The 55,204-nt window shown below is 65.5% G+C and carries 54 protein-coding genes and 1 pseudogene (1 of these 55 cut by a window edge); 20 read left to right on the forward strand and 35 right to left on the reverse strand.

Going from position 1 to position 55,204, the window contains the following annotated elements; translation table 11 throughout:
- The 15 genes from ACW4E8_RS34955 to ACW4E8_RS35025 all read right to left on the reverse strand — a co-directional run.
- The coding region (locus ACW4E8_RS34955) for a hypothetical protein (RefSeq protein ID WP_456808684.1) at positions 1-259 on the reverse strand (259 nt) is incomplete at its 3' end.
- A 592-nt stretch (positions 260-851) separates the two neighbouring features.
- Complete coding sequence (gene dapA, locus ACW4E8_RS34960; RefSeq protein ID WP_456808685.1) at positions 852-1,820, reverse strand: 4-hydroxy-tetrahydrodipicolinate synthase; 969 nt, start codon at positions 1,818-1,820, stop codon at positions 852-854.
- On the reverse strand, positions 1,807-2,163 hold the full coding sequence (locus ACW4E8_RS34965) for a hypothetical protein (protein WP_456808686.1): 357 nt from the start codon (positions 2,161-2,163) through the stop codon (positions 1,807-1,809). Before ACW4E8_RS34965 ends, dapA begins: the two co-directional genes overlap by 14 nt.
- A gap of 142 nt (positions 2,164-2,305) precedes the next feature.
- Positions 2,306-3,133 carry a TorF family putative porin gene (locus ACW4E8_RS34970; RefSeq protein ID WP_456808687.1) on the reverse strand — a complete coding sequence of 276 codons (828 nt, stop codon included), beginning with the start codon at positions 3,131-3,133 and terminating at the stop codon, positions 2,306-2,308.
- Positions 3,134-3,265: 132 nt separating this feature from the next.
- Positions 3,266-3,961 (reverse strand): two-component system response regulator KdpE, encoded by a 696-nt coding sequence (gene kdpE, locus ACW4E8_RS34975; protein WP_456808688.1) that lies wholly within the window; start codon positions 3,959-3,961, stop codon positions 3,266-3,268.
- Between the two features lie 11 nt (positions 3,962-3,972).
- Complete coding sequence (locus ACW4E8_RS34980) at positions 3,973-6,819, reverse strand: DUF4118 domain-containing protein (protein WP_456808744.1); 2,847 nt, start codon at positions 6,817-6,819, stop codon at positions 3,973-3,975.
- A gap of 69 nt (positions 6,820-6,888) precedes the next feature.
- On the reverse strand, positions 6,889-7,512 hold the full coding sequence (gene kdpC, locus ACW4E8_RS34985) for a potassium-transporting ATPase subunit KdpC (RefSeq protein ID WP_456808689.1): 624 nt from the start codon (positions 7,510-7,512) through the stop codon (positions 6,889-6,891).
- Positions 7,513-7,537: 25 nt separating this feature from the next.
- Positions 7,538-9,619 carry a potassium-transporting ATPase subunit KdpB gene (kdpB, locus tag ACW4E8_RS34990; RefSeq protein ID WP_456808745.1) on the reverse strand — a complete coding sequence of 694 codons (2,082 nt, stop codon included), beginning with the start codon at positions 9,617-9,619 and terminating at the stop codon, positions 7,538-7,540.
- A gap of 256 nt (positions 9,620-9,875) precedes the next feature.
- Positions 9,876-11,696 (reverse strand): potassium-transporting ATPase subunit KdpA, encoded by a 1,821-nt coding sequence (gene kdpA / locus ACW4E8_RS34995; protein WP_456808690.1) that lies wholly within the window; start codon positions 11,694-11,696, stop codon positions 9,876-9,878.
- Positions 11,696-11,785: a K(+)-transporting ATPase subunit F gene (gene kdpF, locus ACW4E8_RS35000; protein WP_010809614.1), complete on the reverse strand. Its 90-nt coding sequence runs from the start codon at positions 11,783-11,785 to the stop codon at positions 11,696-11,698. The genes kdpA and kdpF overlap by 1 nt, the downstream gene beginning before the upstream one ends.
- On the reverse strand, positions 11,785-12,063 hold the full coding sequence (locus ACW4E8_RS35005; RefSeq protein ID WP_456808691.1) for a hypothetical protein: 279 nt from the start codon (positions 12,061-12,063) through the stop codon (positions 11,785-11,787). The genes kdpF and ACW4E8_RS35005 overlap by 1 nt, the downstream gene beginning before the upstream one ends.
- 133 nt (positions 12,064-12,196) lie before the next feature.
- Positions 12,197-13,453 carry an MFS transporter gene (locus ACW4E8_RS35010; RefSeq protein ID WP_456808692.1) on the reverse strand — a complete coding sequence of 419 codons (1,257 nt, stop codon included), beginning with the start codon at positions 13,451-13,453 and terminating at the stop codon, positions 12,197-12,199.
- Positions 13,454-13,785: 332 nt separating this feature from the next.
- On the reverse strand, positions 13,786-14,643 hold the full coding sequence (locus ACW4E8_RS35015; protein WP_456808693.1) for a ferritin-like domain-containing protein: 858 nt from the start codon (positions 14,641-14,643) through the stop codon (positions 13,786-13,788).
- Positions 14,644-14,764: 121 nt separating this feature from the next.
- Positions 14,765-15,220: a carboxymuconolactone decarboxylase family protein gene (locus ACW4E8_RS35020; protein WP_456808694.1), complete on the reverse strand. Its 456-nt coding sequence runs from the start codon at positions 15,218-15,220 to the stop codon at positions 14,765-14,767.
- A 9-nt stretch (positions 15,221-15,229) separates the two neighbouring features.
- On the reverse strand, positions 15,230-15,646 hold the full coding sequence (locus ACW4E8_RS35025; RefSeq protein WP_456808695.1) for a cupin domain-containing protein: 417 nt from the start codon (positions 15,644-15,646) through the stop codon (positions 15,230-15,232).
- Positions 15,647-15,745: 99 nt separating this feature from the next.
- On the opposite strand from ACW4E8_RS35025, the gene pdxR reads away from it, so the two are divergent.
- Positions 15,746-17,158, forward strand: coding sequence for a MocR-like pyridoxine biosynthesis transcription factor PdxR (gene pdxR / locus ACW4E8_RS35030; RefSeq protein ID WP_456808696.1), 1,413 nt, complete (start codon positions 15,746-15,748; stop codon positions 17,156-17,158).
- Between the two features lie 31 nt (positions 17,159-17,189).
- Here pdxR and ACW4E8_RS35035 read toward each other — a convergent pair whose 3' ends face one another.
- Positions 17,190-18,119, reverse strand: coding sequence for a LysR family transcriptional regulator (locus ACW4E8_RS35035; RefSeq protein WP_456808697.1), 930 nt, complete (start codon positions 18,117-18,119; stop codon positions 17,190-17,192).
- Positions 18,120-18,278: 159 nt separating this feature from the next.
- Here ACW4E8_RS35035 and ACW4E8_RS35040 point away from each other — a divergent pair, with 159 nt between their 5' ends.
- The 7 genes from ACW4E8_RS35040 to ACW4E8_RS35070 all read left to right on the forward strand — a co-directional run bounded on the left by ACW4E8_RS35040 (position 18,279) and on the right by ACW4E8_RS35070 (position 26,459).
- Complete coding sequence (locus ACW4E8_RS35040; protein WP_456808698.1) at positions 18,279-19,625, forward strand: MFS transporter; 1,347 nt, start codon at positions 18,279-18,281, stop codon at positions 19,623-19,625.
- Between the two features lie 125 nt (positions 19,626-19,750).
- Entirely contained in the window at positions 19,751-20,950 is a 1,200-nt protein-coding gene (locus ACW4E8_RS35045; protein ID WP_456808699.1) for a 3-hydroxybenzoate 6-monooxygenase, read from the forward strand.
- Positions 20,951-21,059: 109 nt separating this feature from the next.
- On the forward strand, positions 21,060-21,758 hold the full coding sequence (locus ACW4E8_RS35050) for a fumarylacetoacetate hydrolase family protein (protein ID WP_456808700.1): 699 nt from the start codon (positions 21,060-21,062) through the stop codon (positions 21,756-21,758).
- A 13-nt stretch (positions 21,759-21,771) separates the two neighbouring features.
- Positions 21,772-22,407, forward strand: a complete 636-nt coding sequence (gene maiA / locus ACW4E8_RS35055; RefSeq protein WP_456808701.1) for a maleylacetoacetate isomerase — start codon at positions 21,772-21,774, stop codon at positions 22,405-22,407.
- Positions 22,408-22,431: 24 nt separating this feature from the next.
- Complete coding sequence (gtdA, locus tag ACW4E8_RS35060; RefSeq protein WP_456808702.1) at positions 22,432-23,475, forward strand: gentisate 1,2-dioxygenase; 1,044 nt, start codon at positions 22,432-22,434, stop codon at positions 23,473-23,475.
- 15 nt (positions 23,476-23,490) lie between these two features.
- Positions 23,491-24,993, forward strand: a complete 1,503-nt coding sequence (locus ACW4E8_RS35065; RefSeq protein ID WP_456808703.1) for a fumarate hydratase — start codon at positions 23,491-23,493, stop codon at positions 24,991-24,993.
- A 254-nt stretch (positions 24,994-25,247) separates the two neighbouring features.
- On the forward strand, positions 25,248-26,459 hold the full coding sequence (locus ACW4E8_RS35070) for an NAD(P)/FAD-dependent oxidoreductase (RefSeq protein WP_456808704.1): 1,212 nt from the start codon (positions 25,248-25,250) through the stop codon (positions 26,457-26,459).
- Positions 26,460-26,556: 97 nt separating this feature from the next.
- On the opposite strand, the gene ACW4E8_RS35075 is transcribed toward ACW4E8_RS35070, so the two are convergent.
- A complete protein-coding gene (locus tag ACW4E8_RS35075; RefSeq protein WP_456808705.1) occupies positions 26,557-27,114 on the reverse strand; it encodes an RrF2 family transcriptional regulator in 558 nt (185 codons plus the stop codon).
- Positions 27,115-27,294: 180 nt separating this feature from the next.
- Between ACW4E8_RS35075 and ACW4E8_RS35080 the strand changes: the two genes are divergently transcribed.
- The 6 genes from ACW4E8_RS35080 (at position 27,295) to ACW4E8_RS35105 (ending at position 31,571) form a co-directional block, all read left to right on the forward strand.
- On the forward strand, positions 27,295-27,879 hold the full coding sequence (locus ACW4E8_RS35080; protein ID WP_456808706.1) for a TetR/AcrR family transcriptional regulator: 585 nt from the start codon (positions 27,295-27,297) through the stop codon (positions 27,877-27,879).
- A gap of 55 nt (positions 27,880-27,934) precedes the next feature.
- Positions 27,935-28,156 (forward strand): DUF2798 domain-containing protein, encoded by a 222-nt coding sequence (locus ACW4E8_RS35085; RefSeq protein ID WP_010809618.1) that lies wholly within the window; start codon positions 27,935-27,937, stop codon positions 28,154-28,156.
- A gap of 30 nt (positions 28,157-28,186) precedes the next feature.
- Positions 28,187-29,143: an alpha/beta fold hydrolase gene (locus ACW4E8_RS35090; RefSeq protein ID WP_456808707.1), complete on the forward strand. Its 957-nt coding sequence runs from the start codon at positions 28,187-28,189 to the stop codon at positions 29,141-29,143.
- Positions 29,144-29,267: 124 nt separating this feature from the next.
- Positions 29,268-29,684, forward strand: a complete 417-nt coding sequence (locus ACW4E8_RS35095; protein ID WP_456808746.1) for an organic hydroperoxide resistance protein — start codon at positions 29,268-29,270, stop codon at positions 29,682-29,684.
- A 132-nt stretch (positions 29,685-29,816) separates the two neighbouring features.
- Positions 29,817-30,242, forward strand: coding sequence for a cupin domain-containing protein (locus tag ACW4E8_RS35100; RefSeq protein WP_456808708.1), 426 nt, complete (start codon positions 29,817-29,819; stop codon positions 30,240-30,242).
- Between the two features lie 12 nt (positions 30,243-30,254).
- Positions 30,255-31,571 (forward strand): epoxide hydrolase family protein, encoded by a 1,317-nt coding sequence (locus ACW4E8_RS35105; protein ID WP_456808709.1) that lies wholly within the window; start codon positions 30,255-30,257, stop codon positions 31,569-31,571.
- A gap of 45 nt (positions 31,572-31,616) precedes the next feature.
- Here the strand turns inward: ACW4E8_RS35105 and ACW4E8_RS35110 are convergent, their stop codons facing one another.
- The gene (locus tag ACW4E8_RS35110; RefSeq protein ID WP_456808710.1) at positions 31,617-32,054 is read right to left on the reverse strand and encodes a MerR family transcriptional regulator; all 438 of its coding nucleotides are present in this window, start codon (positions 32,052-32,054) and stop codon (positions 31,617-31,619) included.
- Positions 32,055-32,205: 151 nt separating this feature from the next.
- On the opposite strand from ACW4E8_RS35110, the gene ACW4E8_RS35115 reads away from it, so the two are divergent.
- Positions 32,206-32,442: a GDCCVxC domain-containing (seleno)protein gene (locus tag ACW4E8_RS35115; protein ID WP_456808747.1), complete on the forward strand. Its 237-nt coding sequence runs from the start codon at positions 32,206-32,208 to the stop codon at positions 32,440-32,442.
- A gap of 221 nt (positions 32,443-32,663) precedes the next feature.
- Positions 32,664-32,798, forward strand: a pseudogene (locus ACW4E8_RS35120) (DUF2188 domain-containing protein); the annotation flags it as partial.
- Positions 32,799-32,878: 80 nt separating this feature from the next.
- Here the strand turns inward: ACW4E8_RS35120 and ACW4E8_RS35125 are convergent.
- The 5 genes from ACW4E8_RS35125 to ACW4E8_RS35145 all read right to left on the reverse strand — a co-directional run bounded on the left by ACW4E8_RS35125 (position 32,879) and on the right by ACW4E8_RS35145 (position 39,185).
- Positions 32,879-33,061 carry a DUF1484 family protein gene (locus ACW4E8_RS35125; RefSeq protein ID WP_114134414.1) on the reverse strand — a complete coding sequence of 61 codons (183 nt, stop codon included), beginning with the start codon at positions 33,059-33,061 and terminating at the stop codon, positions 32,879-32,881.
- Positions 33,062-34,163: 1,102 nt separating this feature from the next.
- Complete coding sequence (locus ACW4E8_RS35130) at positions 34,164-35,300, reverse strand: CaiB/BaiF CoA transferase family protein (RefSeq protein ID WP_456808711.1); 1,137 nt, start codon at positions 35,298-35,300, stop codon at positions 34,164-34,166.
- A 79-nt stretch (positions 35,301-35,379) separates the two neighbouring features.
- Entirely contained in the window at positions 35,380-36,372 is a 993-nt protein-coding gene (locus ACW4E8_RS35135) for a tripartite tricarboxylate transporter substrate binding protein (protein ID WP_456808712.1), read from the reverse strand.
- A 63-nt stretch (positions 36,373-36,435) separates the two neighbouring features.
- Positions 36,436-37,620, reverse strand: a complete 1,185-nt coding sequence (locus tag ACW4E8_RS35140) for an acyl-CoA dehydrogenase family protein (protein WP_456808713.1) — start codon at positions 37,618-37,620, stop codon at positions 36,436-36,438.
- An 11-nt stretch (positions 37,621-37,631) separates the two neighbouring features.
- On the reverse strand, positions 37,632-39,185 hold the full coding sequence (locus ACW4E8_RS35145; RefSeq protein ID WP_456808714.1) for an AMP-binding protein: 1,554 nt from the start codon (positions 39,183-39,185) through the stop codon (positions 37,632-37,634).
- A 133-nt stretch (positions 39,186-39,318) separates the two neighbouring features.
- Between ACW4E8_RS35145 and ACW4E8_RS35150 the strand changes: the two genes are divergently transcribed.
- Positions 39,319-40,212 carry a LysR family transcriptional regulator gene (locus ACW4E8_RS35150; RefSeq protein ID WP_456808715.1) on the forward strand — a complete coding sequence of 298 codons (894 nt, stop codon included), beginning with the start codon at positions 39,319-39,321 and terminating at the stop codon, positions 40,210-40,212.
- A 21-nt stretch (positions 40,213-40,233) separates the two neighbouring features.
- Here ACW4E8_RS35150 and ACW4E8_RS35155 read toward each other — a convergent pair whose 3' ends face one another.
- The 4 genes from ACW4E8_RS35155 to ACW4E8_RS35170 all read right to left on the reverse strand — a co-directional run bounded on the left by ACW4E8_RS35155 (position 40,234) and on the right by ACW4E8_RS35170 (position 44,461).
- A complete protein-coding gene (locus ACW4E8_RS35155; RefSeq protein WP_456808716.1) occupies positions 40,234-41,238 on the reverse strand; it encodes a Bug family tripartite tricarboxylate transporter substrate binding protein in 1,005 nt (334 codons plus the stop codon).
- A 61-nt stretch (positions 41,239-41,299) separates the two neighbouring features.
- On the reverse strand, positions 41,300-42,466 hold the full coding sequence (locus ACW4E8_RS35160) for an acyl-CoA dehydrogenase family protein (RefSeq protein WP_035826245.1): 1,167 nt from the start codon (positions 42,464-42,466) through the stop codon (positions 41,300-41,302).
- Positions 42,467-42,486: 20 nt separating this feature from the next.
- Positions 42,487-43,677, reverse strand: a complete 1,191-nt coding sequence (locus ACW4E8_RS35165; RefSeq protein WP_456808717.1) for a CaiB/BaiF CoA transferase family protein — start codon at positions 43,675-43,677, stop codon at positions 42,487-42,489.
- A gap of 13 nt (positions 43,678-43,690) precedes the next feature.
- Complete coding sequence (locus ACW4E8_RS35170) at positions 43,691-44,461, reverse strand: enoyl-CoA hydratase/isomerase family protein (RefSeq protein ID WP_114135424.1); 771 nt, start codon at positions 44,459-44,461, stop codon at positions 43,691-43,693.
- Positions 44,462-44,569: 108 nt separating this feature from the next.
- Between ACW4E8_RS35170 and ACW4E8_RS35175 the strand changes: the two genes are divergently transcribed.
- Positions 44,570-45,406 carry an IclR family transcriptional regulator gene (locus tag ACW4E8_RS35175; RefSeq protein WP_456808718.1) on the forward strand — a complete coding sequence of 279 codons (837 nt, stop codon included), beginning with the start codon at positions 44,570-44,572 and terminating at the stop codon, positions 45,404-45,406.
- Positions 45,407-45,413: 7 nt separating this feature from the next.
- Here ACW4E8_RS35175 and ACW4E8_RS35180 read toward each other — a convergent pair whose 3' ends face one another.
- From ACW4E8_RS35180 to flhC, 3 genes are all read right to left on the reverse strand, one after another.
- The gene (locus ACW4E8_RS35180) at positions 45,414-46,292 is read right to left on the reverse strand and encodes a lipid A biosynthesis lauroyl acyltransferase (protein ID WP_456808719.1); all 879 of its coding nucleotides are present in this window, start codon (positions 46,290-46,292) and stop codon (positions 45,414-45,416) included.
- Between the two features lie 370 nt (positions 46,293-46,662).
- Positions 46,663-47,040, reverse strand: coding sequence for a hypothetical protein (locus tag ACW4E8_RS35185; protein ID WP_456808720.1), 378 nt, complete (start codon positions 47,038-47,040; stop codon positions 46,663-46,665).
- A 130-nt stretch (positions 47,041-47,170) separates the two neighbouring features.
- Positions 47,171-47,782, reverse strand: a complete 612-nt coding sequence (flhC, locus tag ACW4E8_RS35190) for a flagellar transcriptional regulator FlhC (protein WP_456808721.1) — start codon at positions 47,780-47,782, stop codon at positions 47,171-47,173.
- Between the two features lie 361 nt (positions 47,783-48,143).
- Between flhC and ACW4E8_RS35195 the strand changes: the two genes are divergently transcribed.
- A complete protein-coding gene (locus tag ACW4E8_RS35195) occupies positions 48,144-48,353 on the forward strand; it encodes a hypothetical protein (protein ID WP_456808722.1) in 210 nt (69 codons plus the stop codon).
- 45 nt (positions 48,354-48,398) lie between these two features.
- On the opposite strand, the gene ACW4E8_RS35200 is transcribed toward ACW4E8_RS35195, so the two are convergent.
- The 5 genes from ACW4E8_RS35200 to ACW4E8_RS35220 all read right to left on the reverse strand — a co-directional run bounded on the left by ACW4E8_RS35200 (position 48,399) and on the right by ACW4E8_RS35220 (position 54,871).
- A complete protein-coding gene (locus ACW4E8_RS35200) occupies positions 48,399-48,890 on the reverse strand; it encodes an NAD(P)H-dependent oxidoreductase (RefSeq protein WP_456808723.1) in 492 nt (163 codons plus the stop codon).
- A gap of 79 nt (positions 48,891-48,969) precedes the next feature.
- Positions 48,970-49,983 carry a Bug family tripartite tricarboxylate transporter substrate binding protein gene (locus ACW4E8_RS35205; protein WP_456808724.1) on the reverse strand — a complete coding sequence of 338 codons (1,014 nt, stop codon included), beginning with the start codon at positions 49,981-49,983 and terminating at the stop codon, positions 48,970-48,972.
- A gap of 73 nt (positions 49,984-50,056) precedes the next feature.
- Complete coding sequence (locus ACW4E8_RS35210; RefSeq protein ID WP_456808725.1) at positions 50,057-51,373, reverse strand: DUF1254 domain-containing protein; 1,317 nt, start codon at positions 51,371-51,373, stop codon at positions 50,057-50,059.
- Positions 51,374-51,385: 12 nt separating this feature from the next.
- Positions 51,386-52,699, reverse strand: coding sequence for a DUF1254 domain-containing protein (locus tag ACW4E8_RS35215; RefSeq protein WP_456808726.1), 1,314 nt, complete (start codon positions 52,697-52,699; stop codon positions 51,386-51,388).
- 21 nt (positions 52,700-52,720) lie between these two features.
- Entirely contained in the window at positions 52,721-54,871 is a 2,151-nt protein-coding gene (locus tag ACW4E8_RS35220) for an acetate--CoA ligase family protein (RefSeq protein WP_456808727.1), read from the reverse strand.
- Positions 54,872-55,011: 140 nt separating this feature from the next.
- Between ACW4E8_RS35220 and ACW4E8_RS35225 the strand changes: the two genes are divergently transcribed.
- A protein-coding gene (locus tag ACW4E8_RS35225; protein WP_456808728.1) for a GntR family transcriptional regulator crosses the window boundary here: on the forward strand, positions 55,012-55,204 show its beginning. The gene runs 545 nt beyond the window's last position; the window shows 193 of its 738 coding nt (coding positions 1-193); the start codon lies at positions 55,012-55,014; its stop codon lies off the right edge, out of view.

Below are 55,204 nucleotides of genomic sequence, written 5' to 3' on the forward strand. Positions count from 1 at the left end.
GCGTGGCCACCTGGGTGCCGTTGCCGAAGTTCTGCAGGGTGGGGATCTTCAGGCTGAGGTGCGAGCTGGCGTCGATCGTGTTCACGGTCGCTCCGACCTGCAAGCCGATGGTCGGGCTGGCAAAGCCGCCGCCGCCGACGACGTTCTGATAGTTGCCGCCGACAACAGAGACGGCGTGGCCGCCGCGCACAGCGGACATGGTCTTGCCGTCGAGTTCCTGGTCGAGCGGCAGGTCCTTGATCATGAGGGTCGATTGCATGGTAAGTCTCCTTGGGGTTCGGTTGGGGGAGCACGTTGTTGCGCTCGAAGGGTATAGAGCATGGGCCGTGCCAGGCCCGGGAGGGTGCTGCAGTAAAATTCATAACATCTTGAAAAACAAAGGTTTTTCATGGAATGCTGGCACTTTCCGATCCCCATCAGGCAGGCTTTGTGTTGGGCGCGGGCCAACGCATTTCATGGCACTGTTGGCCAGACGGACAAATATCAGGCGCCGCCTGTAGTCAAACAGGCATTGCGCAGCGGGCGCCACGCGCACTACCACGCCGTGCAGGTCGGTGGCGTTGTCGCGCAGCGCCAGGCTGAGAGACGGCGTACAGCATTGCCCACGGGCCAGCGATGTCGGCGAGCGCCTTATCGCTCCGTGAAGATGAGTCCCAGTTGCTCGGCCTGGTCAGTGATCCAGTCCCAGTCGATGCTCAGCTCCCGGTGGCAAGCGGGACAAGTCAGCGGCTGAGGCAGCTTTCCCGAGACCATATCCTGCAGGGTTTCGGAGTGGATGTGCCCGCACGCCGTGCAGGTGAAGAAGAGTGGGACAGGAGGTTTCATCGTCGCCTCGCAAGGATGGCCAGCCTTCAGGCCGCCAGATGCCCATCCCGTGCCACGGAAAGCGGAGGAAGAAGGGCCATGGCCTCTTCCAGCCTCTGGACCAGCGCGGGACTTGCCGGCAGCAACGGCAGGCGGGTTTCCGGGGAAATCACGCCGGATAGCGCCAGGGCAGCTTTCACCGGTGCCGGATTCGGCTCGGCGAACATGAGCGAGATCAACGGCGCGAGCTTCGCGAACAATGCGCGGGCCGCGCGCAAGCGGCCTGTCTGCGCCAGATGCAGCAGGCGCACGAACAGGTCCGGACGAATATGCGAGGACGCGGCGATAACGCCGGCGCCACCTGCAAGCAGGTGATCCAACAGGGCCGCATCTTCGCCGCACAGCACGGTGACGTGCGGATCGTTGACAAGGGCCCGGAGATTGCCGGCGTCGCACTCCTTGACCGCCGAGATCTGCGGCTGCGCAAGCAGCGATCGGATGAGCGCTGGCGACATCGCACAGCCAGTTCGCTTCGGCACGTTGTACAGCATCAGGGGGCGTTCGGTTGCGCGCGCCACCTCATTGAAATGCCACACGATGCCCTCATCGGATGGCCGCAGGTAGTAGGGCGGCGGCACCAGGTAGCCGGCAAGATCAAAGGCGTCCAGTTCGGCAACTTGCGCGCACACCGCGCGTGTATCGACCGCCCCGACGCCAGCCATCACCGGCAGCTCGCCATGGACGGCCTCGAGCACTGCCGCCGTGAAGACTTGCCGCTCGTGCGTGGAGAGCAGGCTTCCCTCGCCGGTCGTGCCCAATATGATCAGGCCGTTCACGCCAGCCTCGACGTAGCGCTCAGCCAGCCTGGCGGCCCCCGGCAGGTCCAGCGAGCCGGCACGCATCGGGGTGACCATGGGCACCCAGATGCCCCATGGTGACTGGCGGGAAATCGCTGCGATGCCGGTGCAGGCGTGGACGGCGGCACCGGAGAAGCTCTCTTCCTCAGTGCGCCACATAGTCGTCTCGCAGGGCTGTCGTGACGCCGAACTCCGCAGCCGGAAATGCCGTCATGATGGCATGCATGGCCGCGTCGCGGTCGGTGCGTGCGATCTCCACGTGCAGCGTGGTTTCGCCGTGCCGGTAGTCCACGTTCACCACATAGACGCGGGCCAGTTCACCGAGCGCCCTGTGCATGGTCTGGCGCAGGCCGAACACCTCGGTGGATGCCACCGCAAGACGCATGCGGATCCAGGCCGGTGCCGGCTGGGAGACCGCGTGCAGCGCGGGCACGGTGGCCTTGCTGCTGCGCAAGGCGGTACGTCGGGGAACGGTATCAACGGCCAGGCTTGACTGTCGCATGATTGGATGGACCCGCGCGGTAGCGGGTCGCGTGTTGGACATGGCTTTATGCTAGCCAGCGCCGTCTAAATTTGATGCAAGGACATTGGGCTTTGGCATTAAATCCGCATCAAAATCGGCGACGCTGGCAAAGCGCCCGCGCTCAGAACGTCTTCGTCAGCGAAGCCCAGGCCGCGGCCTTGCCGAGGTAGCGGCCCCGGTTGGCACTGGTGTAGACCGATTCCTTGGCGTTGGTGTCCACGTAGGCCACCGCCAGCGCAAAGCCCTTGCCCAGGTCCTTGGTCAGGCCGATCTTCCAGTCGGTGTATGAGGCGTCGCTGAAGTGCCTCACGCCCTGGTAGCCCACGTGCGCGTTCAGCGTCAGGTCCCAGAAGTTCAGCGGCACGTTGGCCGTCAGGTCGACGTAGTAGCTGTTCTTGCTGTCGTTGAAGCCGAACAGGTTGGTCACGGCATGCGAATACTTCAGGAATACCGGGCCCCAGCCGATGCCGGCATACAGTTCCGTGGTGTAGGGACGCGGGTTGTTGTAGCCGCCCGGGTAGTAGTACTCGAGCACGCCCAGGTCATAGTTGAATTCGGTGCCGGCAACCTTGAAGGTGTTCTTGAAGCCGCCGTAGAAATCCATTTCGACCGGCGCCGACACCGCCGGGTTGGCATCCTCGAGCCAGCTGATGCTGGAGTTCCAGTTGCCCACGTAGAAGCCGCTTTCGTGCGCATAGTCAAAGCCCCCCTGGATCGCGGGCCGCAGGTTGGTCTGGCTGATGCCGCGGTAACGGTAGTCCGAGACCATTGACACGTTGGCCGTGAACGTATGCGGCGATGCCGGCTCGGCTGCGGCGGCGGCCGGAGCCGCTGCAGGCGCCTCGGCGTCAGGCTGGGATTGCGCCATGGCGGGCATGGCAGCGAAGATGAGGATGGAAGATGCGGAACAGGCGAGCAGCGCGGCCGCGGTATGGCGCAGGTCAGTCATTGTTGTTGTGACGAGAGTTGAAGGAATCCCCGTTGCAGGGAGCCTCGCCACGATATGGCCTGACGCGTAAAAACGGTATCAAAAGCCGCAGTGGCCGCGTACAAATCGAATAAATACGCCTGGATTTCAGCGTTATCCGGCAAACCGGTAGCCCAGCCCGACCTCCGTCAGCAAGTGAGCGGGCCGCGCCGGGTCCGCTTCGAGCTTGTGCCGCAGATGTCCCATATAGACGCGCAGGTACTGGCTGCTTTCGGCCTGAGAGGGCCCCCACACCTCCCGCAGCAATTCCCGGTGCGTCATCACCTTGCCGCGGTGGGCGATCAGAACCGCCAGGAGCCGATACTCGATCGGCGTCAGGTGCACGGCCTGCCCGGAACGGGTGACGACGCGGCTGGCCAGGTCAACTTGCACGTCGCCGAACATGATCTGGTGCGAGCCCTGGGCGTTGGCCCTGGCATGCCGGCGCAGCAGCACGCGCAGGCGTGCGACCAGTTCGCCAACGCCAAAGGGCTTGGTCAGGTAGTCATCCGCGCCGGCATCCAGCGCACCGATCTTGTCGGCCTCTCCACTACGTGCCGACAGGACCAGGACCGGTACGTCAGTCCACGTACGCATCTCGCTGATCAATTGCACGCCGTCTCCGTCCGGCAAGCCCAGGTCGAGAATGACGAGATCAGGCTGCCGGGTGCCTGCCTCGATCAGCCCGCGCTTGAGCGATTCTGCCTCGTGCACCGTGCAACCCTCGGACTCCAGGGTCGAGCGGACAAAGCGCCGGATATGCGGCTCATCCTCAACGAGCAAGACTGTTGGGGAAAAATCGAATGGCATCAACTCTCTCTCTAGGCATCAGTCTGCTCCGGCTCCACCGCTGGCGGATTTCCACGCGGCAACGCTACCAGGAAGCGCGCGCCCGCCTGGCCGCCGGGCCGGTCTGGCCGTTGCGCGGGCTCTACCCAGATGCGCCCGCCATGGGCTTGCACGATTGCCTCGCATACGGCGAGGCCCAGGCCGACGCCCGCCGTCGCGGATTCGCGCTCACCGCGCGTGAATTTCTCGAAGATCTGCCGTTCCTTGCCCTTGGGCACGCCCGGGCCATCATCCTCTACCGCAATCCTGATCTCGTCGTCGACCGGCGCCGCCGAGAGCCGGATCTCCGTGCCAGCAGGCGTGTATTTGGCGGCATTCTCCAGCAGGTTGCACAGCACGCGCTCGATCAGCACGGCGTCGCATTCGATCAGGGGTACCCGGGACAAGTCGGCGACAACCACGCGGTGATGCTCGAGCGCCTCGCGCATGGCAGCCAGGCTGGCGCCAACGAGTTCCTCCACCGATTGCCACTCCTTGCTCGTCCGGACTTCCCGGCTCTGCAGCTTCGCCATGTCCAGCAGATTCACCACCATCGTCCGCATTCGCTTGGCCTGTTCCAGCATGGCGGCCACGGTCTCGGCCAGTGACGGCGTCAGCCCGGGATCGCTACGCTGCATGGTTTCTGCCATGCCGATCAGGCTTGTCAGCGGGGTTCGCAGGTCATGGGAGACAGCGGCCAGCAATGAGCTGCGCAGGCGCTCTGACTCCATCGACAGCAAGGCCTGCTGCGCCACTTCGACGTAATGCAAGCGCTCGATGGCGATTGCGATCAGCGTGCAGAACACATCGACCTGGCGCCGTAGCGCAGGTTGCGCAAAGGCGTGTGACACCGCGGGCTCGACCGCCAGGACGCCACGGGTCTGCATCGGCGCCTTCAATGGCAGATACAGCACGGTGCTACCTGGCAAGGTATGCGTGCCGGTGCCGGCCGGCTGGCCGTGAATGAATACCCACTCTGCCAGTACACGGTCAATCGAGTCGGTTCGCGCCCCGGTGTCATGCTGCTCGACATCAGACACGGGCGGTAGCAAGCGGCCTTCCGGGGAAACCAGGAAGAAGGCTGAATTGGCATCGAAGGCAGCATGCAGGAAACGGCTGGCGATCGAGACAATCTGATCGGGCATCAGCGCCGCGGAGAGTTCACGGGCCAGTTCGTACAGCGTGCGGGCATCGTTCTCGCGCTGCACGGCCACCTGCGCTTGTTCGCGCAAGCCGGCTGTCAGTTGCCCGATGACCAGCCCCACGGATAGCAGCACCAGGAACGTCAGCAGATACTGCACGTCGCTGACGGCGAACGACAGCCGTGGCGGTACGAAGAAGAAGTCGAAAGCGGCCACGGCGAGTACCGAAGCCAGCGCCGCCGGTCCGCGGCCATGACGAAGCGCGACGCCGACCACCGCCGCCAGGAACAGCATGGCAATGTTGACCACGTCGAACCAGGGGAGCGCCAGGGCTGACAGCGCCGTGGCACCGGCACACCATACCGCTGCCCACAAATAATCTTTGCGCGTGGCCCCGTCGCCTGGCGCGGGGGCGTCTGGCTCTTCAGTGCCATGGCGCGGGCGAAGATCCACCCGCGTCGTGTCTGCCGCCACGCGGATGATGTCGATCTCCGGACACCCGATCGCCAACGCATCGGCAAAACTGCGGCGGCCGAACAGCCACGCCGGCGCGTTCACAAATGGCGTCAAGGCCAGGCCGAGTAGGGAGCGGGCCCGCGCCGCAAGGGAGGCGCCCCCCCGGCGCCAGTCTGCCGGCGCGCGGCCGATGACTACCTTGGTCAGGTTGTGGCGGCGCACGTACCCCACGATTGCCTGGACCATGTCGTTGCCCGCCAGGGTCTCAGTGCGTGCGCCCAATTCCTCTGCGAGACGCATGGCCGTCTGCAGGCGAGTCTTGGCGAAATCGGACGGGGGTGCCAGCCTGGGTGTGGCGATGGTTACCACATGCCAGTCGCAATCGAGCTGGCCGGCAAGCCGGCGCGCACTCCTGACGACCTGCTCGGCATCGTCACCACTGCCAATGCAAGCCAGCACTGCCTCCCGGGTCCGCCACACGCCTTGCACGGCTTCGGACTGACGCCATGCCCGCACATCGGAGTCCACCCGGTCGGCGGTCCGGCGCAGCGCCAGCTCGCGCAGGGCGATCAGATTGCCTTTTCGGAAAAAATTGCGCGCCGCATGTCGCGCCTGCTCCGGCAGATAGACCTTGCCTTCCTTCAGCCGGCGCAGCAGCTCGTCGGCCGGCAGGTCCACCAGCACGACTTCGTCGGCGCTGTCGAACACAACGTCCGGCACGGTTTCCCAGACGCGGATGCCGGTGATGCCGCCCACCGCCTCATTCAGGCTGTCCAGATGCTGCACATTGACCGTGGTCCAGACGTCGATCCCGGCGGCCTGCAGTTCCTGGATATCCTGCCACCGCTTGGGATGGCGACTGCCCGGCGCGTTGGAGTGGGCCAGTTCGTCAACCAGGATCAGGGCTGGTCGCCGGACCAGCGCCGCGTCCAGGTCGAACTCCTGCAGAAGCCGCTCGCGGTACGGCACGTCCTTCATTGGCAAGCGCTCGATACCGGCGATCAGCGCTTCGGTCTCGGCGCGGCCGTGGGTCTCCACGATGCCAATGACGACATCGGTGCCCTGCGCAGACGCCGCTCGCGCGGCGGTGAGCATGGCGAACGTCTTGCCGACCCCGGCAGAAGCGCCAAAGTAGACCCTGAGCTTGCCGCGCAGGGCGCGAGCGCCTTCGTCCTGCACCATCTGGAGCAGGGCATCGGGGTCGGGGCGCGCGCCGGCTTCGCGCAATTCGGCATCAAACATCGGTCGGCTCACCCTCTATCCTGGCATTGGCAAACCAGTCCTGCCTCGCATCCGCGTCCCGGCACTGGGTTACTTCCGTGCAATGGCATCCAATCCAAGGTTCAGCTTCAAGACATTGACTCCCGGGTCGCCCAGGACCGACAGTAGCGGCGTTTCGGTATTTGCCGAAATCAGTTGCTTCACCTGCTCGATCGGAATCCCCCTGGCGCGGGCGACGCGCGCCGCCTGGTACTCTGCGGCCGCAGGGCTGATATGCGGGTCGAGCCCACTGCCGGATGCCGTGGCCAGGTCCACCGGCACGGGGGCCTGGTTGTCCGGATCCGCGGCGTGCAGTGCGTCGATGCGCGCGCGTGCGGCGTCGGTCAGCGCCGGATTGGTGGGGCCCAGGTTGGATCCCACCGAAGCCGCGGCGTTATACGGCATCGGCGCCGTGGCCGACAGCCGGCCCCAGAAGTACTTCGGGTCGGAGAACGGCTGGCCGATCAGTTCCGAGCCAACTGTCTTGCCATCCTTCTCGATCAGCGAGCCGGCTGCCTGATGCGGGAACACGGCTTTGGAGATTGCCGTGATCACGCCGGGATACAGCAGGCCGGTCACCAGCGAAAGGCCAACAAACACCACCAACATTGGCCGCAACAAGCCACCTTGCACGGGAGCCGGCGACGGCTGGCGGGACTGCACTTGCGTATTCATGAATGCTCCGGATCGTAGGGAAAAATCAGACCCAGCCAAACAGGGCCAGGATCATGTCGATCAGCTTGATGCCGGCGAACGGGACCAGGATGCCGCCCAGACCGTAGATCAGCAGGTTGCGACGCAGCAGCACCGCGGCGCCCAGTGGCCGGTAGACCACGCCCTTGAGCGCAAGCGGGATCAGCACGACGATGATGAGCGCGTTGAAGATCACCGCCGACATGATGGCCGACGCCGGCGTGGCGAGCCCCATCACATTGAGCAGGTTGAGTTGCGGATAGGTGGTGGCAAACGCCGCCGGGATGATCGCGAAGTACTTGGCGATGTCATTGGCCACGCTGAAGGTCGTCAGCGAGCCGCGCGTCATCAGCATCTGCTTGCCGATCTCGACGATCTCGATCAGCTTGGTCGGGTTGCTGTCCAGGTCCACCATGTTGCCGGCTTCCTTGGCCGCCTGGGTGCCGCTGTTCATCGCCACGGCCACGTCGGCCTGGGCCAGTGCCGGGGCGTCGTTGGTGCCGTCTCCGGTCATCGCGACCAGCCGCCCTTCGGTCTGGTACTGGCGGATCAGCTTCAGCTTGGCTTCCGGCGTGGCTTCGGCCAGGAAGTCGTCAACGCCTGCTTCCGCCGCAATCGAAGCCGCCGTCAACCGGTTGTCGCCGGTGATCATCACGGTCTTGATGCCCATCTTGCGCAGTTCGCCGAAGCGCTCGCGAATGCCGGTCTTGACGATGTCTTTCAGTTCGATCACGCCAAGCACGCGCACCGAATCGCCGTTAGCGTCGGCTACCACCAGCGGCGTGCTGCCGACGCGGGCGACCTCATCAACGGCTTGCAAGACCGCATCGGGGAACTTGCCGGCGCGTTCCGTGACGTAACGGCGCACGGCATCGGCCGCGCCCTTGCGCACGTGACGCTCGTCGCCGCCATCGCTCAGATCAACACCGCTCATGCGGGTCTGGGCGCTGAACGGCACGAATTCCGGCTTCAGGCTTGCCATCACCGGCGCCGTCAGCCCCGGCAGCTGGCGGGCAAGGGTGATGATGCTGCGGCCTTCCGGCGTCTCGTCGGCCAGCGACGACAGCCACGCCGCTTCCGCGAGTTGCAGCTGCGAAACGCCCGGGGCCGGGATGAAGCGCGATGCCTGACGGTTGCCATGGGTAATGGTGCCGGTCTTGTCGAGCAGCAGCACGTCCACGTCACCAGCGGCTTCGACAGCACGGCCCGAGGTGGCAATCACGTTGGCTTCCATCATTCGGCTCATGCCCGCCACGCCAATGGCTGACAGCAGCCCGCCGATCGTAGTGGGAATCAGGCAAACCAGGAGGGCCACCAGTACCGTGATCGTCACCGGCACGCCAGCCTTTGTCACCAGGACGCTGTAGAGCGAGAACGGCTGCAGCGTGGCCGTGGCCAGCAGCAGCACGATGGTCAGCCCGACCAGCAGGATGGTCAGGGCCAGTTCGTTCGGTGTCTTTTGCCGCTTGGCGCCTTCGACCATCGTGATCATGCGGTCGATGAAGCTCTCGCCCGGGTTGGTCGTGATGCGCGCCACGATCCAGTCGGACAGGACGCGCGTACCGCCGGTCACCGACGAGAAGTCGCCGCCCGACTCGCGGATCACCGGCGCCGATTCGCCAGTAATGGCGCTTTCGTCGACCGAGGCCACGCCGTCGATCACTTCGCCGTCGCCGGGGATCATCTCGCCGGCCTGCACCAGCACCACGTCGCCGCGGCGCAGCGCCGTCGCGGGGCGCGCTTCGGTGGCACCTCCACGCTTGCCGTCCTTCAGCACACGTGCGGTGACCGTGGTCTTCAGGCCGCGCAGCGCCTCTGCCTGTTGCTTGCTCCGATCTTCGGCAAGTGCCTCGGCAAAGTTCGCGAACAGCACCGTGAACCACAGCCACACCGACACCGCCAGAATGAAGCCCGCGGATTCTCCACCGGGGGTTGCTGCCGGCGCGGCCATTGCCTTCAGGAAGAGGATAGTGGTCAGGATGCTGCCCACGTAGACCACGAACATCACCGGGTTGCGCAGCTGGTCGCGCGGCGACAACTTCTTGAAGGCCGCGACGAGCGCGGGCTTCACCAGCTCCGGCGCAAACATGCTGCGCGCTGGCGGGCGATGCGGATGATGATGATGCGTACCGCGTTGCTGGCCGGAGACTGGTGTGCTCTTGTCCTGCACCGTGTTGGAGGAAGCAGCGTCCGGCGTCTTGCCGCCGCGCTTGGCCACTGGGGCCATCGAATCTTGTTGCATGGTTTCTCCGCAATCCGCTAGAGCCATCCGGCACCTGCATCTGTGAGGCAGTGCAGGTGCCGGACGTGTAGGAATGCCCGATATTTCGTCGTCAGTCGTTGCCTTACTTCGCCGCGGTTGCCGTCACCGCGCCCTGGAGCTGCTCGGCGACCGGCCCCAGCGCCAGCGCCGGGACATAGGTCAGCGCCCCGACCAGCAGCACCGTGCCCACTAGCAGGACGACAAACAGCGGGCCGTGCGTCGGCATCGTGCCGCCGCTCACCGGTATGCGCTTCTTGGCTGCCAGCGAGCCGGCCAGCGCAAGGACCGGGATGATGATCCAGAACCGGCCAAACCACATGGCCGCCGCCAGCAGCGTGTTGTAGAACGGCGTGTTGGCAGACAAGCCCGCAAAGGCGCTGCCATTGTTGTTGGCGGCCGACGAGAGCGCGTACAGGATCTCCGAGAAACCGTGCGTGCCGGGATTGAACACACCCGCGCGCCCCGCCTCGGTCATCACCGCCACCGATGTGCCGAGCAGCACCAGCAGTGGCGTGACCAGGATCGCCACGGCCGTCATCTTCATTTCGTAGGTTTCGATCTTCTTGCCGAGGTACTCCGGCGTGCGGCCGATCATCAGCCCGGCGATGAACACCGCGAGCACGGCGTAGACCAGCATGCCGTACAGCCCTGAGCCGACGCCGCCGAACACCACCTCGCCCAGCTGCATCAGCAGCATCGGCACCAGGCCACCGATGGCGGTGAAGGAGTCATGCATGGCATTGACCGCACCGCACGACGCCGCGGTCGTGATGGTGGCGAACAGTGCCGAAGCCGCCATGCCGAAGCGCGTTTCCTTGCCTTCCATATTGCCGCCGGCCTGCAACAGCGATGCGGCGTGATCCACCGGCAATCCGGCCAGGGCCGGGTTGGCCATCTGCTCGGACATCGCCGCCACGCAGGCCAACGCGACAAAGATGACCGTCATGGAGGCCAGCACCGCCACACCCTGTCGCCTGTCCCCCACCATTTCGCCAAAGGTGAAGCACAGCGCCGCCGGGATCAGGAAGATCGCCAGCATCTCGAGGAGGTTGGCCAGGGCATTCGGGTTCTCGAACGGATGCGCCGAGTTGGCATTGAAGAAGCCGCCGCCGTTGGTGCCGAGCATCTTGATGGCTTCCTGCGAGGCAACCGGTCCCATCGCCAGCGTCTGCTTGTCGGTCTTCAGGTCTTCCGTCACCGGCTTGCCTTGTGCATCGAGCACCGGTTGCCCGGCCGCATCGACCTTCGGCTGGCTGTACTCAACCGGCGTGACGAGGCTGACTTCCTTGTAGGCATCGAAGTTCTGGATCACCCCCTGGCTGACCAGCGCCAGTGCAATCACGGTCGCAATCGGCGCCAGCACGTACAACGTGACCCGCGTCATGTCGACCCAGAAATTGCCAATGGTGGCGGCGCTCTGGCGCGCGAATCCGCGGATCAGCGCGAACACCACGGCGATGCCGGTCGCCGCGGACAGGAAGTTCTGCACGGTGAGCGCGAGCATCTGCGTCAGATAGCCCATGGTCGACTCGCCGGCATAGCCTTGCCAGTTGGTGTTGGCGACAAAGCTGATCGCAGTGTTGAAGGCCGAGTCCGGCGAAACCGCACCGAAGCCCTGCGGATTGAGCGGCAGCACGCCCTGCAGGCGCTGTAGCGCATAGACTGCCACGACGCCAAGCAGGTTGAACGCCAGCACCGCGACGGTGTACTGCTTCCACCCCATCTCGGTATCGGCACGCACGCCGCCCAGGCGATAGAGCAGTCGTTCCAGCGGACGGCCCCAGACGGTCAGCGAATAATTGCCATCCTCCACTGCACGCCGCATATAGCGTCCGAGAAAAGGGGCGCACGCCAGGAGGATGGCGAGATAGAGGACCAGCAGGCCCACGAATTGGGAGGACATCAGAATTTCTCCGGCCGGAACAACGCAATGAGGAGGTAAACAAAAATGGCAATGGCCAGCACGCCGCTCAACAGATCCGTCCAGCTCATCACAACCTCCTGTCCGACGCGCTGTTCTTTGCCAGCATCTGGTCATGCGGGCTGCCGTGCTCGCTGCCTGCCGGAGTTTTCGGCGCAAGCACGGCGCAAAGCCCCAGCAGGGCCGCGCTCAGCACGGCGAAGCCAATCAATACGATCAAGAAGATCCCGTCCATAACAAAGCACCCTTGAATGGTTTCGGCTTGCAGATTAGCGACGGGGTCGTAAAAACAGGGTAGAAAGGTGGCCGGTGCGTATAAAGAACGCATAAAGATTCGGGCGATCAGCATGCGCACGCGAACCAAGGTGCACTTTTTTGGCCGCTGGCGATCGTGATGCGTGGTGGCAAGGCCGCTGCTGACGGCTGAGGTGCTTCGCCGGCGCGGCGCTTTTTATCGAATCTTTACGCGACGGCCCAGCGCGTCAATCGAGAGGCTTGACCCGCCGGAACGCACCAAGGAGTGCGAGGTCGTACGCAATCTTGAGCACGCCGCAGGCAACCAGCGGCGTCCCGACCCAGCCTATGGCCAACAGCGCGCCCGCCAGGGTCGGGCCGAATGCGGCAGCCAGGCTCCTGGGCACGGCGGTCAGGCTTGCCGCCGCCGGCCGCTCGGGCGGCGTCACCACGGCCATGACATAGGCGGTCCGGGTCGGTACATCCATCTGCGACAGCGCGCTGCGTACAAGCAACAGCGCCAGGGTCGCCGGCAGGGAGGGAGAGAACGCGGCCGCGATCAGGCAGAGGCTGGATGGGATATGGGTGAACACCATCGTATTCAGCAAACCGAACCTGCGAGCCAGCGGCGCAGCCACGAGCTGGGAGCCGGCGCTGAGCAGCCCGGCCCAGAAAAAGAACTGCCCGGCGGCACCAATGGAAAGGCTGAAACGCTGCATCAACCAGAGTGCCAGCAGAGAATTCACCACCAGGCCGCCGGCAAATGCGTCGACGCTGAAGAGCAGGGCAAGGCGGGTAACGATCTGGCGAGACGGTCCCAGCGGGACTCTCGCCGTTGCCAGGTGCGGTGGTGGCTCCGGCATGCGGGCATAGAGGATCCAGAGTGCGGCACCGGTCAGGGCATAGATCATGAACATGGCGCGCAGCGCGCCGAGGACAGGAACCCCAAGCTGCGCCGCGAGCCAGTCCGGCAGCGCCGCCGCCAGCGCGCCAATGGCGGCGCAGAGGGCCCCGGTCAGGCTGTAGCGGGCGAACAGCGCAGTGCGGGCATCGGGGGAGGCTGAATCGGCTAGACCGGCATGCTCAAGCGGCAGGAAGACGCTGACGTCGCCGGAGCTGGGGTTGAGCGTGCCGACGAATGCGACCAGCAACAGCGGCCAAAGGGAGGACAGCCCGGCAAAGCCTATGCCGGTCGCGGCCATCAGCGCGGCCGCCGACACCAGCAGCCTGCGCTGCGGATAGCGGTGGCCAATGACGCCCACCAGCACCGTCGCCAGTGCCGAGCCGATCAAGGTGGCGCTGCTGACCAGTCCCACTGCCAGCTGCGCGAAGCCCAGAGCCAGCAGGTACGCCGGCAACAGCACGGCGATAAAGCCGTCACAGAACCCGCGCAGCGCACGGCCAACGAGAAGCGGCAACGCTCCGGGATGAACGCCTGCGGGCAGGACCAGGCGCGCAAGCCAGCCTCTGCTGACAGTCATTGCCGGATCTTCAGGTGTGCGCATCGCAATGGCATCCGTATCCCGGTCTTCTCATGCAGTCAGTGAAAGTCCGTGACGACCCCGCCGTACCGGAACGGCACGATCGCCAGGCTTGGACAAGAACACGGCAAAGGCAGGCATGGCGGCATGTTAGATGCCGACAGGCTGCGCTTCAATAGCGTAGAGATCTCTACAGGTGGGGGAGGAGCCAGGGGCGCGCCCGAAGTATCATCAAACAACCGGCCTATCAGTCACATGGACGACGGCGATGATTTGTTATTGCTAAGTGGAAATCGCGCCTTCGCGTAAGCCAAGCCGCGGCAGCTTTCACTCTTATGCGAGTGCGTAAGCAGTGACTATGCGGTGGTCGCCATTCCGACCATTCGCGATTCGCTCCTGAGTTCCTTGCGGTAGCGGTTCAGGTCCTGCACCGTTTCGAAGGTGCGCTCGAACAGCAGCGACATGTTGTGCAGGATCCGTTCGATGACCTTCTTCTCCCAGCCCTCGTCGAAGCGGATCTGCTCGTCCAGCCAGTGCTCGAGCCAGTCCGGGTCCGGCAGGCGCGACTGCACCGTGTCGTTGGGGAACAGCGCCTTGTTGACGTGCAGGTTGGTCGGGTGCAGCGGCTTCTCGGTGCGGCGCGCCGAGGCCATCAGCACGCCGATCTTGGCAAAGGCGGCGCGCGCGCTGTCGCCGAACTGGGCCAGGTACTTCTTCATGTAGCGCAGGTAGGCGCCGCCGTGGCGGGCTTCGTCCTGCGACAGCGTGCGGTAGATATGCTTGATCACCGGTTCCGTGTGCCATTCGGCGGCGCGGCGGTACCAGTGGTTCAGGCGGATCTCGCCGCAGAAATGCAGCATCAGCGTTTCCAGCGGCGGGGCCGGGTCGAACTCGAAGCGCACCGCGTGCAGTTCTTCCTCGGTCGGCACCAGGTCCGGACGGAAGCGGCGCAGGTACTCCATCAGCACCAGCGAATGCTTCTGTTCCTCGAAGAACCAGATGCTCATGAAAGCCGAAAAGTCCGAATCGTGGCGGTTGTCGCGCAGGAACATTTCGGTCGCGGGCAGGGCGGACCATTCCGTGATCGCGTTCATCCGGATGGTCCTGGCCTGGTCGTCCGTCAGCAGGCTGGCGTCAAAGGTATCCCAGCGGATGTCCTTGTCCATGTGCCAGCGGACGGCTTCCAACGATTTGAACAGTTCGGGGTAGAGCATGGTAAGCCTTTGAAATGACGGGGTGGCGGGGCCCTTCCTTGGTTTCTCGCCAAGTTCGAGCCCCTTCAGAAAGCTGCACGCCCCCCGGTCGGTAAATCACCCGCAGCTCGTGCGTGGCCAGTCAGTCCTTGAGCGCGAGCGCAGCTTCCGGCGCGCGGCGGAAGCTGATCGCCAGGCGATTGAACGCATTCATCAGGCTGATGGCCATCGTCAGGTCGGCCAGTTCCTTTTCGCTGAAGACCGCGGCGGCTGCCTGGAACACCTCGTCAGGAACGTGCGTATCGGCAACGCGAGTCACTGACTCGGCCCATGCAAGGGCAGACTTTTCACGTTCGCTGAACAGGCCGCCGGCCTCATGCCAGGCTTGCACCAGTGCAAGCTTTTCGATCTTGACGCCTTTCTTGACAAGATCGCGCGTGTGCATGTCGAGACAATATGCGCATCCGTTGATCTGGCTCACGCGCAGATAGACCAGCTCGACCAGTACCTCGTCGAGGCCCGACTGCATGATGTAGCCATAGACACTGCCAAAGGCTTTTACGCCGCCGGGGGACGCTTTCGTGTAATCCAGTCTCATTTCAGACTCCTACTTGTCGTTGGTGGTAAGTTCTTTATCGTCAGAATCGATGACGAAAACGGCCAGCAGCTTGGCCGGTTGCGTTTTGCTCGCGTTGCGACTGACCGGGTGGCTTGATCCTGGCTCCTCGTAGAAGCTCTGGCCCGCTTTGTAGGTGCGTTCTGGCCCGTCATTGACTTTGCTAACGATGCTGCCCGAGACGACATAGGCATAAATGAACGCCGACTTGGCATGGTGGTGTGGCAACGAGGCGCTGCCAGGGGGGTAAAGCACTTCCAAGGCAACGAGCGATTTGCCCGGGATGTTCGGGATCGTGTGTGAGAAGTTCGGTTTGACCGTCTCTCCAGAGCCGTGCGCGGCGGCGAGGCCCGCAGCGGCCATCCCGGTCGCGGCCAGCAATGGCAAAAGAATGCGCTTGAGTTTCATCTTTGATCTCCTTGGTGATCTCTTTGGTGAAAGCATCATGCGCTCGCCATAGTTCATGCGAAAGAACCAAAAATCGAAATTTCTGATGTACCATGGGCCATGAGCACGATCCTCGACTTCAAACTGGACCGGACAGCCAAGACCTCGCTGGCTGAGCAGATTCGTGTCGGGATAGCCGGCGCCATCGAGAGCGGCATACTGGCGCCGGGCGCCAGGCTGCCTTCGTGGCTCGACCTCGCGGCGCAACTGGGTGTGGCAAGGGGCACTGTCAAGACGGCGTACGAGCGCCTGGCGGATGCGCAACTGATCGTCGCGTCCCGGCCCGGGGGGAGCAGGGTGGCCGACCATCCCGCAAGGATTCCGCCAGTGGAGCGGTCAAGGTCGATCGAGACGGATCTGCAGTCAGACCTGTACCAGCATTTTCTTCCCGGGCCGGCGGTCTTCCAGATGGGGGTGCCAGCTTCCGATTGCTTTCCCGCAACCCTGGTCGCGCGCTTGCGCGCGCGTGCCGTGCGCGATGAAGTCGAAGCGCCCGCTGTCTATCCGGACCCACGCGGCGAGCACGAGCTCAGGCGAGAGATTACCGCGCATCTGGCGCTCTCGCGAGGCATCGAATGTCGCCCCTCGCAGATTTTTATCACGGCAGGTTTCTCCGGGGCACTTGGCGTTACGTTGCAGGTTTTGCGTGCGGAAGGGCGAGCTGCGTGGGTTGAAAATCCTGGGTACCTGCCGAGCCGCAGGGCCCTCGAGATCTCCCTCATTTCCACGGTCCCGATTCCCGTTGACGAAGACGGGATGGATGTGTCGTATGGGGAGCAGCATGCGCCGGATGCCGCCCTGGCGCTCGTGACACCAGGCCAGCAAGCGCCACTGGGTCCGACTTTGTCGCTCTCGCGCAGGGTCCAGCTCATTGATTGGGCGAAACAAGGGGAAGCATGGATCATCGAGGACGACTACCTCGGCGAACTGCAACTGCGGCGCCGTGCCGCCCCAGCCCTGGCTTCACAGGATCAGTTCGGACGGGTCATCCATATCGGCTCGTTCAGCAAGACGATCAGCCCGACGTTGCGGCTCGGCTTCGTGGTTGCGCCGCCAGCGCTGGTTACCCAGTTCGATGAGGCCGTGGCCTGCCTTGCGCCCGCTCCCGGGCCCGCGGTGCAGACCGCTACAGCGGAATTCATGCGCGATGGCCATTTCCTGCGGCACCTGCGCAGAATGAAGCGAATCTATGCCTGCCGGAGCAATGCGCTGCTCGGCAACCTTGCAGCCCGAGGCCTTCAAGCCTATCCCGCCGGGCTGGCCGTTGTACTTCGACTGCCAGATGGTGCCGACGATAAGGCTGTCGCTCGTGAAGCCTTTGCCTACGGACTCGCTCCCGCCCCCCTTTCACCTTGGTACGGCGCTGCCGCCACGAAACGGTCGGGTCTTCTTCTTGGCGTCGCCACCGCCATCGAAGCGCAGCAAGCGACGGCTTGCGGGCGCCTGCATCAAGTGATCAAGCGGTATGCCTGATCTCCAGGCGGCAACCCGGCAGTGCCGCCGCTCAGCGCGGCAGGCCGCTGTCGCCCTCGCCGAACAGTTCCAGCGTGATCGCGCGCAGCCAGCGGTTGGCCGGATCGTCGTGCTGGCAGCGGTGCCAGTGCTGCTTGAGATCGAACGCCGGAATCGGAAACGGCGGTTTGAGCACCTGGATGTCGGCGATGCGCGCGAACAGTTCGCCGACCGGCAGGGGCACGGTCACGATCAGGTCGGTCGAAGCAATCACGAGCGGAATGCTCAGGAAGTGCGGCGAGTGCAGCAACTCGCGCCGCTTGACCCCGTGCTGGCGTAGGTATTCCTCGACCAGCTCCTGGCTTCGGCTCTCGCTTTGAATCACCGCATGCGGCAGTTCGACGAATTGCCGCGCCGAGATGCGTCCGCGCGCCACCGGATGGTCCTTGCGTGCGAGGCAGACAAAACCATGCCGGAACAACCGCTGCTGGAATACGTCGGAGCCGCCGAGGTCCGGGAAATAGCCGATCGCCAGGTCCACCTTGCCTCGCTCGAGCCGATCCATGAGGTCCGCATGTCGCGCGGAAATCGTGCGGACGTCGATGTTCGGTGCGTCCAGCATCAGTCGCGCGAGCAGACGCGGCAGGAACGCCGCCTCGCCGACATCAGACAGCGCCAGCGTAAAGGTCCTGCGCGCCTGGGCCGGATCGAAGCGCGGTGCGGTCAGCAGGTGTGTGCGCACCTGGGACAGCACACCCTGGACCACGATCGCCAGTTCCATCGCCCGGGGCGACGGCTGCATGCCGGTGCGCACCTTGAGGAATAACGGATCGCCGAGTTGCTCGCGCATGCGCTGCAGCGCGTGCGACATGGCCGGCTGGCTTACGCCCAGCTCCTCGGCCGCCCGGCCGAGGTGCCCATGACGCCACAGCGCGTCAAAGACGCGCAGCAGGTTCATGTCGAAGTCATTCATTTCGTTCATGAGCGTCATTCCCGTAATCTGATTGCAGAATGATACGCACGGAACGAGACTCCTGTCACCGGCTGTCGGGGCGCGCGATCGATCGACGGCACGGACCACATAACTAGCCGCGTGCACAGGAGGAGACCCATGCATCCACCCCCAATCAGCATTGCGTCGGTGATCGACGCGGAACCACTCGGTGCCCATCGGCTCCGCATCTTCATCGTCTGCTTCCTGATCGTGCTGATGGACGGCTTCGATACCCAGGCGATCGGCTTTGCAGCGAAGGCGATGTCGACGTCACTCGATATTCCGATCGCGGTGTTCGGCCAGGTGTTCTCGGCCGGCCTGCTCGGCGCGATGCTCGGCGCATTCCTGCTCGGTCCGCTGGCGGACCGTTTCGGCCGCCGCTGGCTGCTCGCGGCCGCGATCGTGATCTTTGCCGTGTTCTCGCTATTGACCCCGCATGCGCCGCATCTGCCCGAACTGCTGCTGGTGCGCTTCCTGGCCGGCCTTGGCCTTGGCGGCGCCATTCCCAACCTGCTCGCGCTATCGGCCGAATACACGCCGCGCCGGATGCGGGGGATGATGACCGGCGTGCTCTATGCGGGCTTTCCGCTTGGCGGTGCGGTGGGTGCGTTTGCCAGTTCGTACATCGTCCCACACCACGGATGGCCGGCCCTGTTCTATCTCGGCGGGTTGTTGCCGCTCGGGCTGGCGCTGCTGGTGATTGCCGGATTGCCTGAATCGCTGCCGTTCCTGCTGCGCCGACCCGACGGACAGCACCAGGTCAGGACGATCGTCGCACGCATCACGGGCCGGCCGGTCGACCAGACCGTCACCTATGTCGATCTCGAGGAGCGCGTGCGCGGCATGCCGTTCCGCCAGCTGCTCTCGGGCGGCCGGCTCGCGCCGACGCTGTTGCTCTGGGTCGGGTTCTTCATGTGCTTCGTGCTGTTGATCGTGCTGGTGCTGTGGACGCCCGCGCTGCTGCGCGGCGAGGGCATCGCCGAACACAACGCGGCGCTCGTGGTGGCACTGATCAACCTCGGCAGCGTGGCGGGCACTGCCGCCGGCGGCCGGCTGGTCGACCGCTTCGGTCCGTTCGTGACGCTGCCGCTGCTGTTCATGCTCGGCGCGCTCAGCGTGTCGCCGCTGGGCTATGTCACGCACTCGTTGATATCGCTGGCCATTGCCGCCACGCTGTCGGGCTTCTTCATGGGCGCCGGTAGTTCCGGGTTGTTGAGCCTCGCGGTGTTGAGCTACCCGAGCGGCATGCGTGCCACTGGCGTGGGCTGGGCGATGGGTCTGGGACGCATGGGGCAGGTGACCGGGCCGTTGATCGTCGGCGCGCTGCTCGCGAGCGGCTTCAGCATCAAGACCATCTTTCTGTGCAGTGCCGTGCCGGCAGCGATCGCCGCCGCCGCGATTCTGCTGTTGCGCGCGGTGCGCGCGACCGGCGAGTGGCATGACCAGTCCCTCGCGCAAGCCGGCTCACTGCCGGCCGGCCTGGAACGGCAATAGCCGAGCCGTTCGCGTGGCGGGCGCTGCCAGGTGTCCCGCCGCGCAACCAACGTTTTTCATGGTTCAAGCGATGGTGGCCGCGTGGGCCGCGGCATGCCATTGCGCGTATTAATCGAAGGAGTGTCATGCGTACTACCAGCCAGTCTGCCCCCGTACTCGTTGTCGGCGGCGGCATCGGAGGACTTGCCGCCGCCCTGGCGCTGGCGCGCGAGGGCTGTCATGTGAAGGTGCTGGAACAGGCCAGCGTGATCGGCGAGATTGGTGCCGGCGTGCAGTTCGGCCCCAATGCGTTCGCCGCATTCGACGCGCTTGGCGTCGGCGAGCGCACGCGCGGCCATGCGGTCTATACCGACCACATGATGATGATCGATGCCATCGACGGGAAGACCATCGCCGACATTCCGGTCGGCGCGGCGTTTCGCAAGCGCTTCGGCAATCCGTACGCCGTCACGCATCGCGCCGATGTCCACAACTCTCTTCTCGAAGGCGTGCGTGAAACCGACAGGATCGAGTTCGTCACCGCGACGCGCATCGTCGAGGTCAGCCAGACTGCCGACAACGTTACCGCAATCGACGAGCAGGGCAATCGCTACCACGGCTGCGCGCTGATCGGCGCAGACGGTGTGAAATCCGCAGTCCGCCAGCAACTGGTCGGCGATGCGCCGCGCGTGTCCGGGCATGTGGTCTATCGCGCGGTCATCGACGCCGCGCAGTTTCCGGACGAGATGAAATGGAATGCCCCGGTCCTGTGGGTGGGGCCGAATTGCCACGTCGTGCACTACCCGGTGCGGGCCGGCGAGCAGTACAACCTCGTGGTCACGTTCCACAGCCGTCAACAGGAAACCTGGGGCGTCAGCGATGGCAGCCAGGAAGAGGTGTTGTCCTACTTCCAGGGTATCGATGCCCGGCCACACCAGTTGCTGTCGCTTCCGCCGAGCTGGCGCCGTTGGGCCACCGCCGATCGTGAGCCGATCGGACAATGGAGCTATGGCCGCGTGGCGCTCCTCGGCGACGCCGCCCACCCGCTGCTGCAGTACCTCGCGCAAGGCGCCTGCATGGCCGTCGAGGATGCGGTAACGCTCGGCGCCGCCGTCCGCGCCTGTGACGGCGATCTGCCGCGCGCCTTCTCGATCTACCAGGATGTGCGCATCACGCGCACCGCGCGCGTCGTGCTGTCCACGCGCGAGTTCGGCCGCCTCTGTCACGCGGCCGGCGTGGAACGCATGGTGCGCAACTCGCTGTGGAAATCACGCTCGCCCGACCGCTTCTATGACGCGCTCGAGTGGCTCTACGGCTGGAAGGCAGAGACCTGCCTGGCAGCCTGACGGGCGTGCCTGCCCCAACCGTCCAACCGTTGCAATACGGCACCGCTATCGGTGCAGCTGATTCAAAAAACGCGGTATCTCGATGCCGAGATCCGAAACTGGAGTCCCCATGACGTTCGTAATTCCTCCTGTTCCCGCTGTGACGATTCCCGTTGCCGGCGGCAACGGACAGTTCCCTGTGCGCCGGATCTACTGCGTGGGCCGCAACTACGCGGCGCATGTGCGCGAGATGGGCATGGACCCGGCCCGGGAGGCACCGTTCTTCTTCAGCAAGCCAACCGACGCGATCGTCGTCGCGTGTCCCGAAAGCCATGCGCAGATCGCCTATCCGCCCGCCACGGAGCAGTTTCACTTTGAGATCGAACTGGTGGCGGCCATCGGTACTGCGGGCCGCAATATCCCGGTCGAGCAGGCCAACTCCCATATCTGGGGATATGCGGTCGGTATCGACATGACGCGCCGTGACCTGCAGATCGCCGCGCGCGACAAGGGGCGGCCATGGGAACTCGGCAAGAGCTTTGACCAGTCGGCGCCGATCTCGGCGCTGCATCCGGCCGCCGAGGTCGGGCATCCGGCCGCTGGCGCGATCTGGCTGCAGGTCAACGGCAACGATCGCCAGCGCAGCGATCTCAACAAGCTGATCTGGTCGGTTCCCGAGATCGTAGCCAATCTGTCGAAGTTCTTCGCACTGCAGCCCGGCGACCTGATCTTCACGGGCACCCCCGAGGGCATCGGCCCAGTGCGGAGCGGCGAGGTGATGCGCGGTGGCATCGCCGGCCTCACCGACGTTGACGTGCGCGTGGCCTGAGGCGCCGACGACGATGGAACTGTACAACTTCTTCAACAGCTCCGCGGCGTACCGGGTGCGCATCGCGATGGCGCTGAAGGGCATTCGATGGGACCACGTCGGCGTGAACCTGCGCGCCGGCGAACAGCATCGCCCGGAGTACGGCGCGCTCAATCCCAACCGGCTCGTGCCGACATTGCATGACGGTGAGCAGGCGATCACGCAATCCCTGGCAATCATCGATCACCTCGATCGCCAGTGGCCCGAGCCGCGCCTGATCCCGCTGGAAGGGCTGGCGCGCACGCGCGTGCTGGAAATGGCGCTGACGATCGCCTGCGACATCCATCCGCTGAACAACATGCGCGTGCAGAAGTACCTGTCCGGACCCCTTGGCATCGCCGAAGCGGACAAGTCCGCGTGGGTCGCGCACTGGCTCACGGCCGGTTTCAGCGCGCTTGAGCCGTGGCTGCCCGCGGAAGGCGGCTGGAGTGTCGGCAATGCGCCCACGCTGGCCGACTGTTGCCTGGTGCCGCAGGTCGCCAATGCGTTGCGGGCGGGATTCAGCCTGGATCCGTACCCGCGCGTGCGCCGCGTCTACGAGCACTGCATGCGCCATGAAGCGTTCAGGGTGGCCGCGCCCAGCGCACAGCCCGACTACGTCGCCCACTGATTTCGATTCAGGAAGTCTCTTGTCATGACCGACTCTCCCACCCCCGATCTGCTCGCGCGCCGCGAGTCGTTCTACAGCGAACTGGAACCGCACGCGATGGCCGCACTCTGGACGCGGTTGCGCAAACTGATCCCCGCCGAACCAACGCCGGCCGGCGTGGCCCACCGCTGGGCCTATGCGACGGCCAGGCCATATCTGATGGAATCGGCCACGCTGATCTCGGCCGAGGAAGCCGAGCGTCGCGTGCTGTTGATGGAGAACCCCGGACTGCCGGGCACTTCGCGCGTCACCAACACGATGTATGCGGGGCTGCAACTGATCCTGCCGGGCGAGGTCGCGCCGGCGCACCGCCATACGCAATCGGCGTTCCGTTTCATCGTCGAAGGCTCGCGCGCGTTCACGGCCGTCGATGGCGAGAAGTCGTATATGGAGCCGGGCGATCTTGTCATTACGCCAGCCTGGACCTGGCACCACCATGGCCACGAGGGCGACGCGCCGATGGTCTGGCTCGATGGGCTGGACATTCCCATCGTGTCGTTCTTCAACGGTGGCTTCCGCGAGGAATTCGAGGCCGAGGAGGCGCCGATCACGCGTCCCGCCGGAGATGCGCTGGCACGCTACGGCACGGGGCTGATGCCGGTGGGCTATACGGCGTCGACGCTCAACTCTCCGGTGTTCAACTACCCCTACGCACGTACCCGCGAGGCGCTGTTCGCACTGACCCGCGCGGGTGATCCGGACGCGAATGCCGGACACCTGATGCGTTATACGAATCCGGTCGACGGCGGCTGGGCGATGCCGACCATCGCCACCATGATCCGGCTGTTGCCATCGGGCTTCTCGACCGCACCATACCGCTCGACCGACAGCACGGTGTTCGTCTGTGTGGAAGGCAGCGGCCACATCATGGTCGGCGACAAGCGGCTCGAATTTGCGCCGCACGATATCGTGGTGGTACCGGGCTGGAGCCGCTATACGCTCCACGCGAACTCCGACCTCGTGTTGTTCTCCTATTCGGATCGCGTCGCGCAGGAGAAGCTCGGCCTGTTCCGCGAGCAGCGCTCTTGAGGCAGGATGACCGTCATGACCACCGTCGTCTCGCATGAGGACCTCGTCGACAGCGTTGCCGCGGCACTCCAGTTCATCAGTCACTATCATCCGGCCGACTATATCGGGCACCTCGCGCATGCCTATGCGCGCGAGGCCAGTGGCGCGGCGAAGCAGGCCATCGCGCAGATCCTGATCAACTCCAGGATGTGCGCGGAAGGCCGGCGTCCGATCTGCCAGGACACGGGCATCGTCAATGTGTTCGTGAAGGTCGGCATCGACGTGCGGCTGGCTGGCTTTCCCGCGTCGATCGTCGAAGCGGTCAACGATGGCGTACGCCGCGCCTATCTCGATCCGGACAATACGCTGCGCGCGAGCATCGTCGAGGACCCGCTGTTCGCGCGCCGCAATACCGGCGACAACACGCCCGCGGTGGTCCATGTCGAAGTCGTGCCCGGCAACACGGTGACGGTCGATGTCATGGCCAAGGGCGGCGGCAGCGAGAACAAGAGCAAGTTCACCGTGCTGATGCCAAGCGATTCGGTGGCGGACTGGGTCGTCAGCATGGTGCCGACAATGGGGGCCGGCTGGTGTCCGCCCGGGATGCTCGGCATCGGCGTTGGCGGTACGGCAGAGAAGGCGATGCTGCTGGCCAAGCAGAGCCTGACCGAGCCGCTGGACATGCTCACGCTGAAGGCGCGCGGCGCGGCCAACGCATTGGAGGCGCTGCGGATCGAGATCCATGACCGCGTCAATGCGCTGGGCATCGGCGCGCAGGGGCTGGGCGGACTGACCACGGTGCTCGACGTCAAGATCGCCACCTATCCGACGCATGCGGCCAGCATGCCCGTGGCGATCGTGCCAAATTGCGCAGCCACGCGGCATGCGCGCTTCGTGCTCGACGGCACCGGCCCGGCACTGTTGACGCCGCCATCGCCCGATCTCTGGCCCGATCTGCCCCTGCCGGACGGCAGCACTAGCCGCCGCGTCGATCTGAATACGCTGACGCGAGCCGAGACGGCTACGTGGCGCGCCGGCGAAACGCTGTTGCTGTCGGGCCGGATGCTGACCGGGCGTGATGCGGCGCACAAGCGCATCGACGACATGCTCGCGCGTGGCGAGCCGCTGCCGGTCGATTTCCGCAATCGCATGATCTATTACGTCGGCCCGGTGGATCCCGTGCGTGATGAAGTCGTCGGTCCTTGCGGGCCTACCACGTCGACGCGCATGGACAAGTTCGCCGGGCGCATGCTCGGGGCGACCGGTGTGCTAGGGATGATCGGCAAGGCAGAGCGGGGGCCTGCCGCGGTGCGCGCGATCGTCGAGAAAGGCTGCGTCTATCTGGCCGCGACCGGTGGCGCTGCCTATCTGATCTCGAAGGCAGTGCGTTCGTCACGTGTGCTGGCGTTTGCCGACCTCGGCATGGAGGCCATCTACGAGTTCGAGGTGGAAGACTTTCCGGTGGTAGTCGCCGTGGATGCCAATGGCGGCAATGTCCATGAGCACGGCCCCAAGGCGTGGCGTATCGCAGCGGCCTGACCTTCCTGCACAGGGCGGGCTGAGCTGCCCCATGCCCGAAGTGCAAGCCGCATGCAGAAGCGCACGAGAGAGCGCATGAGAGTGCTCCCTATGTGAGCTGCGTCGATAAAAAAGCTTGCGCGCCTTAACTACGACCAATAGAATCGTAGTTAAGGCGCGCAACCGCAGGCTGCCGTCGAGCTGATCAGGCCACTAAGCCACCTGTACGGCCTGGCCGGTCACATAGAGCGACGTTTGATTCAGGAGCATGAAACATGTCGAAACGCATTCTTGTTATCGGGGCCGGCTTTGCCGGTATGTGGAGCGCGCTGGCTTCGGCCCGCCTTTTGGATCACGTGGGACGCACTGACGTGGAGATCGCGCTTGTCGCGCCTGAGCCCGAGCTGCACGTCCGTCCCCGCCTCTACGAGAAGAACCCGGGCGGGATGAGGGCGCCGCTGCAAGAGATCTTCAAGGCTGTGGGCGTCAAGTTCATCCAGGGTGTGGTGGAACACATCGATGTGGCAAGCCGTGAGGTGGAAATTGCGGGTGTGGGTGCCGATACGTCGCGTCGCAAGCTTGGCTATGACCGCCTGGTCCTTGCCACTGGCAGTCGCCTGTTCCGGCCGCAGATCCCGGGTCTTGACCAGCACGCGTTCAATGTGGACCAGGTGGCAGATGCCGCTCGCCTCGAGGCACATGTCTTCAGTTTGGCCAGTCGTCCCGAGAGCGCGGCGCGCAATACGGTGGTGGTCGCCGGAGCCGGCTTTACTGGCATCGAGACTGCCGCGGAGATGCCTGCCCGTCTGCGCGAGGCGTTCGGCAAGGACGCGGCCGTGAACGTGATCATGGTCGAGCGCAATACCGACATTGGTCCCGATCTGGGGGCCGGCCCACGTCCTGTGATCACGCAGGCGCTGACCGAACTCGGTGTGACATGGAAGCTCGGCTCCGGTGTCGCTGCTGTCGATGCGAAGGGCGTTACGCTCGAGAACGGGGAGCGGATTGAGGCAGACACCGTCATTTGGACCGCGGGGGCTCGAGCCAGTGCGCTGACTTCGCAGATTCCGGCGAAGCGCGATAACTTCGGGCGACTGCATGTCGATCGCAACCTGAAGGTCGAAGGCATCGATGCGGTCTACGCCACCGGTGACGTAGCCTATGCGGCCACCGATGATGAGGGGAACCGCGCCATGATGTCGTGCCAGCACGCCCAGAACATGGGCCGGTCAGCAGGACACAATGTCGCAGCGGACCTTTTGGGGGAGGAGCCGATTCCCTACAGCCAGCCGAAGTATGTGACCTGCCTGGATCTGGGGCCGTGGGGGGCTGTTTACACTGAAGGTTGGGATCGCCAGGTGAAACTTGCGGGCGCAGAAGCCAAGGCGCTGAAAACGCGGATCAATACCGAGTGGATCTATCCGCCAAGCGCCAACCGTGCCGAGGCGCTTGCGTCCGCCGACCCCCGTCGCATCATCGTGGCCTGACAGCGCGGGCAATAGTGAAAGAGGGCGATCCTGGTGGATCGCCCTCTTTGCCTTCCGTGTGAACTCGAAGGATCTGGGTTGATCGGGCTAATGCTGTTCAGGCACGCTTGCGCGTTCTTGCGTGCGTGGGTTCGGCCTTGTCTCCGCGTCGATTGGCTGCGCGATCGGTCAACCATTGAACGACTTGCGGGCCGTAGCTGGCCGGTGCCTTGTCCATGGTGCGATGGGCCAGGTCGGCCAGCGTGTGCTGCTTGAGTTCCGCACGCATGGCCTTTTCAGCCGCCTGCATCACGGCGTGGATCGAGCATACGCCGCGCGTAGCCCACGCCGGCGTACCGCTCTCGAATACCGCGCAGCGGCCGCGGATCTCGCGGCAGTCAAACAAAGGCTTGTCCCCGTCGATGGCTACCACCACGTCGTGCACGGTAATGCGGTCAGCGGCGCGGGCCAGCCTGAACCCGCCCTTGATGCCTTCAGTCGCCACGACTAGTTCCGCCTTGGCCAATTTGGTGAACAACTTGGCCAGGAACTCGTTGGGAATGCCCTGCAGTTCGGCAAGGTCACGGACACTGGCTTCTTCCACTGCGGCCTGCGAACGCGTCAGGTACAGCAGGCAGTGCAGACCGTACTCAACTCCGGCGCTGATGTGTGACATTGATTAACTCAGACTATTAATATCGTAGTTGCAAGCCTATACAGATCTGGCCCGGACTGCAAGGATTCAGGCGACCGCCTGATCACGTCCATCCGGCAGATGGCAGGGGCAGGGTGGATCACTCCGAGCGGATTCATCGATGGCCTTGACAAAAATACCGATTGGTATATTCTAGCTTCCATGAATAAAGCTCAGCGAACCCGCCAGTTCATCGTCGAGAAGACAGCCCCGATCTTCAACGTCAAGGGCTATGCCGGTACGTCCCTGGCCGATATGACGGAGGCCACCGGGCTGACGAAGGGCAGCGTCTACGGCAACTTTGCCAACAAGGAGGAGGTGGCCCTGGCCGCTTTCGACCACAACTGGAAGCAGGCGCAGGCCGCAGTCCGTGCCGTAATGGCCACGAGGGAAACCAACAAGGAGAAGTTGCTCGCCTTGACAGGCGTGTACGAAGACCTGCCTGAGAATTTTCCCAAGGGGGGATGCCCGCTGCTCAACACAGCCATTGAAGCCGACGACACTCACCCAGCCCTGCGCGAGAAAGCCATGGAGGCGTTCCGGGGCTGGAAGACGCATCTGGCCGCGGTCATCAAGGCAGGCATTGCCTCGCGAGAGTTCCGAAAAGACGTCGACGCCGAGCAGACTGCCGTCGCGCTGATTGCATTGATCGAGGGCGCCATCATGATCTCTCGCCTCACAGGCAACCCCGGCTACAGCAAGGCCGTGATGTCGGCGGTAGAAAAAACCATCGTCGATCTGAAGTGATTTTTTTTGACCAAAAATATACCAATCGGTATTTTATCCACCAGAGGAAGCAACCATGAGCGTGCAACTGAAACGGAAAGTCGCATTCGCCCTGTCGATGGGAGTCGTGACGACAGGGATCATTTCCTTCGTCCTCCTTACTCTCAATCTCGGATTCTCGGAAGGCTTTGCCCTGACGTGGCTGCGTTCCTGGGGCATCGGATATGTGATCGTCATTCCCGCCATCCTCCTGGTCGGTCCGCGTCTGCAGACGCAGGTCGATCGCCTGATTCACTGAGCCGACAGGCCAGCATCGAGGACCACTGACATGTCCAGGTCATTCCTGCAGCGGCTGCTTGCCTCCGTTCTCGTCCTCGGCGCCTTGATTGCGTCGGGATGCGCCCACCATGCCCACAAGCAGGTTCCGAAAGCCGAGATCGGATTCATCAATATCGACACGGACATCTCGCTCAGAACGATGGTGGTGCACAACCCCAGTCCGAAAGGGACCGTTCTCTTCCTGCATGGATTCCCGGAGACCCTGTACGCCTGGAAGGACATTGCCCTGGCTCTCGGCGATGACTACGAAGTACACGCCATCGATTGGCCTGGCTACGGTCTCTCATCGCGACCAACGGCCGACAAGTTTTCCTATGCGCCCAGAGACTATGCCCGTGTCCTGAAGGAGTACATCCGCAAGGCAGGCATCGACACGTCGAAGCTCACGATCTACGCAACGGATATCGGAGCCTTGCCTGCCCTTCTCCTGGCTCTCGAAGAACCGGACATTGCCAGGACGATTATCGTGGGCGACTTCGCCCCGTTCAACAGACCTCGTTACATGTACGAGAGCCTGCAGAGCCTGAAGTCGCAACCTTCGGCCGAGCTGGCTCGTGTTCAGTTGAACAAGAATCGCGAGGATGTTCTCCAGAATGCCTACAGGCGCGGCTTGTCCAGGGAAGCGCAGTTCGACGTATCCGTCGAACTCAAGGACGACATGTCGCGCGGATGGAGCCACGGGGAGATGACGTCAGCGGACGCCTTCTATCACTACTACTTGCACTTCACGCGGGACCAGGAGTATTTCGAGGCGAACCTGGGCCGGCTCAAGACGCCCGTGAAGGTAATTTGGGGTGAGAAAGACATCTACATCAATAAGGACATGGGCATCGAGTTCGCCGAGAAGGCCCATGCAGCGTTCACCCTGCTTCAAGGGATTGGGCACTACCCGCACCTGCAGGACCCCCAGCAAACCGTGGCAGAGATTCGCGCCTCATTCCGGTAAGCCCGCATTGCGAGCAGGCCCCGGCAGCCGTTGCCGTCATTTCGCGTCGCCCGTAGGCGCCACCCTGGACGACGCTCAACTCCGTGTGGCGAACAACACCCTTAACCTGGAACATCCCGAGATGATCAATCAAATCGACAAAGTGATTTACACCGGCAAGACCCGCACTACCGGCGGCCGCAACGGTAACTCCCGCAGTTCTGACGACCGTCTGGTCGTCGACCTGTCAGGACCCGGCAGCAACGGCAGCGGTACCAATCCGGAGCAGCTCCTGGGCGCTGGTTGGTCGGCTTGCTTCCTTGGTGCAATCGCCAAGGCGGCACAGGCGGCCAAGGTCGCGCTTCCGGCCGACGCGGCCGTTGATGCTGAAGTGGATCTCGGCCAGGGCGGAGACGCCTACTTTCTGGCGGCGCGGCTCAATGTCAGCTTGCCTGGCCTTGACCGCCAGGTCGCCGAGTCCATCGCAAAGACCGCACACCAGACCTGCCCATACTCCAAGGCCACGCGCGGGAATATTGATGTCGAGATCAACATCGTCTGAGGACGACCGGATCCCGCACGACACATAAGAGCCCCTCTCCGCTTCGCACGCATTGGCCGATTCTCGCCGATGCGTGCCACGAACCTTCCCATGATTCCCATCCGTCGTTAAGCACGACAAGGAAACCTGCCCATGAAAATGACCCGAATCTTCGCCGTGGCCCTGCTTATCGCCGGCAATGGTTTGCTTCTACCAACGGCTCAAGCGCAAACGCCGGGAGTCCACCGCACCGATCTGGTCCAGCGCGAACTCAGCGTGCCCGGTCGTGAGGGCGTACAGGTACGCGTCGACTTTGATCCCGGCGCATTCGCACCGAAACACTCGCACCCCGGCGAAGAAATCGCCTATGTCCTGCAAGGGACGCTGGAATACCAGCTCGACGACAAGCCGCCTGTCACGCTGAAGGCCGGTGATTCGCTGTTCATTCCGGCCGGGAGTGCCCATTCGGCGCGGAATGTCGGCAGCGGCAAGGCGTCTGAACTGGCAACTTACATCGTCAGGAAGGGGGTGCCTCTGGCGGTGCCGGCCAGGCAATCTGGATCGGCCACTGCAGAATAAGGGAGGCTTTCAATGAACACGGAATGGCCCAACCAGGCTCCCGACCCGTCGCGCCGAACTTTACTATTGGGCGGCGTGGCGACGGTAGCGCTCTCCATGCTTTATCCGCCCCTGACTACCGCTGCGCAGGAAAAATCCGGGCTTCCCGTGGCATCAGATGCGATCCGCCCATTCCGTGCGCACGTCCCGCAAGCGGCCCTGGTCGATCTGCGCCGCCGCCTTGTCGCTACGCGCTGGCCCGATCCGGAAACAGTCGGCGATCGGTCCCAGGGCGTACAGCTTGAAAAACTCCAGCCGCTCATGCGCTACTGGGCAACGGGCTATGACTGGCGCAAGGCCGAGGCAAAACTTAATGCCTGGCCGCAGTTTGTGACGAACATCGACGGCCTGGACATTCATTTCATCCATGTCCGCTCGCGCCATGCAAACGCGATGCCGCTCATCATGACCCACGGCTGGCCAGGGTCGGTCTTCGAGTTGCTCAATGTCATTGGTCCGCTGACGGACCCCACCGCGCACGGCGGCACTGCAAACGACGCGTTCCATCTGGTGATTCCGTCGATTCCCGGCTTCGGCTTTTCACAGAAGCCCACGGACACCGGCTGGAATCCGGATCGGATCGCACGCACCTGGGATGTGCTGATGAAGCGGCTCGGATATGCGCGCTACGTTTCGCAGGGAGGCGACTGGGGCGCCATCATCTCCGACGCACTTGGCCGTCTGGCGCCTGAAGGGCTGCTTGGCATCCACGTCAACCGCATCGAGCGCGCCACGACGTTGCCACCGGCAATAGCCATGGCGCTGAAAAGCGGGGAGCCTGCGCCGGCAAGCCTGACCCCCGAAGAAAAGCAGGTGTTCGACGAGGCGAGGGATTTCCTCAACAAGGGATTCGGTTACGCGGCCATCATGCAAACGCGGCCGCAGACCATCGGCTTTGGCCTGGCCGATTCGCCAGTGGGGCTGGCAGCGTGGATCTATGACAAGCAGGCCGACTGGGTATTCACGCGTGGCGATCCTGAGCGAGCACTGGACCGTGACGCCATCCTTGACAACATCTCGCTCTACTGGCTCACAAATACAGGCGGGTCGAGCGGACGGATCTACTGGGAAACCAGTGTCGCTCCGGCAAAGAATTCCCCCATCACCGTTCCAGTGGCAGTGACCGTCTTCCCTGGCGAGGTCTACCGGCCACCGAGGCAGTGGTTGGCACGAGCCTATCCAAACCTGATCTACTACAACCGCGTTGCCAAAGGCGGTCACTTCGCGGCTTGGGAAGAACCGGAGTTGTTCGGCGCCGAACTACGATCTGCGTTCCGATCGTTGCGCTGAGCGGAAGAAGCTGTGTAGGAACGGTGTCGGCCCACGGTGCCGATCTTAAGGTCGGCAATTTCCGTCACGAGCGTTCTCTGATCTCATGTGCGCAGACAAAGTGTCAATCAAGGGACAAGAAGCCTCATTGCCATTGGCGTGGCATTGCCCAATGAGATTCTTCAGTTCAGCCCGCAATCGTCGCAAATCCTTCAATCTTTCCTCCACAAGACTGAGCTTTTGCTCGGCCAGTGCGCGGGCTGTGCTGCACGTGCCGCCATCGTTCTGTCGCAGCAGTACTCGGACTTCATCCAGGCTGAACCCGAGCGACTGGGCCTGGCGAATGAAATGAAGCCGCTGCAAGCTCTGTTGCGAATACTGGCGAATGGCGCCATAGGCACGCTCCGGCACCGGCAGCAGGCCGCACCGATGGTAGTAGCGTACCGTCTCCACGCCAACGCCAGCCGCCTTGGCCAGCTTCCCGATTGTTAGTGTGTGGTCCATCGCTTGACTCCGTACCTTAGTACGGACCTAGGCTACGCCTAGACCGCACATAGGGGAAGGGCGGATTGCATTTCGATGGGCAACGCCGGGGATCAGGTCGCCAGGCACGGTGACCGACTACTGCCCATCGGCCGTGAGGCAACGAGTCATGATGAGCGCCGTCAAGCTGCAGTCAATCATCACCTGCCCCAAGTGCGCGCATGCAAAAGAAGAAACCATGCCCATTGATGCCTGCCAGTGGTGCTATGAGTGCGAGCGTTGCCACGCGGTGCTAAGGCCCAAGGCCGGTGATTGCTGCGTCTTCTGCTCGTATGGCACCGAAAGGTGCCCGCCCATGCAACAGCAGGCTTGCTCGTGTGTTCGCCGACGCAGGTACAGCGATGCATGACGTACCCTCCATGCGGTTCCTCCCGGATGATCCCGGCTCTTACCCAGCCATGCTTGTCCGCGGGAACGTGTTCTTGCTCGGCAGTACGCGGCGCCCGCTGTATGTCGCGGGAAATTTAGAGGGGGGTCATTATGCAATCGCGGATCATTCGCGTTCTGCCCGCAGAAGATGGTTGGGCATTGGAGTTCTGCGGCCTCAATATATAGGCCCAGAAATTTCCGACCATGGAAGCGGCAATCGCTGCGGGTTGGGACGTGGCCAGGCGAGAGAACGCCGAATTGCACATACATCGTCACGACGGGGATGTGCACTTGTATAACCCGTGCGGTGACAAGCAACAGGAGCCGCAGCGGTGACGCCCCGAACGGCCACGCTTGATGCGGCTTTCATGGGGACTGTCTGACGGTGCCGAAGCACCGCCAGACCAGAGGCATTGCTACGCCGCAAGCGGCCCAGCCGCCATCAAGGCATCCAGCTTTGCTTTCACCATTTCAAGCAGGCAGAGCGCGCTGAAGCACGCTTCCGAGCGCACGCTTTGCTGCTCCAGCAGCACGAGCACGCCATCAATGCCGGCACGCACTTCATGCAGGCACGCGTTGGTTTCGATTGCATCGACCATTACTGACTCCTTACCAGGTTAATGCGCGCCACTCATTTGAAGGTGAGGGTGGCGGGCCAGACAGCGAGTGTGGAAACCAGTCTCCGGGAAAACCAGCCAGCCTTGCGGCTGCCTCGCCTGGCCCGCCATGGAACGATGCGTTCGTGCGAGCACGCAGGAGTGCCATGGGATGCGACACTCCTGCCCGGAGACACCTCGGGTTTCCACGCCCGGTCATCGGCCATCCGATGACGCAGTCAGTATTTCCTGCCGGAGTCATGCAGGCGATAAGAGATGTCGCATTTGGAAGGGGCGGGCGAAGATTGCGGCAACTCAGGCGAGTCGGAAATCGCTGAGTCTTGGAATGCGAGGTGGTCGCGGCGCGGTCGGTTGTCGTGCTTGGCGGGCGTGGGCTGTTTCGCCGGCGTAGCCGGCGACCTACTTCTTGTCCGAGCGACAAGAAGTAGGCAAGAAACGCGTCGCCTGGGCGGCTGGCCATCCATTCCACGGCGTGGGTGATTCGAGCGGCGGTGATTTCCGTTCGATGGGGTTGGTGGTTCGACCCTGCTACGCACCCTGTCCGGTGCCTCCGTCCACGGACTATTGGACGAACCCGACTTTAGGCTATTGGCAGCCTACTAACCAGGTTATTGGTGGGACGCCTTCGGCTGCGCTGCGCGCACTCAGTATCGCAGGTCGGGTGCCCTGGCACGGAGTGCGTCGCTGCGCTCGCACGGCGCTGTCGTGAATGATGCCGGGCCAAAAGCGCGGGCCAGAAAGTGGTCATCAACTCTGCCACGTTAGGGCCGGCGCGAAGCGCAGCCGAAGGCGTCCCACCGACGCGGTGGTTAGCAGGCTGCCAATGGCCTAAAGTCGGGTTCGTCCAATAGTCCGTCGACGCAGGCACCAGACAGGGAGCGTAGCTGGGTCGAACGGGCAACCACGCAAAACGGCAAGCACTGCCGCCATATGACCAACACCGTGCAATTTATGGCCAGCCGCCCAGGCGACGCGTTTCTTGCCTACTTCTTGTCGCTTGGACAAGAAGTAGGTCGCCGGCTACGCCGGCGAAACAGCCCACATCAGCCAAGCACGACAACCAACCGCATGGAACTAAACCCAATCATGAGTTCCCGACCCCGATGATCTTTGGCAGAGATCCGTCCACACTATGCTCCCCCACCTGAGCCACAAAATCCTCCCCCTCCGGCAACCCCAACGAAAACCTCACCGGAAAATTCACAGCAATCCCGCCTTCCCCAGGCACCGACCGCACCACCTCCCGCGCCTGCACATGCGGATCCTCAAACAGCGCCGTCGCCCCCAGCACCGGCGAGAACGGAATGTCCAACGGTTCGAAGAACACCTCCCACTCGGCGAGGTCGCGTGTACGGAACACCGCCGCCATCAAATCATTGACCTCCACCTTGTGCCCATACCGCCCGGCCCGCGTGGCAAAGCGCGGATCACGCAAGGCCGGGAATTCGTCGCCCAGCGCCTCGCACAGATTGACCCAGAACTTGTTCTCGAGGATGCCCATCGCCAGATGCAGGCCGTCGCGCGTTTCGAAGAGATCGTTCTCCGGCATCACGGTGGGCGATGCCTGCGGGGATGCCTCATGTCCGCGCGCGGCCCACGCGCCGTGGGCGGTCCACGACAGGATCGCGTCATGGATCGAGACATCCAGATGTTGCCCCTGCCCGTTCTGGCGCGCACTCATGATCGCCACTGCAAGCGATAGCGCCGCGTAGCCGGAGGCGGCGTAGTCCGACACCCGCACGCGCGGGCGCGAGACCTTGTCGTGCACCTGCACCGGCGTCGCCCAGTATCCAGCCAGCGCCAGGTAGTTCAGGTCATGTCCGGCATGGCTGGCATACGGGCCAGTCTGGCCGAAGCCAGAGACCGAACACAGCACGATGGCCGGATTGACCGCTGCCAGCGCTTCATAGCCCAGCCCGAGCCGCGCCATCACGCCGGGGCGGAAGCCTTCCACTACGGCATCGGCATTGCGCACCAGGTCAAGGAAGGCTTCACGGCCAGCATCGGTCTTCAAGTCCAGCGCAACCGAGCGCTTGCCGCGGTTGAACTGGGCGAACACCGTCGGGCCGAGCTGCCGTGCGGTATCGCCGGTGCCGGGCTGCTCGACCTTGATCACATCCGCGCCCAGTTGTCGCAGCAGGCTGCATGCGTGCGGACCGGGCAGCAACTGGCTGACGTCGATGATGGTGACGTCCTTGAGGCAGGACCATTCTGGCTTCATGCTGGGCCTTTGGGAAATGAAAGGGAGGGAGAGCGCCGCACGCGCACAAGGTGGCATGCGGCGGAGGCGGGCAGGACGCTCAGCCCAGGTCGCCGACCATGCCGATCGACTTCATCAGGTCGCCGTAACGCGCGTTGTCGCTGGCCACCATGGTGCCGAACTGCGCGGGCGAGGCGCTGCGGCGCAGCTCGCCGGCATTGGCCTTGAGCTGGGCATCGAACACGCCGGCGCTCTGCAGGGCGCCGACGGCGGCATGCAGCTTCTGCGCCAGTTCGGCCGGGAAGTTGGCCGGTGCGAACAGGCCGCTCCAGTTGTCGATGACAAAGCCCGGGGGCAGGGCTTCGGCCATGGTTGGCACGTCCGGGAAGAACGGCGAGCGCGCGGCGGCAGTGACGGCAAGCACCCTGACCTGGTTATTGCGCACGTACTGTGTCGCGGTGCCAAGCACCGGCATGCCGAACTGGGTTTGTCCGGTCAGCATGGCGGTGATGATTTCCGGCGCGCCCTTGTAGGGGATATGTACGGCGTCGCCGCCGGTCTGGTGCAGCATGGTTTCCACCGCAAGATGGGCGATGCTGCCCTTGCCGCCGGAGCCATAGTTGAACTTGCCCGGCGCCTTCTTCATCGCGGCGATCAGCTCGGCAGCGGTCTTGTAGGGGGACGAGACCGGCACCACCAGCGCGGACGGCCCGCCGGACAGGGCAGTGATCGGCGTGAAGTCCTGCTCCGGGTCGTACGGCATCTTGCGGTACATGTGCACGTTGATCACGTGCGTATTGGCCAGGATGCCCAGCGTATAGCCATCGGGCGCGGCACGGCGCAGCGCGCTGGCACCGATGATGCCGCCGGCCCCGGGCATGTTCTCGACCACCAGCGGCTGGCCGAGCTTCTTGCCCAGCTCCGCCGACAGCGTGCGGGCCACGTTGTCGGGCGTGCTGCCGGCGATAAACGGAACGATCAGCCGGATCGGGCGGTTGGGGTAGCTGGATGAAGCGCTGGCGGCGCGGGCCGGCAGCAGCAGGCTGCCCAGCGCGGCGGCGCCGGCGGTGGCAAGCCAGTTTCGGCGGTTCATGCTTGGTCTCCGTGGTCTTGTCGTATGGTCCTCATGCCGGCGGCGACCGTGCCGCCGGCACGGTCAGGCCTTCTGCTGCTGCAGCGGTTCGAGGATAGCGCGCGCAATGGTGTTGCGCTGGATCTCGCTGGTGCCGGTGAAGATGCGGAACATGCGCAGCTTGCGGAAGGTCTGCTCCACCGGATGGCCGCGCGTGACGCCGACATTGCCGTGGATCTGCACGGCCTTGTCCGCCACCTCGAAGCAGCGCTCCGAGACAAAGAGCTTGCACGCCGCGGCCTTCATGCGCAGGTCGGCGCCGGCATCGGCCAGCGCGGCGGTATGCGTGATCATGCTTTCGCAGGCCCATAGCGCGGCGGCCATGTCGGCCAGCATGTGCTGGATCGCCTGGAAGCGCGCGATCGGCCCGCCGAACTGGCGGCGCTGCCCGGCATATTCCACCGACGACTCATATGCCTTCGTCGCCAGACCCAGCATGCTGGGGCAGTGCAGCAGGCGGTTCACGTTGATGCGCGACATGCCCAGCTTGAAGCCGTTGCCTTCGCCGCCAAAGATATTGGCGCGCGGCACGCGCACGTTCTCGAAGCGGATGTCGCCGTCGATATGCTGGCCCGACATCGGCACGTACTCGTTGCTCACCGTCACGCCCGGCAGGTCCAGGTCGACCAGCACCGCGGTGATGGCCGGCGGCGTGGTGGTGGCGTCGGTCACGCACATGACGATGGCAAAGTCGGCGAACGGCGCGCCGCTGATGTAGTGCTTGCCGCCGTTGATGACCAGCTCGTCGCCATCGGCCACGGCCGAAGTCCTGATGCTTTGCGCGTCGGAGCCGGAATGCGTTTCCGTCAGTGCGAAGCAGGTCGATTTCTCGCCGCGGATCACGGGCTCGAAGTAGCGCTTGAGCTGGTCCGGCGTGGCGTACTTGAGCATATTGCCCACGCGCGGCGGGCCGCCCAGGTCGCCCAGCACGTGCGCCGCCAGGGTGGAGCCGCTGGCGGCCAGGTCGGCCTTGAGCGCGCATTGCTCCTGGATGTTCAGGCCCTTGCCGCCGAGCGATGTCGGCAGGCACGCGGCGTAGAAGCCCAGCTCGCTGGAGCGTCGCCAGACATTGCGCAGGGTCTCGCGCGGCCACGGGTCTTCAGAGCCCAGGCCGAGTTCCTGTTCCAGCGGGCGTAGCTCTTCGTCGATAAAGCGGCGGATGCCGGCGCGGGTTTCCAGCAGTACGGGATTGGTCAGATGATCGAACATGGCGGGCTCCTTCAGTTCACGCGGCGCCCGACGCCTTGCCAGTAGCGTTCGCGCACGATCTTGCGGGCCAGCTTGCCGCTGGCGTTCTTGGGCAGCTCGGCGACAAAGTCCACCGAGCGCGGCGACTTGTAGTCGGCAATGCGCTCGCGGCAGTGCGCGATCAGCTGCTGGGCGGTAACCTCGCGCCCGGGCCGCAGCGTGACCACGGCCTTGACGCTTTCACCCCAGGTGTCGTCCGGCACGCTGATGACGCAGGCTTCCAGCACGTCGGGGTGCTGGTACAGCGTGGCTTCCACCTCGGTCGGATAGACGTTGAAGCCGCCGGAGATGATCATGTCCTTCTTGCGGTCGACCAGGTACAGGTAGCCGGCCTCGTCCACGCGCGCCATGTCGCCGGTATGCAGCCAGCCGTCGATGACGGTCTCGCGCGTCAGCCCGGGCTCGTTAAAGTAGCCGTGGAACACGTCTTCGCCGCGGATCACCAGTTCGCCGATCTCGCCCACGGCGACCTCCTTGCCTTGCTCGTCGACCACGCGCACTTCGGTCTCGCCCAGGGCGCGGCCGCAGGAGGCCAGGCGCTCAGGGTGGCTGGCGATGGCGTCGGCATGGTCGGTGGTGGACAGGCGCGTCACGCCGGAGGTCGATTCGCTGGCGCCATAGCCCTGCGACAGGATCGGGCCGATGCGCTCCCAGGCCTCGCGGATGCGTGCCGGCGCAATCGGCGCGGCACCGTAGGCCAGGGTCTTCAGGCTGGACAGGTCGGCCTGCGCCAGCGTGGGCTCGGCCAGCAGCATGTTGATCATGGCCGGGACCATGAATACGTGGGTGATGCGCAGCCGCGCCACCTCGGCCAGGAAGTGCGCGGGCTCGAATTTCTCGAACAGCACCAGCGTGGCACCCTGGTACAGGTAGGGCTGCATCAGCATGCCGGAGGCGTGCGTGACCGGTCCGATCAGCGCCAGCCGGTCGCCGGGGCGGGCCGGGCGGTCCATGCCGGACACCATCTTGCGCAGCGCCGCCATGCGGTTGCCGTAGCTCTGCATGGCGGCCTTGATCTTGCCGGTGGAGCCGGACGAGAAGTGCAGCACGGCCAGGTCGTCGGGGGCGGGGGTGATGTCCGGCGGCGTGGTGCCTGCGTTGGCCAGCAGTGCTTCATATTCGACATGGCCCGCCGGGGCGTCGCCGATGGCGATAAAAGTCTCGATGCTGCCGAAGCCTGCCGTGGTGCGCGCATAGCCGGTGTAGCCGGGGCCGGCGATCAGCACGCGCGGGGTGCAGTTCTCGACCACGTCGCTGGCCTCTGCCGCGGTGAAGCGCGGGTTGAGCGCCGCCTTGACCAGTCCGGCCTTGTACAGCGCGCACTCCAGTTCGACCAGCTCCGGCCGGTTGCGCGACTGCACCGCCACGCGGTCGCCGGGGTGCAGGCCCAGTGCCAGCAGCGCATTGGCCAGGCGCGTGGAGCGTTCGTCCAGCTGGCGATAGGTCACCTCCCGGTCCTGGTAGAGGATGGCGGGCTGGTCGCCCCAGTAGCGCGCGGCGCGGCGCAGGAAATACGCGAAACCCATGCTGTCTCCGTTGATGCTTGATGATCCTGGCGAGCGCTTTTACGTGTGCTCGTGCGCCGTAGTCTGTAAGATGACAGGCATCACCACAATGACGCGTTGGCTATAAAGTCATAACCATCAGGAATGTGAGGCAATGGAGACGCGGGATATCGAATACATACTCGCCGTGGCGGCGCACGGCGGCATCGGCCGTGCCGCCGACGCGCTGGGCATCAGCCAGCCGGCGCTGACCAAGGCGGTGCAGCGGGTGGAGACGCAGGCGGGGCTGCCGCTGTTCGAGCGCACCGCCAACGGCATGACCGCCACCTACGCCGGCACGCGCTTCCTGGAGCGGGCGCGGCGCATCCAGCTGGAATACGAGGACGGCATCAAGGAGATGCTGGGCATCCGCACCGGCGAGCAGGGCATCCTGCGCGTGGGCTATTCGCCGTCGATCCCGGGCAGCGTGATCCTGGGCGCTTGCCGGCAACTGGTGCGCGAGCGTCCCGTGGCACGGCTGCGGCTGCGGCGCAGGCTGGCGCGCGACCTGCTGGACCTGCTTGCGGCCGGGGAACTGGATGTAGCGGTGGCGCCGGCGCCTTCGGCAGCCTCATCGACTACCTTTGCGGTGCAGCCGCTCTTTGACGACCGGCTGGTGGTGGTGGCTGACGAAGGCCATGCCTTGCTGCAGCGGCGCAAGCTGCGGCTGGCGGACCTGGCGGACCAGGAATGGCTGCTGCCCGAAGGGCATATCACGCTGCGCCAGCAGGTCGACGCGGCGTTCCGCCAGCGCGGCCTGCCGGAGCCGCAACCGCGCATCGAGATCGACTTTGGCAGCAGTTCACTGTTTGCGCTGATGCAGGGCACGCAGATGCTGAGCATCGCCAATGAAGGCGGCGATGCCATGCAGCACGGCCTGCGTGTGCTGCCGCTGGGCGTGGAGGAGCTGGACCTGCGCCGGAACATCGGCGTGATCTCGCGCGAGGGCGCCTACCTGTCGCCGCTGGCGCAGCGCCTGACGGTGCTGCTGCGCGAGCACAGCCGCTGAGCCAGCGGCAGGGCCACGCGGTTATTGCAGCGGAATCTTTGCCACCGCCGCCAGCCGCTTCCAGCGCTGGATCTCGTCCTTCTGGTACTGCAGCATCTCGGCCGGCGACGACAGGATCAGCTTGGTGGACTGGCGCGTGTAGTACTCGCGCACATCCGGGGCGTTGCCGGCCTGCGCAAACAGGTCCTGCAGCCGTTTCACCACTGCCGGCGGCGTCTTTGCCGAGACCGCAGCGGCTACCCAGTTGTAGGCCAGGAAGTCAGGCAGGCCGGCTTCGACGATGGAGGGCACGTCCGGCAGCAGCGGCGAGCGCTGCGGCGCGGTGAAGGCCAGCGCGCGGACCTTGCCGCCACGGACCAGTTCGATGGCGCCGGTGGCATCCACCACGGCGAAGTCGACATTGGCCGCCATCACGCCGTTGATGGCATCGCCCGCGCCCTTGTACGGCACGGCGGTGGTCTTGATGCGGGCCAGCTCGTTGAGCCACTCGGAGTAGAGCGTGTAGGAGATCGAGCCCGAGCCGTAGTTGAGCGCGCCGGGGCGCTTGCGGGCATCCTCCAGCAGCTCGGCCAGCGTGCGGTAGGGCGAGCTTGCCGGCACGATGATCACGCATGGCCCGCGCGACAGCAGCGTGATCGGCGCGAAGTCCGTCAACGGGTCATACGGCAGCTTGCGGAAGGTGGCGGCATTGGTCGACAGCGTGGAATTGCTGCCGATAAAGACGGTGTAGCCGTCAGGCGGCGCGTTCAGCGCGGTCTGCACGCCGATAAAGCCGTTGCCGCCGGGCTTGTTCTCCACCACCACGCCCTGGCCGGTCAGCTCGCCGATCTTCTTGGCGAACATGCGCGCGGTGGTGTCGGTGCCGCTGCCGGAAGGGAAGGGCACGACAAAGCGGATCGGGCGGGCGGGGAAGGCGTCGGCGGAATCGGCGGCGGGCGCCGTCAGCGGCGTGGCGGTGCCGATGGCCGCCAGCGTGGCGGCAGCCAGTCCGAGGAAGCGGCGGCGGGAACGGAAAGCCTGTTGCATGGTGTCTCCTGAGCGTGGAATGCCCGGCGTGTTCCCGCCGGTGCAAGGGATGAACGGGGGCTTAGCGGCGCAGGCCGAGCAGGTCGCGCGCAATCACCCAGCGGTGCACCTCGCTGGGCCCTTCGTAGATGCGCATCAAGCGGGTCTCGTTGGCCATCTGCTGCAGCGGCAGCTCCTTGGTCATGCCCATCGCGCCGAAGGTCTGCATGGCGTGGTCGATCACGTCCCAGGCCATCTCGGTGGCGAATACCTTGATCATCGATACCTGCGTGCGCGCCTCGTCGCCCGCGTCGATGCGGCTGGCGGCTTCGTAGGTCATCAGGCGGCAGGCGTGGATGCGGGTGGCGGCGTCGGCCACCCACCACTGGATCGCCTGGCGCTGCGCCAGCGGCGCGCCGAAGGTCTGGCGCTGGGGCGCGTATTCGCAGATCATGTCCAGCGCCCGCTGCGCCCGGCCGATGCACCACGCGGCCATCTGCACGCGGCGCGTGGACAGCCGCGCCTGCATCGGCGCAAAGCCCTGGCCCTCGGTGCCCAGCAGCTGCGAGGCGGGGATGCGGCAGTCTTCCAGCACCACCTCGTAAGTCGATGCGCCGCCGATCATCGGGATGCGGCGCTCCACCCGGAAGCCCGGCGTGCCGCGCTCGACGATAAAGGCGGAGATGCCGCCGCGCGCGCCCTTGGCCTTGTCGGTCACTGCCATGACGATGGTCCAGTCGGCGCGTGCCGCGCGGCTGATCCAGATCTTGCGGCCGTTGAGCACCCATTGGTCGCCGTCGCGTTCGGCGCGCGTGGTCATCATGGCGGGGTCGCCGCCGGCGCCGGGTTCGGAAATGGCGATGGCCGACACGGTCTCGCCGCGCGCATAAGGGGCCAGGTAGCGCTCACGCTGGGCCTCGCTGGCGCTCAGCATCAGCATGCGCAGGTTGGGCGAGTCCGGTGGCAGTTCGTAGGGCGTGATGGTCTTGCCCAGTTCTTCGTTGACGCCCACCATTGCCACCGTGGGCAGGTCGGCGCCGCCCATCTCCGTGGGCGCATCCAGGCCCCACAGGCCCAGTTCGCGCGACATCGCGTCAAGCCGCGCGTGCTCTTCCGGCAGCAGCGTCATCTGCCCGCCGGCGGCTTCGCGCGCCAGTACCGCGGGTTCCAGCGGGATCAGCTGCTCACGCACAAAGCGCGCGACCAGGTCCTTGAGCATCCGGTGTTCTTCGTCCAGTTCAAAGTTCATGCCTGTCTCCTGCTGATTCGTTATCGTTGGCTGACGCCTTGCGCGAGGCCCAGCTCCTGCAGGACCTCGGCAGTGTGTTCGCCCAGCCCCGGCGCATGGCGGCGCAGCGACAGCGGCGTGGCCGAGAAGCGCGCGGCGGGGCGTACTTCGCGCAGCGGGCCTTCGGTGGGGTGCTGCGTTTCCTGGAACAGGCCGACGGCGCGCAGGTGCGGGTGGTCGACCAGTGCATCCAGGCCGTAGATCGGCGTGGCAGGGATGTCGAGCGACTCGAACAGCGCCATCCATTCGTCGGTGGTGCGCGCCGGCGTCAGCTCGGCCAGGTGCCCGTACAGCGCGCGGATATTGGCGTTGCGCTGCGCGCGGTCGGCCACCTCGTAGCGCTCGGCCAGGTCGTCGCGGCCCACCGCGCGGAAGAAGGCTTGCCAGTGGCGCTCGGTGTAGGGCAGGGCGCAGATCCAGCCGTCGCGGGTCGGCGCGGGTCGGCGCCCGCCTTGCAGCAGGCGGGCGTAGCCGGCACCGGCGGGCGCGGGCTCGAAGGTCAGGCCGCCCAGGTGCTCGGCCATCACGAACGCGGTCATGGTCTCCAGCATCGGCACTTCCACCGACTGGCCGACGCCGTGGCGCTCGCGGTACAGCAGGGCTGCCAGCACAGCGTTGGCCAGTGCCAGCCCGGTGGTCTTGTCGGCGATCAGGCTGGGTACATATTCCGGGCGATCGCCGGTGGTGGAACCCAGCGCGACCAGCCCGCAGCCGGCCTGGATGATGTCGTCGAAGGCCGGCTTGTCGCGGTGCGGGCCGTCCTGGCCGAAGCCGGTGGCCACGCAGTAGACGATGCGCGGGTTGATGCGCGCCACCTCGGCATAGCCGAAGCCCAGCCGCTCGATCGCGGCTACGCGCATGTTGTGCACCAGCACGTCGGCGCTGGCGATCAGCCCGCGCAGCGCCTCGGCGCCCTCAGGGGTCTTCAGGTCGAGCACGACCGAGCGCTTGTTGCGGTTCAGCGCCAGGTAGATCGAGCTCATGCCGGCGTGCTGCGAGACGCCGTTGGCGCGCATCAGGTCGCCTTCCGGCCCTTCGATCTTGATCACGTCGGCGCCAAAGTCGGCCAGCACCTGCGTGGCCAGCGGCCCGAGCACGACCGCGGTAAGGTCCAGCACGCGGATGCCGTCCAGCGGGCCGGCCGGCGTGGCGCGGGTGTCTTGTTCGCTCATCGGGCCCACTCCTTCAACGGCGCTTGAACACAGGGGCGCGGCGCGCGGCCATGGCGGCGACACCCTCGCGGAAGTCTTCGCTGCGGAACTGTCCGTGCTGGATTGCCAGTTCGCGCTGGTTGATCTCGGCAATGCGGTCGGCCAGCCCTTCGCGCAGCGTGGCGCGCGTGGTTTCCACGGCCAGCGGGGCAGAGGCGGCAATCTCTTGCGCCAGGGCCATGGCGCGGGCATTGACCTGCGCCTTTTCCACCAGTTCGTCGGCCAGGCCGATCTCGACGGCGTCGGTGCCGGTGATGCGCCGGCCGGTGTAGAACAGCAGCGCGGCCTGCTGCTCGCCCACCAGCCGCGGCAGCGTCAGGCTCATGCCGAATCCGGGGTGAAAGCCCAGCCGGTTGAAGTTGGCGCTGAAGCGCGCCTCGGCGCAGGTCACGCGGAAGTCCGCCACCAGCGCCAGCCCCATGCCGGCGCCGATGGCGGCGCCTTCCACCGCGGCCACGATCGGCTTGCGGTTGCGGTAGAGCCTCATCGCATGCGCGTAGAAGCCGCCCGGGTCGTTGGCAACCGCGCCCTGGTCGGCGCCGCTGAAGTCGGCGCCGGCGCAGAACGCGCTGACGCCGGACGCCAGCACGATGGCGCGGCAGTTGTGGTCGTCGTCCAGCGCCTGCAGGGTGTCGGCCAGGCGCCGCATGATGTCGGCATCGACAAAATTGTGCGGCGGGCGGGACAGGACGATGCGGGCTACGTGGCCTTCATGGGTGACCTGGATATCGGCGTCGGTTGACATGCTGGGCGCTCCTCTGTGTTGGGTCGGCTCGGGGCCGGGATGCACACAGTATTCGCGCCGCGCGGCCGTACCGCTATACTCGAATTTCACCAACCGAAATTACTGACGATGCCGGACGCTGTGCTGCCAGAGCCCTCCACCCGCCGCGTCACGCACCAGACCGGCCGCTTTACCCGCGACACCGCGGGCAGCCAGTCGCTGGAGCGCGGGCTGGTGCTGCTGCGGGCCTTCCGCGTTGGCACCACCAGCCTGACCAATGCTGAGCTGGCGGTGCGCACCGGCCTGCCGCGCCCCACCGTCAGCCGGCTGACGCGCTCGCTGGTGGATGCCGGCTTCCTGCGCTATGACGTGAACGAACGCGCCTACCGGCTGGCACCGGTGGTGCTGAGCCTGGCCGATGCCTTCCACCAGTCCAGCCGCGCGCCGGACATTGCATTGCCGCTGATGCGCAAGGTGGCCGAGGCCGGCAAGGTCAACGTGGGGCTGGCCGTGGGCGACCAGCTGGAGATGGTGTACCTGGCGTCGATCCGGCACAGCCGCGACAGCGTGTCGCGCACGCGGCGCGTGGTGCCGGGAACACGCGTGCCGATGGAGATGACGGCGATCGGGCTGTCATGGCTGGCGGCGCAGCCTGAGGGGGTGAGGGAAGATCTGCTGGCCGGCATCGCCGCGCGCCAGGGCGAGGCCTGGGCTGGCATGCGGGCGCAGGTGCTGCGCAGCATTGCGCAGGCGCAGCGGCACGGCTATTGCACCGCGGCCTACCAGCCCGGCCACCTGCTGGCCGTGGGGGCCGCATTCTCCGGGCCGGACCAGCAACTGTACGGGCTCAATATCAGCTTCCCGTTCAACGAGAGCGAGCGCAGCCGCGACAATGCCCGCTATGCGGCCCAGCTGGCGCGGCTGGTGGCGGACATCCAGGAGGCCTGGCGCCGCGCGGCCGGATAATCCGGACTCAGTACACCGACGGCATGCCTGCGGGCCGGTTCTTGAAGCGCCGGTGGATCCAGTAATACTGCTCCGGCATGGTGGCGATCTGGGTTTCGAGGAAGGCGTTCATGCGGCGCGCATCTTCTTCAACGCTGCCGGAGGGGAAGCCTTCCAGCGGGTCGAATACGCGCAGCCGGTAGCCACGGTAGTCGGGCAGCACCTCGGTGGTAAACGGCACCACGCGCGCGCCGGTCATGCTGGCCAGGCGCGAGGCCGAGGTCAGCGTGCAGGCCGGTACGCCAAAGAACGGCACGAACACTGAATCGTTGATGCCGAAATCCATGTCCGCCGCCAGCATCACCGGGCAGCCCGCGCGCAGCGAGCGCACCACCTGCTTGCCGCTGCCGTGGCGCGGGATCATCTCAGCGCCGAAACGCCCGCGCTGCGTGCGTGAGATCTCTTCCAGCATCGCGCTGGACATCTTGGTGTACAGCGAGGCCACCGGGTGGCGCATCGAATAGAACATGCAGCCGGCCTCGATGCCGACGAAATGGAAGCCCATGAAGATGGTCGGATGCTCCGCGCACGAGGCCAGGTCGATGCGCGTGTCCAGTTCCACCAGCTTGCCCAGGCGCTCGGCGCTGCCGAACCACTGCACGCCGCGCTCCAGGTAGCTGCGCAGGACGTGGCCGAAGTGGTTCCGTGCCAGCTTGTCCCGCGTGTCTGCATCCATGTCCGGGAAGCACAGGGACAGGTTGGTATGGACAATGCGCCGGCGGCGGCTGGGGATGCGATATAGCAGCTTGCCGATCGCATCGCCCAGGCGTGCGGTGACACCGTACGGCAGGGCGGCGACGAGCTTGAAGACTGCGATGGTGAGCGCAGCCTGGAGCCGGTGTTTCATGAATATCCTAGGGAGCGGCAGCGGCGGCTGGGGCAATGGCCCCGGGCAGGCGGCTGCGCGGCAATAATTCGGGCGGTGTGCCGGCTGAGAGGGGCGGCGTGAGTGCGCTATGCATCGCTGCGCAAGCGTTCTCCGAAGGGCGCACTGTAGCACGACGGCTGCTGCCCGGCGATGACGGTTACTACCAGTAGCAAACAGAGCGAGATTATTGCAGCGCCTGGGGGATTCCGCGGAAATGCCCTGGCAGGGGCAGGGCATTTCCGACTGTGCCGGGTGCGATCCGGAGAAAGGAAAATGGCACTGAATAATACGCGCAGGCGGTGTCGCCACGCCTGCAATAATGACCGGCGGGATTATCGACAGGCATTTCTCAGGGCTTTTTCAACTCGCCCAGATAGTAATTGACCTCGGCAAGCAGTGCGCGGTGGAATTCCGCCGGCAGGACATGGTCGTCGGTCAGCGACATCAACTGGTTGATGCGCTGGCGGAAGCGCTGCTCGGCGCTGGCGCGCGCCGCTGGCGGCAGGCCCGTGGTCAGCGAGCACAGCAGCTCGCGCATCACCAGCAGGCGCGCGCCGTACTGGATCATGGCATCGCCTTGTGTCTTGAGGTTTTGCGCCAACTGTTCCGGCATCGATTTGCCCGGCTCGCCGGGCGCAGCCGGCGCGGGAGCTTCGGCGGCGTTGTGGTCATTGTTGTCGGGCGCGGCCGCGCCGGTCTTTTTTCCAAGCATAGTGATCCTGAACATGGGCGAGGCTCCCTGGTACAAGCGGGGCCGGCCTGAAACGCCGGCGGCCTGGATGGCAGAAGCACTCATCATGGAAGCCTGCCGTGCACCGGACTGTGCGGCGGCAGACACTGGGACGCCTTGCGCGGCGTCAGCCGGCCAACGCCGCCGGCGCGGGTTTGCGGCCCTTGCCTGCGCGTGCCGGCGGCAGGCATAGCCCGCAAACGTAGCGGTGGCGCGCATCGTCGGCCTGCACGACATACTCACCCCGGCAGTCCCTGCAGCACGCCAGCCGCAGCATGCCGCGCTCATAGAAGCGCACCAGCGTCCAGGCGCGGGTAAAGCTCAGCTGCGAGGCCTCGCCGGTGGCGCACAGCTGTTCGCGGTACATGCGGTAGCTGGACAAGACCGCGCGGATCCCGTCCAGGCAGCCGCCGCTGGTCATGAAGCGGTAGGCGCCAAGCAGCATCGAGGCATGGGCATTCGGGCGCCAGGTGACAAACCAGTCCGTGGAGAACGGCAGCATGCCCTTGGGCGGCGACACCCCGCACAGCTCCTTGTACAGCCGGATCAGCCGCAGGCGTGGCAGCGACACTTCGGATTCCAGCACCTGCAGGCGGGCGCCCAGGCCGATCATCTCGATCGCCAGGCGGATCTGCTCAACATCCTGCAGCATGCTCTTGCCGGGAAGCGGGGGCCTGGCGCGCGGAACCGGGGCCGGTGAGCCGGCCACAGCCGTGCCGGCGATATCGTGTACATCCATTGGTCTCCTCCTGGGATATATCGGAAATGGGCGCGGGCAAATGCCGGTTGCTGATCCGGCTTGCCCGAGCCTGTCTCCGATAATCATGACCCGGCGTGTCACCGTGCGCGGCACGGCTTCTCGCGGGTCCGGGGCTCAGGTTTCTCGTAGTCGAGGAGGATTTTTGGATCGATCGGGGAGTTATAACCATGACATGCATCAACAATCATATTTCCACGATTATTGTGTGTCATGTACGGCGCCTGGATTTGACCTTCCCTACCTTGGTGTAGGAGAAGTGCCCGCGCGCTATCGGACTGACGCCGATTTCATTGGCAGGCCCGTGGACTACGCTGCAAGAACACCAACGACGGAGCGACCCATGGCTGCGAACTTCCTGATCAGGCAGACGGCGCAAGGCTGGGAACTGGCGGTCGAAAGTGCCCGCAAGGGCCTGGTGCACTGCGAGGATCGCGAAATCGCCGTCAATATCGGCATGGCCGCGGCCAGGCGGCGTGGCGTCGGGCTGATCGTGCAGGAAGAAGAGGGCGGCAACAACACCTCGCGCGGCATCACGCCACTGGCTGCCTGAACGGGCCCGCCCCGCCCCGTAGCGCCGGACGGCCCCTGCGTGCCATCAGAACACCCCAAGCCCCAACCCCGCCGCCAACCCCTCACCCAGCTCCGCGCAACGCGCCAGGTCCCCGGCTTCGATCTGCTTGGGCGCAAGGATGCGCTCCGGCGTCTGCGCATGCGTACAGACGATCAGCCCCGGCGCCACGCCGTTGAGCCGCCAGCCGGTGGCGATGCGGTCGATCTGGCGCAGCGCATTCTGGCCATCGCTGCCGGCGCAGATCATGATGGCGTAGGGGCGGCCGTTGATGCGGTCCAGCGCGGCGTAATAGCAGCGGTCGAAGAAGTCCTTCATCATCCCTGCCATGGCGGCCAGGTTCTCCGGCGTGGCGAAGAGATAGCCGTCGGCGGCAAGGACATCGTCGGGGCCGGCCTCGGTAGCAGTCTTGAGCACGACCGTGACGCCGGGCTGCTGGCGGGCCGCGTCAGCGGCGGCCTCGGCCATCTGCCGGGTGCCTCCGGTCATGGTGTGATAGACGATCAGCAGCGTTTTCATGCTTTGCGTGTTCACGGTATGCCTGTTGCCGACGACTGTAGCATGCAGTCGCCGGCACGGCCGGTTCACGCTGCGGCTGTCAATCCAGCTTCACCCCGGTATCCGCCGTCAGCTTCAGCACCACCGGCAAGTAGGCCTTGTATGCGGCCTCCGCCTGTGCCGGGGTATTGCCGAGCGGTTCCGCGCCCATGTCCACGATGCGCCGCTGCATGTCGGCGCTGGCGACCAGGCTGGCGGTCTCGCGGCCCAGGCGGTCGATGATGTCCTGCGGCGTCCTGGCCGGTGCCATCAGGGTGATGGGGCCGGTCAGCCGGAACGGTTCGTCGGCGTAGCCGGCCTCGGCGAAGGTCGGCACGTCTGGCAGGCCCTGTGCGCGGCGCGTGCCGGTGACCGCGAGGGGCCGCAGCTTGCCGGTGGCGAAGTGTTGCTTGAGTGCGGTCACGGAGCCCACCGTCACGTTGACCTGGCCGGCGAGCAGGTCGGTCACCATCGGCCCTTCGCCGCGGTAGGGCACGTGCAGCATGTCCGCCTGGTATTGCCTGGCGACGTAGGTCTGGATCGTATGTGGCTGGGTGCCCGCGCCCCACGACCCTATGCGCAGCTTGCCCGGCGATGCCTTGGCATAGGCCAGCAGTTCGGCAACGGTCTTGGCCGGCACGCTGCTGTTGACCGCCAGCACGGTGCGCGCGGTGGCGATGTCGGAGATCGGGCGCAGTTCGGTGCGCGGGTCGTAGGGCAGCTTCTTGTACAGCGCCAGGTTGGACGTGATCGGGCCGGGAATGGTCATCAGCAGCGTATAGCCGTCAGGCGCCGACTTGGCGACGTAGTCGGTGCCGATGATGCCGCCGGCGCCGCCCTTGTTCTCCACCACCACCGTCTTGCCGAGCTGGCGCGACAGGCCATCGCCGATGGCGCGCGCCAGCGTGTCGGTCAGCCCGCCCGGCGGGTAGGCAACGATCAGGTGGATGGGCTTGGCCGGGTAGGCGCCCTGTGCGCCAGCCGGGGCGGGCGCGGCGGCCAGGGCCAGCACGGTGAGCAGGGGCAGGGTGGCTTGCAGCAGCGGGCCGCGCAGCAGGGGGGCAGCGGTCATCATGATGGCGTTGTCTCCTAGGTATGGCATGGTCACGTGAGCGTCAACAAGGCGCGCGCAAGGCTTGCAGGGCGTTTCATATGGCTGCTTTCACGCGGCGGATGGGCGGATAGCGGAAGGTGCGCTCCAGATGGGGCGCGCCAGGCACGTAAAGACGCAACGCCACATAGAAGGGCTCGGCGGGTGCCGGCAGCCAGTTGCCGGCCAGCGCGCTGTCGGCCGGGGCCTGCGCGCCCAGCACGATGCGCAGGCTGCCGTCCGGCGCCGCGCGCAGGCCCGGCGAACGGTCGCCCAGCGAATAGCGCTGCAGCGCGTTCTCTGCCAGCATGCAATCCGACTTGCGGTACATCGTCAGCGACCAGAACGCGCCCACCTGGGGCAGTCCTTGCGGCGGGAACACCAGTTCGTACTGGTGCGTGCCGTCCAGCGGCTGGCCGTCGCCATCGCAGTCGGCCATCAGGTACATGGCTTCTTCCACGCCCAGCGCACCGATGTAGTTGCGCGCCACTCCGGCGCGTAGTGCGTAGTGGGTGCCGAAGGACGTGCGGATCTCCACTGACAGGGACCAGCCGCCGCCCAGCGCTGATGCCTTGGGCGCGGCCAGTTCGGCATCGACCTGCGCCAGCGCGGTGGCCAGGGCTGCGCGCTGCGCCTCGGTCACCGGTGCGTTGCTGCCGATGCCGGCTCGGGCAAAGGTGGCGGCCAGTTCCGTTTCGCCGGCGGGAGGCGGGTTGTCGCGCAGCATGCGGCCGACGATGGCGGCATAGCGGTCGGGATCGGTCGGCCGCTCGCCGGCGCGCATGCCGGCATCGAATACGCTTGCCGCGCTCGTGCCGTCGGGCCGGCGCAGGCGGATGCCGTCTTGCAGCGCATGGGCGCCCGGCAGGTCGGCTTCGCCATCGGCCAGGATGCGGCCGATGATCCAGACCGCGTTGGTGGGGCAGGGCAGCGGCGTTGCGCCGGCCGGCACCTCGCCCCGCCAGGCTGGCCCATGCAGCAGCCACGTGCCGCCTTGCGTGCCGGTGGTGCGGGTGCCGATATAGCCGAACGGGTTGGTATAGGCGTCGAGCAGGCCGAGCACGTAGTAGCGGCCGTGGCAGTCGGGCACGTCGAGCAGCAGCGGGCCGTTGGACAGGTCGAGCCACGCATTGGTGTAGAGCGTGTCGTTGTTCGGGGTCACGACCTGCCGGTGCTGCGGCCCGAGCAGCGTGCGCACGTGCGTGATGGTGTTGATCCAGCGCAGCGTGGAGTCGGGCCCGTCGCCGGCAAAGACCCCGGCGCTGTCGCGTCGCGGGCAGGTGGCGGCGCGCATGCGCGCCATCTCATGCAGCGGCAGCGTGTAGCGCACCGCGTCGCATGCGCGCGTGGCGACGTTGTTGTCGTGGGGTTCCATGGCGTGACTCCTTCAGGCGATGCGCCGCAACGGCGGGATCACGTAGTCGCCGGCCATGAAGCCGTCGGTGGGGTGGTAGAGGCGCAGGATCAGGTAGAAGGGGCCGTCCGGTGCCGGCAGCCAGTTTTGCTGCGCCTGTGCGGGGCGCTGATGCGAGAGGGTCAGCGTGAGGCCACCGTCGGCATCGTATTGCAGCCCGGGGCTGCGGTCGCCCAGCGCATAGCGCCCGATGGCGTTGTCGGTGAAGAAGCGGTCGGCGCCGTAGAGCGAGACCGACCAGAACGCCTGCGCCGGCGGCAGGTGTCCCGCGGGGAAGTGCAGGGCGTAGGCTTGGCGGCCGTGCAGCAGTTCGCCGTCGGCGTCGTAGTCGGCAACGGCATAGACGGCCTCGTCGGCGCGCAGTGCGCCCAGGCCCTTCATCGCGGTGACCGCGCGCTGCATCCAGTCGTCGCCATAGCGGCCCAGCAGCAGGCTGTAGGTCCAGCTCTTGCGCGCATGGCTGCGGGTGTTGGCCTCGATCAGGGCCATGCCTTCGTGCCAGGCGCGGACCAGGCCCTGTTGCACCGCAGGCCGCAGCGCGCCCACATCGACGGCGTCGCCGGCGCGGATGCCGCATTTGCGCAGCAACGACAGCAGGCCAGCGGCGGAAGGCTCGGCGGGGTACTCGCGCAGGGCGTTGAAGATGTTGGCGAAGAAGTCCAGCGCGGGCTCGCCGCCTTCCTGCCAGTCGCGCACGCAGGCGGGCTGCATTCTGGTGCCGCCGGACAGGCGGAAGCCGTTCTCGAAGGCGCTCGCCGCCGGCAGGTCGTCGGCACCGGTCACCAGCACGCGGCCCAGCAGCCAGACCAGTGACGTGGGGCAGCGCACCACGTGGTCGCCTTCGGCGTGCTGCCCGGGGCCGGCCAGCACGATGTCGGCGCCGGCCGCTGGCACGTTGCGCGGGCCCAGGTTCTCGAAGTTGTTGGTCCAGGCGTCCAGCAGCTCCACCACGTAATAGCGGCTGGCGTCCGGCAGTGCCGGCACGTGCAGCGTGACCGGGCCGTCGGCCAGGTTGACCCAGGCGCAGAAGTAGAGCAGGTCGTTGGCCGGGGTGACGACGTCGCGGTCCTTGTGCGTCCACTGGTGCGTGCTGGCCGACAGCACGTTGACGGGGGCACGGCCGTAGCCCGTGGCCTGCGCTGCGGAGGTCTGCAGCCGGCAGGTGCGCAGGCTTTCAAACAGCGGATAGGTGGCAAGCACCAGCGGCAGCGCCGCCGCGGCGGTGAGGGCTTCCTGGGGCGTGTCGATGGGTGCGCCGGCAAGGAAGGGCGCAGCGGGTTGGTTCATGGCGTTGTCTCCGTCGGGTGTTTAATCGCTGATACCGTCCCCGGCATGCAGCGTGACCACGGCATCGGCCGCGACCACGCCCTGGGCGGTGACGATCAGCGGATTGATCTCCAGCGTGTCCAGCCGCGGCCCGAGGGCGGCGGCGGCCTGCGACACGCGCACCAGCACTTCGGCCACGGCATCGACGTCGACTGCGGGATGGCCGCGATGGCCGCACAGCAGTGCTTCGGCACGGCTTGCGCGCAGCATGGTCCAGGCGCGGGCATGGGTCAGCGGGGCCAGGCCGAACGCGGTCTGCCGGAAGATCTCCACTGCCGTGCCGCCGATGCCGGCCAGCGCCACCAGCCCGAATATCGGGTCGCGCCGCACGCCCACCATCAGCTCGCCCCAGCCGCGCACCATGCCGGCAACCAGCGCGCCGTCGAAGCGTGCCGGGCTGCCGTAGTTTGCGGCGGCGGCCTGCACCTGTGCAAAAGCGGCACGTACCGCCTGCGCATCGGCCACGTTCAGCACCACGCCGCCCACGTCGCTCTTGTGCAGGATGTCGGGCGAGCACAGCTTGACGGCAACGGGGTAGCCGATGCCTTCGGCGATGCGCACGGCCTCGTCGGCATCGCGCGCCAGTCCATGGGGTGCGGTGGGGATGCCGCAGGCGGTGAGCCACTGCATGGCATCGAACTCGGACAGCGACGTGGTGTCGCGCGGGATGTCCGGCGCAGCCAGGGCCGCGGCAGATGCGGCGGGCTTCGCTTGTGCTGCCGCTGCCTGCGCGGCGGCGCGGGCCAGCACGGCTACGGCCTGCACCGCGTGGGCGGGCTCGCGGAAGACCAGCGCGCCGCGCGCTTCCAGCCAGCGGCGCTTGTCGTCATCGACCAGCCCGCTGAACAGCAGCGGCGCCGCGGTGCCGCTGCTGTGCAGGGTCTCGACAGCTTCCTGCAGCCCGGGCCAGATGCGCGGCGCGCCAACGCCGCCCGCCAGGAAGGCGACCACGCTGCCGTAGTCGGGGCTTTGCGCCGCGGCGGCAATCGCGTCCAGCAGCACTTCCGGCTGCGCCACGATCTGCCCGGTGACGTCGATGGGATTGGCCGTGCTGGCAAAGGGGATGGCGCTGCGCAGCGCCGTGGCTGCGGGTTCCGGCATGGGCGGCATGGGCAGGTCCAGCGCCTCGGCCTGGTCGGCCATCATGATGCCGACGCCGCCTGAAACCGTGACCAATGCGACCGGCGTGACGGTGTTTGCCGGCTCTTTCGCCGAGGGCTGCCAGCGCCTCGGGCGGCGCCCGCGCGACAGCACGTAGCCCAGCCGGAAGAATTCATCCAGCGTATGGGCGCGGAATACGCCGTACTCGTCGAAGACCGCCTGGTAGACGGCGTCGTCGCCGGCCAGGCTGGCCGTGTGTGATTGCGCGGAGCGGGCCCCGGCCTCGGTGGTGCCAACCTTGGTCACCACCACCGGCTTGCCCGCGGCACGCGCCGCCGCCAGCGCGCGGCGCAGGCGCGTGCCGTCGCGGCAGCCTTCCAGGTAGGCCAGGATCACGCGGGTGGCGTCGTCGTGCGCCAGCCATTCGATCACGTCGGCCACGTGCAGGCCGGCTTCGTTGCCGGTGGTGACCCAGTGGCTCAGCCCCAGCGATGCCTCGCGCGCCAGCGCAAAGGCATAGGCGCCAAAGGCACCGCTCTGGCTGACCAGCCCGACATCGCCCACCGGCGGCAGCCCGCTCAGCGGCATCGGCGAGAAGGTGGCAAAGACGCGCTCGCGCAGGTTCATCGCGCCCAGGCAGTTGGGCCCCAGCAGCGTGATGCCGTGCGCTTGCGCCAGGGCCGCCAGCTCCGCCTGCATGGCGATGCCGTCGCCGCCGGTTTCAGCAAAGCCCGAAGTGAAGAACACCGCGGCGCGCGTGCCGTTGCGCGCCAGCTGGCGCATGGCGTCAAGGCTGGCGCTGACCGGCAGCGCCACGATGGCGAGGTCGGCCGGTGTGTCCAGCGCATCCAGCGAGGGCACCGCAGCCAACCCCTGTACTTCGCGCGCCGTGGCATGCACGGGAATGATGCGGCCGGCGTAGCCCAGTTCGCTCAGTAGCCGCACCGGCATGCCGCCTACCTTGTCGGGCTGGGTGGAGGCGCCGATCACGGCGATGGTGCGCGGCTGCAACAGGGCGCAGAGGTCTGGCATCGCTTGTCTCCGTATGCGTGCGCCATATCGTGTTGAACGGCGCCGCGAATCTTGTCATTGGTGTGTCGGATCATGTTGTCATGACATGTTATGATGAGTCAATGTTGTTATGATAAGTAGATGCCCGCATCGGACATGCCGTGAACTCCACCAATCTCGTGACAACAAGCTCCCTGCCTCGCTTCAAGCAGATCGAAGGCGCGCTGCGCCAGCGCATCGTCAACAATGAATGGACCCCGGGCATCAAGCTGCCGTCCGAGGCTGAGCTGATGGCTGAATTCGGCGTCAGCCGCATCACCGTGCGCCAGTCGCTGGCATCGCTGCTTGCCGAAG

The sequence above is a fragment of the Cupriavidus sp. CP313 genome (assembly GCF_054072015.1).

Excerpts from the sequence above, each read along its gene's own strand:
- ACW4E8_RS35110 (WP_456808710.1), bottom strand. The coding sequence starts at position 32,054 with ATGGACCACACACTAACAATCGGGAAGCTGGCCAAGGCGGCTGGCGTT.
- ACW4E8_RS35220 (WP_456808727.1), bottom strand. The coding sequence starts at position 54,871 with ATGCCAGACCTCTGCGCCCTGTTGCAGCCGCGCACCATCGCCGTGATC.
- ACW4E8_RS35045 (WP_456808699.1), top strand. The coding sequence starts at position 19,751 with ATGCGTACTACCAGCCAGTCTGCCCCCGTACTCGTTGTCGGCGGCGGC.
- ACW4E8_RS35070 (WP_456808704.1), top strand. The coding sequence starts at position 25,248 with ATGTCGAAACGCATTCTTGTTATCGGGGCCGGCTTTGCCGGTATGTGG.
- ACW4E8_RS35035 (WP_456808697.1), bottom strand. The coding sequence starts at position 18,119 with ATGAACGAAATGAATGACTTCGACATGAACCTGCTGCGCGTCTTTGAC.
- kdpC (WP_456808689.1), bottom strand. The coding sequence starts at position 7,512 with ATGAATACGCAAGTGCAGTCCCGCCAGCCGTCGCCGGCTCCCGTGCAA.
- ACW4E8_RS35080 (WP_456808706.1), top strand. The coding sequence starts at position 27,295 with ATGAATAAAGCTCAGCGAACCCGCCAGTTCATCGTCGAGAAGACAGCC.
- kdpF (WP_010809614.1), bottom strand. The coding sequence starts at position 11,785 with ATGAGCTGGACGGATCTGTTGAGCGGCGTGCTGGCCATTGCCATTTTT.
- ACW4E8_RS35165 (WP_456808717.1), bottom strand. The coding sequence starts at position 43,677 with ATGAGCGAACAAGACACCCGCGCCACGCCGGCCGGCCCGCTGGACGGC.
- ACW4E8_RS35010 (WP_456808692.1), bottom strand. The coding sequence starts at position 13,453 with ATGCGCACACCTGAAGATCCGGCAATGACTGTCAGCAGAGGCTGGCTT.
- ACW4E8_RS35115 (WP_456808747.1), top strand. The coding sequence starts at position 32,206 with ATGAGCGCCGTCAAGCTGCAGTCAATCATCACCTGCCCCAAGTGCGCG.
- pdxR (WP_456808696.1), top strand. The coding sequence starts at position 15,746 with ATGAGCACGATCCTCGACTTCAAACTGGACCGGACAGCCAAGACCTCG.
- ACW4E8_RS35100 (WP_456808708.1), top strand. The coding sequence starts at position 29,817 with ATGAAAATGACCCGAATCTTCGCCGTGGCCCTGCTTATCGCCGGCAAT.
- ACW4E8_RS35125 (WP_114134414.1), bottom strand. The coding sequence starts at position 33,061 with ATGGTCGATGCAATCGAAACCAACGCGTGCCTGCATGAAGTGCGTGCC.
- dapA (WP_456808685.1), bottom strand. The coding sequence starts at position 1,820 with ATGTGGCGCACTGAGGAAGAGAGCTTCTCCGGTGCCGCCGTCCACGCC.
- ACW4E8_RS35175 (WP_456808718.1), top strand. The coding sequence starts at position 44,570 with ATGCCGGACGCTGTGCTGCCAGAGCCCTCCACCCGCCGCGTCACGCAC.
- ACW4E8_RS35145 (WP_456808714.1), bottom strand. The coding sequence starts at position 39,185 with ATGGGTTTCGCGTATTTCCTGCGCCGCGCCGCGCGCTACTGGGGCGAC.
- ACW4E8_RS35050 (WP_456808700.1), top strand. The coding sequence starts at position 21,060 with ATGACGTTCGTAATTCCTCCTGTTCCCGCTGTGACGATTCCCGTTGCC.
- maiA (WP_456808701.1), top strand. The coding sequence starts at position 21,772 with ATGGAACTGTACAACTTCTTCAACAGCTCCGCGGCGTACCGGGTGCGC.
- ACW4E8_RS35205 (WP_456808724.1), bottom strand. The coding sequence starts at position 49,983 with ATGATGACCGCTGCCCCCCTGCTGCGCGGCCCGCTGCTGCAAGCCACC.
- kdpA (WP_456808690.1), bottom strand. The coding sequence starts at position 11,696 with ATGTCCTCCCAATTCGTGGGCCTGCTGGTCCTCTATCTCGCCATCCTC.
- ACW4E8_RS34965 (WP_456808686.1), bottom strand. The coding sequence starts at position 2,163 with ATGCGACAGTCAAGCCTGGCCGTTGATACCGTTCCCCGACGTACCGCC.
- ACW4E8_RS35160 (WP_035826245.1), bottom strand. The coding sequence starts at position 42,466 with ATGAACTTTGAACTGGACGAAGAACACCGGATGCTCAAGGACCTGGTC.
- ACW4E8_RS35180 (WP_456808719.1), bottom strand. The coding sequence starts at position 46,292 with ATGAAACACCGGCTCCAGGCTGCGCTCACCATCGCAGTCTTCAAGCTC.
- ACW4E8_RS35140 (WP_456808713.1), bottom strand. The coding sequence starts at position 37,620 with ATGTTCGATCATCTGACCAATCCCGTACTGCTGGAAACCCGCGCCGGC.
- kdpB (WP_456808745.1), bottom strand. The coding sequence starts at position 9,619 with ATGTTTGCGCCGGAGCTGGTGAAGCCCGCGCTCGTCGCGGCCTTCAAG.
- ACW4E8_RS35025 (WP_456808695.1), bottom strand. The coding sequence starts at position 15,646 with ATGAAACTCAAGCGCATTCTTTTGCCATTGCTGGCCGCGACCGGGATG.
- ACW4E8_RS34970 (WP_456808687.1), bottom strand. The coding sequence starts at position 3,133 with ATGACTGACCTGCGCCATACCGCGGCCGCGCTGCTCGCCTGTTCCGCA.
- gtdA (WP_456808702.1), top strand. The coding sequence starts at position 22,432 with ATGACCGACTCTCCCACCCCCGATCTGCTCGCGCGCCGCGAGTCGTTC.
- ACW4E8_RS34980 (WP_456808744.1), bottom strand. The coding sequence starts at position 6,819 with ATGTTTGATGCCGAATTGCGCGAAGCCGGCGCGCGCCCCGACCCCGAT.
- flhC (WP_456808721.1), bottom strand. The coding sequence starts at position 47,782 with ATGGATGTACACGATATCGCCGGCACGGCTGTGGCCGGCTCACCGGCC.
- ACW4E8_RS35155 (WP_456808716.1), bottom strand. The coding sequence starts at position 41,238 with ATGCAACAGGCTTTCCGTTCCCGCCGCCGCTTCCTCGGACTGGCTGCC.
- ACW4E8_RS35200 (WP_456808723.1), bottom strand. The coding sequence starts at position 48,890 with ATGAAAACGCTGCTGATCGTCTATCACACCATGACCGGAGGCACCCGG.
- ACW4E8_RS35185 (WP_456808720.1), bottom strand. The coding sequence starts at position 47,040 with ATGTTCAGGATCACTATGCTTGGAAAAAAGACCGGCGCGGCCGCGCCC.
- ACW4E8_RS35195 (WP_456808722.1), top strand. The coding sequence starts at position 48,144 with ATGGCTGCGAACTTCCTGATCAGGCAGACGGCGCAAGGCTGGGAACTG.
- kdpE (WP_456808688.1), bottom strand. The coding sequence starts at position 3,961 with ATGCCATTCGATTTTTCCCCAACAGTCTTGCTCGTTGAGGATGAGCCG.
- ACW4E8_RS35015 (WP_456808693.1), bottom strand. The coding sequence starts at position 14,643 with ATGCTCTACCCCGAACTGTTCAAATCGTTGGAAGCCGTCCGCTGGCAC.
- ACW4E8_RS35090 (WP_456808707.1), top strand. The coding sequence starts at position 28,187 with ATGTCCAGGTCATTCCTGCAGCGGCTGCTTGCCTCCGTTCTCGTCCTC.
- ACW4E8_RS35005 (WP_456808691.1), bottom strand. The coding sequence starts at position 12,063 with ATGCTGATCGCCCGAATCTTTATGCGTTCTTTATACGCACCGGCCACC.
- ACW4E8_RS35135 (WP_456808712.1), bottom strand. The coding sequence starts at position 36,372 with ATGAACCGCCGAAACTGGCTTGCCACCGCCGGCGCCGCCGCGCTGGGC.
- ACW4E8_RS35215 (WP_456808726.1), bottom strand. The coding sequence starts at position 52,699 with ATGAACCAACCCGCTGCGCCCTTCCTTGCCGGCGCACCCATCGACACG.
- ACW4E8_RS35170 (WP_114135424.1), bottom strand. The coding sequence starts at position 44,461 with ATGTCAACCGACGCCGATATCCAGGTCACCCATGAAGGCCACGTAGCC.
- ACW4E8_RS35085 (WP_010809618.1), top strand. The coding sequence starts at position 27,935 with ATGAGCGTGCAACTGAAACGGAAAGTCGCATTCGCCCTGTCGATGGGA.
- ACW4E8_RS35105 (WP_456808709.1), top strand. The coding sequence starts at position 30,255 with ATGAACACGGAATGGCCCAACCAGGCTCCCGACCCGTCGCGCCGAACT.
- ACW4E8_RS35130 (WP_456808711.1), bottom strand. The coding sequence starts at position 35,300 with ATGAAGCCAGAATGGTCCTGCCTCAAGGACGTCACCATCATCGACGTC.
- ACW4E8_RS35150 (WP_456808715.1), top strand. The coding sequence starts at position 39,319 with ATGGAGACGCGGGATATCGAATACATACTCGCCGTGGCGGCGCACGGC.
- ACW4E8_RS35020 (WP_456808694.1), bottom strand. The coding sequence starts at position 15,220 with ATGAGACTGGATTACACGAAAGCGTCCCCCGGCGGCGTAAAAGCCTTT.
- ACW4E8_RS35075 (WP_456808705.1), bottom strand. The coding sequence starts at position 27,114 with ATGTCACACATCAGCGCCGGAGTTGAGTACGGTCTGCACTGCCTGCTG.
- ACW4E8_RS35210 (WP_456808725.1), bottom strand. The coding sequence starts at position 51,373 with ATGGAACCCCACGACAACAACGTCGCCACGCGCGCATGCGACGCGGTG.
- ACW4E8_RS35065 (WP_456808703.1), top strand. The coding sequence starts at position 23,491 with ATGACCACCGTCGTCTCGCATGAGGACCTCGTCGACAGCGTTGCCGCG.